The 55,688-nt window shown below is 69.7% G+C and carries 50 protein-coding genes (1 of these 50 only partly in view); 24 read left to right on the forward strand and 26 right to left on the reverse strand.

What is annotated here, in order from left to right:
- Positions 1-157: 157 nt before the first annotated feature.
- Positions 158-1,054 (reverse strand): D-alanyl-D-alanine carboxypeptidase family protein, encoded by an 897-nt coding sequence (locus ACFWP7_RS07300; RefSeq protein ID WP_384377389.1) that lies wholly within the window; start codon positions 1,052-1,054, stop codon positions 158-160.
- A 205-nt stretch (positions 1,055-1,259) separates the two neighbouring features.
- Here ACFWP7_RS07300 and ACFWP7_RS07305 point away from each other — a divergent pair, with 205 nt between their 5' ends.
- Entirely contained in the window at positions 1,260-1,952 is a 693-nt protein-coding gene (locus ACFWP7_RS07305; protein WP_384377392.1) for a GntR family transcriptional regulator, read from the forward strand.
- Positions 1,949-3,247, forward strand: a complete 1,299-nt coding sequence (locus ACFWP7_RS07310) for a nitrate/nitrite transporter (RefSeq protein WP_384377395.1) — start codon at positions 1,949-1,951, stop codon at positions 3,245-3,247. The genes ACFWP7_RS07305 and ACFWP7_RS07310 overlap by 4 nt, the downstream gene beginning before the upstream one ends.
- Before the next feature lie 99 nt (positions 3,248-3,346).
- On the opposite strand, the gene ACFWP7_RS07315 is transcribed toward ACFWP7_RS07310, so the two are convergent.
- Positions 3,347-4,171, reverse strand: coding sequence for a maleylpyruvate isomerase family mycothiol-dependent enzyme (locus ACFWP7_RS07315; protein ID WP_384377398.1), 825 nt, complete (start codon positions 4,169-4,171; stop codon positions 3,347-3,349).
- Positions 4,172-4,325: 154 nt separating this feature from the next.
- On the opposite strand from ACFWP7_RS07315, the gene ACFWP7_RS07320 reads away from it, so the two are divergent.
- Complete coding sequence (locus ACFWP7_RS07320) at positions 4,326-5,120, forward strand: carbon-nitrogen family hydrolase (RefSeq protein WP_384377400.1); 795 nt, start codon at positions 4,326-4,328, stop codon at positions 5,118-5,120.
- 5 nt (positions 5,121-5,125) lie between these two features.
- On the opposite strand, the gene ACFWP7_RS07325 is transcribed toward ACFWP7_RS07320, so the two are convergent.
- Together ACFWP7_RS07325 and ACFWP7_RS07330 are read right to left on the reverse strand one after the other, a co-directional pair.
- Complete coding sequence (locus tag ACFWP7_RS07325; RefSeq protein ID WP_384377403.1) at positions 5,126-5,620, reverse strand: LURP-one-related/scramblase family protein; 495 nt, start codon at positions 5,618-5,620, stop codon at positions 5,126-5,128.
- Positions 5,617-6,630, reverse strand: coding sequence for a helix-turn-helix domain-containing protein (locus ACFWP7_RS07330; RefSeq protein ID WP_384377406.1), 1,014 nt, complete (start codon positions 6,628-6,630; stop codon positions 5,617-5,619). The genes ACFWP7_RS07325 and ACFWP7_RS07330 overlap by 4 nt, the downstream gene beginning before the upstream one ends.
- 51 nt (positions 6,631-6,681) lie before the next feature.
- Between ACFWP7_RS07330 and ACFWP7_RS07335 the strand changes: the two genes are divergently transcribed.
- Positions 6,682-7,068, forward strand: coding sequence for a cupin domain-containing protein (locus tag ACFWP7_RS07335; protein WP_384377409.1), 387 nt, complete (start codon positions 6,682-6,684; stop codon positions 7,066-7,068).
- A 251-nt stretch (positions 7,069-7,319) separates the two neighbouring features.
- Entirely contained in the window at positions 7,320-9,137 is a 1,818-nt protein-coding gene (locus tag ACFWP7_RS07340) for an NHL domain-containing thioredoxin family protein (protein WP_384377412.1), read from the forward strand.
- Positions 9,138-9,216: 79 nt separating this feature from the next.
- Here ACFWP7_RS07340 and ACFWP7_RS07345 read toward each other — a convergent pair whose 3' ends face one another.
- From ACFWP7_RS07345 to ACFWP7_RS07355, 3 genes are all read right to left on the reverse strand, one after another.
- Positions 9,217-9,462: a hypothetical protein gene (locus tag ACFWP7_RS07345; RefSeq protein WP_384377415.1), complete on the reverse strand. Its 246-nt coding sequence runs from the start codon at positions 9,460-9,462 to the stop codon at positions 9,217-9,219.
- A 111-nt stretch (positions 9,463-9,573) separates the two neighbouring features.
- A complete protein-coding gene (locus ACFWP7_RS07350) occupies positions 9,574-10,881 on the reverse strand; it encodes a M18 family aminopeptidase (protein ID WP_384377418.1) in 1,308 nt (435 codons plus the stop codon).
- A 256-nt stretch (positions 10,882-11,137) separates the two neighbouring features.
- Positions 11,138-12,964 carry an acyl-CoA dehydrogenase gene (locus ACFWP7_RS07355; protein ID WP_384377421.1) on the reverse strand — a complete coding sequence of 609 codons (1,827 nt, stop codon included), beginning with the start codon at positions 12,962-12,964 and terminating at the stop codon, positions 11,138-11,140.
- Between the two features lie 226 nt (positions 12,965-13,190).
- Here ACFWP7_RS07355 and ACFWP7_RS07360 point away from each other — a divergent pair, with 226 nt between their 5' ends.
- The gene (locus ACFWP7_RS07360; protein ID WP_365441298.1) at positions 13,191-13,682 is read left to right on the forward strand and encodes an SseB family protein; all 492 of its coding nucleotides are present in this window, start codon (positions 13,191-13,193) and stop codon (positions 13,680-13,682) included.
- 131 nt (positions 13,683-13,813) lie between these two features.
- Positions 13,814-14,785: a pirin family protein gene (locus ACFWP7_RS07365; RefSeq protein WP_384377424.1), complete on the forward strand. Its 972-nt coding sequence runs from the start codon at positions 13,814-13,816 to the stop codon at positions 14,783-14,785.
- A 61-nt stretch (positions 14,786-14,846) separates the two neighbouring features.
- Here ACFWP7_RS07365 and ACFWP7_RS07370 read toward each other — a convergent pair whose 3' ends face one another.
- Positions 14,847-16,700 carry a recombinase family protein gene (locus tag ACFWP7_RS07370; protein WP_384377427.1) on the reverse strand — a complete coding sequence of 618 codons (1,854 nt, stop codon included), beginning with the start codon at positions 16,698-16,700 and terminating at the stop codon, positions 14,847-14,849.
- Positions 16,701-17,139: 439 nt separating this feature from the next.
- On the opposite strand from ACFWP7_RS07370, the gene ACFWP7_RS07375 reads away from it, so the two are divergent.
- Positions 17,140-17,268: a hypothetical protein gene (locus ACFWP7_RS07375; protein ID WP_384377430.1), complete on the forward strand. Its 129-nt coding sequence runs from the start codon at positions 17,140-17,142 to the stop codon at positions 17,266-17,268.
- A 336-nt stretch (positions 17,269-17,604) separates the two neighbouring features.
- On the opposite strand, the gene ACFWP7_RS07380 is transcribed toward ACFWP7_RS07375, so the two are convergent.
- Entirely contained in the window at positions 17,605-19,254 is a 1,650-nt protein-coding gene (locus ACFWP7_RS07380; protein WP_384377433.1) for a multicopper oxidase family protein, read from the reverse strand.
- A 501-nt stretch (positions 19,255-19,755) separates the two neighbouring features.
- On the opposite strand from ACFWP7_RS07380, the gene ACFWP7_RS07385 reads away from it, so the two are divergent.
- Positions 19,756-20,835 carry an AI-2E family transporter gene (locus ACFWP7_RS07385; protein ID WP_384377436.1) on the forward strand — a complete coding sequence of 360 codons (1,080 nt, stop codon included), beginning with the start codon at positions 19,756-19,758 and terminating at the stop codon, positions 20,833-20,835.
- Here ACFWP7_RS07385 and ACFWP7_RS07390 read toward each other — a convergent pair.
- Complete coding sequence (locus tag ACFWP7_RS07390) at positions 20,772-22,964, reverse strand: SpoIIE family protein phosphatase (RefSeq protein ID WP_384377439.1); 2,193 nt, start codon at positions 22,962-22,964, stop codon at positions 20,772-20,774. The two genes, ACFWP7_RS07385 and ACFWP7_RS07390, sit on opposite strands and share 64 nt — an antisense overlap.
- Positions 22,965-23,190: 226 nt before the next feature.
- Here ACFWP7_RS07390 and aspS point away from each other — a divergent pair, with 226 nt between their 5' ends.
- Entirely contained in the window at positions 23,191-24,954 is a 1,764-nt protein-coding gene (gene aspS, locus ACFWP7_RS07395) for an aspartate--tRNA ligase (RefSeq protein ID WP_384377442.1), read from the forward strand.
- Positions 24,955-25,086: 132 nt separating this feature from the next.
- Positions 25,087-26,016 carry an intradiol ring-cleavage dioxygenase gene (locus ACFWP7_RS07400; RefSeq protein WP_384377445.1) on the forward strand — a complete coding sequence of 310 codons (930 nt, stop codon included), beginning with the start codon at positions 25,087-25,089 and terminating at the stop codon, positions 26,014-26,016.
- A gap of 247 nt (positions 26,017-26,263) precedes the next feature.
- On the opposite strand, the gene ACFWP7_RS07405 is transcribed toward ACFWP7_RS07400, so the two are convergent.
- From ACFWP7_RS07405 to ACFWP7_RS07435, 7 genes are all read right to left on the reverse strand, one after another.
- Positions 26,264-26,740: a hypothetical protein gene (locus ACFWP7_RS07405; RefSeq protein WP_384377448.1), complete on the reverse strand. Its 477-nt coding sequence runs from the start codon at positions 26,738-26,740 to the stop codon at positions 26,264-26,266.
- Between the two features lie 117 nt (positions 26,741-26,857).
- A complete protein-coding gene (gene metG / locus ACFWP7_RS07410) occupies positions 26,858-28,594 on the reverse strand; it encodes a methionine--tRNA ligase (RefSeq protein WP_384377451.1) in 1,737 nt (578 codons plus the stop codon).
- A gap of 162 nt (positions 28,595-28,756) precedes the next feature.
- Positions 28,757-30,286: a VWA domain-containing protein gene (locus ACFWP7_RS07415; RefSeq protein ID WP_384377454.1), complete on the reverse strand. Its 1,530-nt coding sequence runs from the start codon at positions 30,284-30,286 to the stop codon at positions 28,757-28,759.
- Between the two features lie 422 nt (positions 30,287-30,708).
- Positions 30,709-32,646 (reverse strand): FUSC family protein, encoded by a 1,938-nt coding sequence (locus ACFWP7_RS07420; RefSeq protein ID WP_384377457.1) that lies wholly within the window; start codon positions 32,644-32,646, stop codon positions 30,709-30,711.
- 244 nt (positions 32,647-32,890) lie between these two features.
- Positions 32,891-33,880, reverse strand: a complete 990-nt coding sequence (locus ACFWP7_RS07425; RefSeq protein ID WP_384377460.1) for an endonuclease/exonuclease/phosphatase family protein — start codon at positions 33,878-33,880, stop codon at positions 32,891-32,893.
- Between the two features lie 114 nt (positions 33,881-33,994).
- Positions 33,995-34,444: a hypothetical protein gene (locus ACFWP7_RS07430; RefSeq protein ID WP_384377463.1), complete on the reverse strand. Its 450-nt coding sequence runs from the start codon at positions 34,442-34,444 to the stop codon at positions 33,995-33,997.
- A 108-nt stretch (positions 34,445-34,552) separates the two neighbouring features.
- Positions 34,553-35,461 (reverse strand): hypothetical protein, encoded by a 909-nt coding sequence (locus ACFWP7_RS07435; protein WP_384377466.1) that lies wholly within the window; start codon positions 35,459-35,461, stop codon positions 34,553-34,555.
- Positions 35,462-35,696: 235 nt separating this feature from the next.
- On the opposite strand from ACFWP7_RS07435, the gene ACFWP7_RS07440 reads away from it, so the two are divergent.
- Complete coding sequence (locus ACFWP7_RS07440; RefSeq protein ID WP_384377469.1) at positions 35,697-36,281, forward strand: SH3 domain-containing protein; 585 nt, start codon at positions 35,697-35,699, stop codon at positions 36,279-36,281.
- 78 nt (positions 36,282-36,359) lie between these two features.
- On the opposite strand, the gene ACFWP7_RS07445 is transcribed toward ACFWP7_RS07440, so the two are convergent.
- Positions 36,360-36,824 carry a hypothetical protein gene (locus ACFWP7_RS07445; protein WP_384377472.1) on the reverse strand — a complete coding sequence of 155 codons (465 nt, stop codon included), beginning with the start codon at positions 36,822-36,824 and terminating at the stop codon, positions 36,360-36,362.
- A gap of 103 nt (positions 36,825-36,927) precedes the next feature.
- Between ACFWP7_RS07445 and ACFWP7_RS07450 the strand changes: the two genes are divergently transcribed.
- The 3 genes from ACFWP7_RS07450 to ACFWP7_RS07460 all read left to right on the forward strand — a co-directional run bounded on the left by ACFWP7_RS07450 (position 36,928) and on the right by ACFWP7_RS07460 (position 40,148).
- Positions 36,928-37,566: an NAD(P)-dependent oxidoreductase gene (locus ACFWP7_RS07450; protein WP_384377474.1), complete on the forward strand. Its 639-nt coding sequence runs from the start codon at positions 36,928-36,930 to the stop codon at positions 37,564-37,566.
- Positions 37,567-37,593: 27 nt separating this feature from the next.
- Entirely contained in the window at positions 37,594-38,865 is a 1,272-nt protein-coding gene (locus ACFWP7_RS07455) for a PP2C family protein-serine/threonine phosphatase (protein ID WP_384377477.1), read from the forward strand.
- Positions 38,866-38,948: 83 nt separating this feature from the next.
- A complete protein-coding gene (locus tag ACFWP7_RS07460; RefSeq protein ID WP_384377480.1) occupies positions 38,949-40,148 on the forward strand; it encodes a hypothetical protein in 1,200 nt (399 codons plus the stop codon).
- A gap of 4 nt (positions 40,149-40,152) precedes the next feature.
- Here ACFWP7_RS07460 and ACFWP7_RS07465 read toward each other — a convergent pair whose 3' ends face one another.
- Together ACFWP7_RS07465 and ACFWP7_RS07470 are read right to left on the reverse strand one after the other, a co-directional pair.
- Entirely contained in the window at positions 40,153-41,397 is a 1,245-nt protein-coding gene (locus ACFWP7_RS07465; protein ID WP_384377483.1) for an amidohydrolase, read from the reverse strand.
- 67 nt (positions 41,398-41,464) lie between these two features.
- Positions 41,465-41,893 (reverse strand): ATP-binding protein, encoded by a 429-nt coding sequence (locus ACFWP7_RS07470; protein ID WP_384377486.1) that lies wholly within the window; start codon positions 41,891-41,893, stop codon positions 41,465-41,467.
- An 86-nt stretch (positions 41,894-41,979) separates the two neighbouring features.
- On the opposite strand from ACFWP7_RS07470, the gene ACFWP7_RS07475 reads away from it, so the two are divergent.
- Together ACFWP7_RS07475 and ACFWP7_RS07480 are read left to right on the forward strand one after the other, a co-directional pair.
- Positions 41,980-42,828: a helix-turn-helix domain-containing protein gene (locus ACFWP7_RS07475; RefSeq protein ID WP_384377489.1), complete on the forward strand. Its 849-nt coding sequence runs from the start codon at positions 41,980-41,982 to the stop codon at positions 42,826-42,828.
- Positions 42,788-43,057, forward strand: a complete 270-nt coding sequence (locus tag ACFWP7_RS07480) for a DUF397 domain-containing protein (RefSeq protein ID WP_384377492.1) — start codon at positions 42,788-42,790, stop codon at positions 43,055-43,057. Before ACFWP7_RS07475 ends, ACFWP7_RS07480 begins: the two co-directional genes overlap by 41 nt.
- Positions 43,058-43,096: 39 nt before the next feature.
- On the opposite strand, the gene ACFWP7_RS07485 is transcribed toward ACFWP7_RS07480, so the two are convergent.
- Positions 43,097-43,234, reverse strand: coding sequence for a hypothetical protein (locus tag ACFWP7_RS07485; protein WP_384377495.1), 138 nt, complete (start codon positions 43,232-43,234; stop codon positions 43,097-43,099).
- Positions 43,235-43,387: 153 nt separating this feature from the next.
- On the opposite strand from ACFWP7_RS07485, the gene ACFWP7_RS07490 reads away from it, so the two are divergent.
- Positions 43,388-44,731 carry a helix-turn-helix domain-containing protein gene (locus ACFWP7_RS07490; protein WP_384377498.1) on the forward strand — a complete coding sequence of 448 codons (1,344 nt, stop codon included), beginning with the start codon at positions 43,388-43,390 and terminating at the stop codon, positions 44,729-44,731.
- Positions 44,732-44,749: 18 nt separating this feature from the next.
- Here ACFWP7_RS07490 and ACFWP7_RS07495 read toward each other — a convergent pair whose 3' ends face one another.
- Positions 44,750-45,271 (reverse strand): MarR family winged helix-turn-helix transcriptional regulator, encoded by a 522-nt coding sequence (locus ACFWP7_RS07495; protein WP_384377501.1) that lies wholly within the window; start codon positions 45,269-45,271, stop codon positions 44,750-44,752.
- A 102-nt stretch (positions 45,272-45,373) separates the two neighbouring features.
- On the opposite strand from ACFWP7_RS07495, the gene ACFWP7_RS07500 reads away from it, so the two are divergent.
- The 5 genes from ACFWP7_RS07500 to ACFWP7_RS07520 all read left to right on the forward strand — a co-directional run bounded on the left by ACFWP7_RS07500 (position 45,374) and on the right by ACFWP7_RS07520 (position 50,218).
- Positions 45,374-46,000, forward strand: a complete 627-nt coding sequence (locus ACFWP7_RS07500) for a non-oxidative hydroxyarylic acid decarboxylases subunit B (RefSeq protein ID WP_384377504.1) — start codon at positions 45,374-45,376, stop codon at positions 45,998-46,000.
- 86 nt (positions 46,001-46,086) lie between these two features.
- A complete protein-coding gene (locus ACFWP7_RS07505; protein ID WP_384377507.1) occupies positions 46,087-47,550 on the forward strand; it encodes a UbiD family decarboxylase in 1,464 nt (487 codons plus the stop codon).
- 94 nt (positions 47,551-47,644) lie between these two features.
- Positions 47,645-48,292 (forward strand): flavin reductase family protein, encoded by a 648-nt coding sequence (locus ACFWP7_RS07510; protein ID WP_384377510.1) that lies wholly within the window; start codon positions 47,645-47,647, stop codon positions 48,290-48,292.
- A gap of 124 nt (positions 48,293-48,416) precedes the next feature.
- On the forward strand, positions 48,417-49,442 hold the full coding sequence (locus tag ACFWP7_RS07515; RefSeq protein ID WP_384377513.1) for a permease: 1,026 nt from the start codon (positions 48,417-48,419) through the stop codon (positions 49,440-49,442).
- Complete coding sequence (locus ACFWP7_RS07520; protein WP_384377708.1) at positions 49,439-50,218, forward strand: TIGR03943 family putative permease subunit; 780 nt, start codon at positions 49,439-49,441, stop codon at positions 50,216-50,218. Before ACFWP7_RS07515 ends, ACFWP7_RS07520 begins: the two co-directional genes overlap by 4 nt.
- On the opposite strand, the gene ACFWP7_RS07525 is transcribed toward ACFWP7_RS07520, so the two are convergent.
- On the reverse strand, positions 50,215-50,442 hold the full coding sequence (locus tag ACFWP7_RS07525) for an alkyl sulfatase C-terminal domain-containing protein (RefSeq protein WP_384377516.1): 228 nt from the start codon (positions 50,440-50,442) through the stop codon (positions 50,215-50,217). The two genes, ACFWP7_RS07520 and ACFWP7_RS07525, sit on opposite strands and share 4 nt — an antisense overlap.
- Before the next feature lie 256 nt (positions 50,443-50,698).
- Between ACFWP7_RS07525 and ACFWP7_RS07530 the strand changes: the two genes are divergently transcribed.
- The gene (locus ACFWP7_RS07530) at positions 50,699-52,744 is read left to right on the forward strand and encodes a TerD family protein (protein WP_384377520.1); all 2,046 of its coding nucleotides are present in this window, start codon (positions 50,699-50,701) and stop codon (positions 52,742-52,744) included.
- A 51-nt stretch (positions 52,745-52,795) separates the two neighbouring features.
- Here ACFWP7_RS07530 and ACFWP7_RS07535 read toward each other — a convergent pair whose 3' ends face one another.
- From ACFWP7_RS07535 to ACFWP7_RS07545, 3 genes are all read right to left on the reverse strand, one after another.
- On the reverse strand, positions 52,796-53,017 hold the full coding sequence (locus ACFWP7_RS07535; RefSeq protein ID WP_081218430.1) for a hypothetical protein: 222 nt from the start codon (positions 53,015-53,017) through the stop codon (positions 52,796-52,798).
- 319 nt (positions 53,018-53,336) lie between these two features.
- Positions 53,337-55,058 carry a transglycosylase domain-containing protein gene (locus tag ACFWP7_RS07540; RefSeq protein ID WP_384377523.1) on the reverse strand — a complete coding sequence of 574 codons (1,722 nt, stop codon included), beginning with the start codon at positions 55,056-55,058 and terminating at the stop codon, positions 53,337-53,339.
- Positions 55,055-55,688, reverse strand: partial view of a hypothetical protein gene (locus ACFWP7_RS07545; protein WP_384377526.1) — the 3' portion only. 125 nt of this gene lie beyond the right edge of the window; the window shows 634 of its 759 coding nt (coding positions 126-759); its start codon lies beyond the right edge, outside the window — the gene reads right to left on this strand; the stop codon is at positions 55,055-55,057. Before ACFWP7_RS07545 ends, ACFWP7_RS07540 begins: the two co-directional genes overlap by 4 nt.

Here is a 55,688-nt window from a genome sequence, read left to right on the forward strand (position 1 = left end):
AACTGTATTGGTTTTTTTCATCTGTCTGTGCTCATTTGTTTTTTATCGTTGCGCTGGTGCCCCTGATTGGGGTGGGGGTTTGGTGGGGGCGTGCGGCTGGTAGGGGTCTGGCCCCCTCTCGTATGCCTGAAACGCCTGAAATCCCTGAAGCTACCGACTACTTGGCGAAGGCGTAGTTCATGAGCTTCTTCGCGTCCGACTCGCGGGCGGTGATGGACGTGGAGGCGAGGACCGTGCCGATGACGGTCTTGCCGTTGCGGGTGGCCGCGAAGACGAGGCAGTACTTGGCCTCGGCGCCGGAGCCGGTCTTCACGCCGATCGTGCCGGTGTAGCTGCTGAGCAGACCGTTCGTGTTGGTCCACTTGCCCATGGTGCGGGTGGAGCCGGTCTTCGTGATGGTCTTGGCCGTGAACGACTTCGCCTTCACGACCGTCTTGAACGTGGAGTTCTTCATCGCGCTGCTGGCGATCTTCGTCAGGTCGCGCGGCGTCGAGTAGTTGGAGCCGTTGCCGATGCCGTCGAACGAGTCGAAGTGCGTGTTCGTCAGGCCGAGGTTCTTCGCGGAGGTGTTCATCTTGCCGATGAACGACTTCACGCGGGCCGCGCGCGTCGTGCCCGTGCCGAACTTGTCGGCGAGCGCGTACGCGGCGTCACAGCCGGACGGCAGCATCAGCCCGTAGAGGAGCTGACGGACGGTGACCTTGTCGCCGACGATCAGATGGGCGGACGAGGCGGTGTTCGTCACGATGTAGTCGCTGTACGCCTTCTGGATCGTGACCTTGGCGTCCAGGTTGAGGTTCGACTGCGCGAGCACGACCTTGGCGGTCATGATCTTGGTGGTGGAGCCGGTGGAGAGGCGGGTGTCCGCCTTCTTGGTGTACAGGGAGGTGCCTGTGCTGTTGTTCATCACGTAGCCGCCCTTGGCGGCGATCGTGGGTGTGGTGAGGGCCTGTGCGGGAGCCGCGCTGAGGGCTCCGGTCGCGATCATGGCGCCGGTCGTGACGACTACGGCGGCAGCTCTGCGGACGCGCGTGCCCTTAATGCCGGTTATCAAGTTTCCTACCCCGATTACGTTAAATGCCCAAGGAGCGCGGCTACATGGAAGTGCCGCCTCTCGTGTGACACGTAAGTAGCCCGAATGGTTGTGCGCTTTCTTGGGGAACTTCGCTCGTGCGTGCGAGGGCCCGCGTCCGGCGTAGGGGCGTCCGCATTCTGGAAGGGGCGGGACGATGCGTACGTGTTGTATCTATGCTGTGCGCATGTCCTCCGTCCCGTCCCCCGCAGCCACCCCGACCGTGCCGGTGCCCGTTCCCGCGAAACAACCCCCCGCCGCCGAGCGCGTCTACGCGCACGTCAAGCAAGGTGTTCTGGAACGCCGTTACGAGGGCAGCACCCTGCTCACCGAGGGTGAGCTCGCCGAGGCCGTGGGCGTCTCGCGCACGCCGGTGCGCGAGGCGCTGCTCCGGCTGGAGGTGGAGGGGCTGATCAGGCTCTACCCGAAGAAGGGTGCGCTCGTCCTGCCCGTCTCCGCGCAGGAGATCGCGGACGTGGTGGAGACCCGGCAGCTCGTCGAGGGACACGCGGCGCGCAAGGCCGTACCGGCATCGCCGCAGCTCATCGCCCGCCTGGAGGAGCTGCTCGCCGAGCAGAAGGAGCAGGCTGCCGCCGGGGATCTGGCCGCCGCGGCCGTCACCGACCGCTGTTTCCACGCCGAGATCGTCCGCAGCGGCGGCAACGAGATCCTCTCCCGGCTCTACGACCAGCTCCGCGACCGGCAGTTGAGGATGGGCGTCGCCGTGATGCACGCCCACCCCGACCGGATCACCAAGACGCTCAGCGAGCACGAGCAGATTCTCTCGGCACTGCGCTCCGGTGACGCGGAGGAGGTCGTCGGCCTCATCCACCGGCACGTCAGCTGGTTCTCCAACCTGGCGCGGGGCGAGGTCCGATGAGTTCCCCGGCCACGCTGCCCGGGGATCCGCCCGGCGGTCGGCGCGCCATCGCCGTCTGGAGCGTCGGCGTCTCCGTCTACTGCGTCGCCGTGATCTTCCGTACGTCGCTGGGGGTGGCCGGCCTGGACGCGGCGGACCGCTTCCACATCAACGCCTCCGCCCTCGCCACCTTCTCGATCCTCCAGCTCCTCGTCTACGCGGGTATGCAGATACCTGTGGGCCTGCTGGTCGACCGTCTCGGCACCAAGAAGGTGCTGACCATCGGCGCGGTGCTGTTCACGGCAGGGCAGTTGGGCTTCGCGTTCTCCCCCTCGTACGGGATGGCGCTCGCCTCGCGCGCGCTGTTGGGCTGCGGCGACGCGATGACCTTCATCAGCATTCTGCGGCTCGGTACCCGGTGGTTCCCCGCCCGGCGCGGGCCGCTCGTCGCACAGCTCGCCGGTCTGGTGGGGATGGGGGGCAACCTCGTCTCGACGCTGGTGATCGCCCGGCTGCTGCACGGGGTCGGATGGACGGCGGCGTTCGCGGGCAGCGCGGGCGCCGGTGTCGTGGTCCTCGTCCTCATGCTGCTGTTCCTGAAGGACCACCCCGAGGGGCACGAGCCGGAGCCGTTCCCGCACCAGGGCGCCCCGTACGTCCGGCGCCAGATCGCGGCGTCCTGGCGGGAGCCCGGCACCCGGCTCGGGATGTGGGTGCACTTCACCACCCAGTTCCCGGCGATGGTGTTCCTGCTCCTGTGGGGGCTGCCGTTCCTCGTCGAGGCGGAGGGACTGTCCCCGGCCTCCGCCGGTGACCTGCTGACGCTCGTCGTGCTGTCCAACATGGTCGTCGGACTGGTGTACGGGCAGATCGTCGCCCGGCATCACGCGGCCCGGCTTCCGCTGGCGCTCGGCACGGTGGCCGCGACGGCGGTCGTCTGGGCGGGGGTGCTGGTGTGCCCCGGGGAGTACGCGCCCACCTGGGTGCTGGTCGTGCTGTGCACGGTGCTCGGGGCCTGCGGGCCCGCTTCCATGCTGGGGTTCGACTTCGCCCGGCCGGCGAATCCGCCCGAGCGGCAGGGGACCGCGTCCGGGATCACCAACATGGGCGGCTTCGTCGCCTCCATGATCACGCTGCTGGCGATCGGTGTGCTGCTGGACGCGACCGGTGGCAGTTACCGGCTCGCCTTCTCCGTCGTGTTCGTACTTCAGGCGGTGGGCCTGAGCCAGATCTTCCGGTTGCGGAAGCAGGCGGCTCGCAGGGAGCGGGAGCGGTTGGTTGCCAGTCGGGTGGAGACGGTGCACGTTCCGGCGTAGGGGGGCGATGGGTTTCGCCCCCTCCGCCCCTACCCGTCCCCTGTTCCCGGGGCTCCGCCCCAGGCCCCGCTCCTCAAACGCCGCCGGGGCTGAAACCAACTACCGGGTAACCGTGAAGTTCCTGAGGATCGCCGTCGTCAGTTCCGGGTCGCCCTCCGTCTTGATGCGGTCGGCGACCGCGTCGGGTGTCACGCGTCCGCAGGCCAGGCGGTGATAGGTCTCCCAGTCGAGGGTGAGGGTGGCGGCCGGGCCCAGCGAGGGCGCGCCGTCTATCGTGCCGTGGCCGTCGGCGTCGACGCGGACCGTGCGGAGGAACTCCACCGGCCCGTGGACATCGATGACGACCGCCGAATTCGCGGGCGCGCCCGCGTCCTTGGCGACCACTTTCGGGAGAGCGGCGAGAAGCTCGTCGCGGGCGATGTAGGCGCCCGGGGAGTCGAGGTCGCCGGGCCGGCCGAGGGCGGCGCGGAGGTCCTGCTCGTGCACCCACACGTCGAACGCATGGTTGCGCATGGCGTGTTCGAGGGTGACCTCGGTGCTGAGGGGACCGCGCATCTTGGTGTCGGGCTGCCTGTTCTCGTTCCGCAGCTGGCGATTGCGGCGGATGATCATGTACTCCAGCTCGGAGGTCATCTCGGGCGCCGTGTGGTGACGGCGTACGTCGACCTGCATCTCCGTATACCGCTGGTGTTCGTTCGTCACGTGGTACAGGTCGCGCGGGAGCGTGTGGATCGGCCGGGGGTCGCCGAGCATCTCGGAGTCGAGGCCGATGACGTGCGAGACGAGGTCGCGCACCGACCAGCCCGGGCAGGGCGTCCGCCTGTTCCACTCGCCTTCCACGAGCGGCGACACCAGTTCGGATATCGCTTCGATCGACTGGCTCCAGGCGTCGGCGTAGGACTGAAGGCTGGGATGCAGACTCACGGAACGGGACCCCTCGGGCGATTGGACGCGGGCAGTGCACAGGCAGCGGGTGTCTTGGGACGCTAAGTTACGCTGCTGTGAGGCACCCCGGCAGTGCTTTGGTGTGACGATCGTAGGCCCGTATCAACGGCTCGAATGCCAGGACGGTGGTAGTGTGCGCGCCTCTATCCTCCAAGTCGACGTAAAAGACACCGAATCCGTTGATTCACGGCGCACGAGGGTGGCGGGTCTGGTACGGGAGCAGGCCGGCGCCGACCTTGTCGTCCTGCCCGAGCTGTGGACCACCGGGGCATTCGCGTACGAGGAGTTCGGCGCGGAGGCCGAGCCGCTGGTGGGGCCCACGTACGAGCTGATGGCGAAGGCTGCGAGCGACGCGGGCGTGTGGCTGCACGCAGGCTCGATCCCCGAGCGTGACCCCGACGGGCCCCTCTACAACACCTCCCTCATCTTCTCGCCCACCGGTGAACTGGCCGCCGCCTACCGCAAGATCCACCGCTTCGGATTCGACAAGGGCGAGGCCGTGCTGATGGGGGCCGGGTCCGAACTGGTGACCGTCCGCCTGCCGGAGACCACCCTCGGCATCGCCACCTGTTACGACCTCCGCTTCCCCGAACTCTTCCGCGCCCTCGTCGACGCGGGGGCCGAGACCCTCGTCCTGGCGGCCGGCTGGCCCGAGCGCCGCCGCTCCCACTGGACGCTGCTCGCCCAGGCCCGTGCCGTCGAGAACCAGGCGTACGTGCTCGCCTGCGGAACGGCCGGTACGCACGCCGGAGTTCCCCAGGCCGGGCACTCCATCGTGGTCGACCCATGGGGCGAGGTGCTCGCCGAGGCGGGCTCCGGCGAGGAGGTCCTCACGGTGGAGTTCGACCCGGCGAGGGTCGGCGTGACCCGGGAACAGTTCCCGGCGCTGAAGGACCGGTTGCTGGGGCTGGAAGTCCCCCGCCGCTGATTCGGTCAGTCCTCTTCGCGTTCCTTCTCCGCCAGGTGGATCACGCACACCGCCACCGCGATCAGCAGCGCCGGATCCGCGTCCTCCCGTACGACGTCCACGCCGTACGTCTCGCGGACGTGCAGCCAGCGGCGGGAGATCTGGGCGAGGAGTTCGTTGTCGTAGTCGACGGCGAACTCGCGGTCGAGGATCTTGCCGCTGACGTCGAGTTCGGTGCCGTCCATCAGGGACACCCGGTAGTGGTTGCGCAGCAGCGACAGCCGTTTGCGTTTGATCGTCGCGAGCGGGTCCCCGTCACGTTCGATGATCATCGTGTCGCGCAGGGCGAGCATTTTCCGGTGGATGTCGATGAGGACGCGCCCCTGCGTGTCCTTCAGCTCGAAGGTGTCCCGCAGCCGCATGGCCTTGCCGTCGACGAGGAAGACCTTGTTGCCGTGGTCGTCCTCGATCCAGTAGTCGTCACCGAAGCCGAGGAGCCGGTCGCGTACGAGGTATCTCATGCCATCACCGGTTCCCCGGAGGGCGGCCCGAAACGCCGCCGGTAGGCCGACGGACTGAGTCCGGTCGCGCGCCGCACCCGCTCCCGCAGGTTCGCCGCGGTCCCCAGACCGCTGCGCTCCGCGACGATGTCCAGCCGCTCCTCCCCGCGCTCGATGAGCCGGCAGGCCAGCGCGACGCGCTCCCCGGTGAGCCACGCCAAAGGGGTCGTGCCGAGCTGGGCCCGGAAGCGCCGGTGCAGCGTGGCCGGGCTGACCGCCGCCCGCGCCGCGAGGTCCGCGACCGTGAGCGGTGCGCCGATTCGCCGCTGCGCCCACGCCAGCAGCGGGGCGAGCGACTCGTCCGGTACGTCGGGCACGGGCCGCTCGACGAACTGCCGCTGCCCGCCGTCGCGGTGAGCGGCGAACACGAGCCGCCGGGACACCGCGTTGGCGATCTCGGCGCCGTGGTCGCGCCGCACGAGGTGCAGCCCGAGATCCAGTGCGGCCGCACTGCCGGCCGCCGTCAGCACATCGCCCTCGTCCACGAAGAGCACGTCGGGCTCCAGCAGGACCTTCGGATGGAGCTCGCGGAAGGAGTCCGCCCAGCGCCAGTGGGTGGTCGCCCGGCGCCCGTCGAGCAGCCCGGCCTCGGCGAGCGCGAAAGTGCCGGTGCAGAAGCTCACGATCCGGGTGCCGCGCGCATGGGCGCGCCGGATGGCGTCGCGCACGGCGGCGGGGCGCGGTACGACGTTGTCGGGACGGCCGGGCACGATCAGTGTGTCCGCGGAGTCCACAGCGTCGAGCCCCGGCAGGCCGGTCAGGGTGAGGAACCCGTGGTTCATCCGCACGCCGGGCGTGGGGCCGCACAGGGTCAGCTCGTAGAGCGGCACCGGCCGGCCGAGTTCGGGCCGCGGCAGCCCGAACAACTCGGTGGCGACGCCGACCTCGAAGGGGTTCGTGCCCTCGTCGATGATCACGGCGACCCGGTGCGGCCGGGTCGGGGGTGCGTGCTGAGAGGATCCTTGCGGCATGTGCGATTTCTAGCACTCGCACGGAGACCCGGCACCCCGGACGATGAGGCCATGGACCCGATCTCCCTGGACAAGGCCCTGTCCTCCTTCACCGACCTGTGGAGCCCCCGCATCGTCACCTCCGTCAACGACTACGACGTACGCGTGGCCAAGGTCGAGGGCGAACACGTCTGGCACGCGCACGACCACACCGACGAGTTCTTCCTGGTGGTCGAGGGCGAGCTGCACATCGCGCTCCGGGAGGCGGCCGGCGAGCGGACCGTCGTCCTCCCCAAGGGCTCCGTCTTCACCGTCCCGCGTGGCACCGAACACAGGCCGGCCGCCCCCACCGGCGCCTCGATCCTGATGTTCGAACCCACCGGCACCCTCACCGTCGGCGACCGCCACGACGAGGTCCCCGAGCACGTGGACACGACGACCGGCCACGCCCTTCACTAGGCCCTGTCGTCACATTCCCGTCTGCCTCGCGACGCCATGCACGCCCTCTCGCCGCACCGGGCGCAGACCCCAGTACGTCCAGTACGAGGGTCCACGCCCGGCACACCGAGAGCACGCACCTACTGCGACACAGGCTGCTGCCGCAGCGGGCGCGAGGCCGCCCTCCGGGCGACGACGGGAACGTGACGACAGGACCTAGGCCAGACCTAGGCCCTGTCCGGCCGGACAGGGCCTAGTGGCACCCTTGACCCATGGCAGACTCCGCAACCCGTCGCGTCCGTGTCCGCGCCCCCGAGCTGATCGGCAAGGGCGGCTGGCTGAACACGGGAGGTGAGCAGTACACACTTGCTGACCTGCGGGGACGCATCGTCGTTCTCGACTTCTGGACCTTTTGCTGCGTGAACTGTCTGCACGTCCTGGACGAGCTGCGGGAGCTGGAGGAGAAGCACCGGGACACGGTGGTGATCATCGGGGTGCACTCGCCGAAGTTCGCGCACGAGGCCGAGCACCGGGCCGTGGTCGACGCCGTCGAGCGGTACGGCGTCGAGCACCCGGTCCTCGACGATCCCGAGCTCGCGACCTGGAAGCAGTACGCCGTACGCGCCTGGCCGACGCTCGTCGTGATCGACCCCGAGGGGTACGTCGTCGCGCAGCACGCCGGAGAGGGGCACGCGCACGCGATCGCACGGCTCGTCGAGGAACTGGAGTCCGAGCACGCCGCGAAGGGGACCCTGCGACGCGGCGACGGGCCGTACGTGGCGCCCGAGCCCGAGCCGACCGTGCTCCGCTTCCCCGGCAAGGCGCTGGCCCTCCCGGGCGGAAACTTCCTGGTCAGCGACACGACCCGGCACCAGCTGGTGGAACTGGCGGCGGACGCCGAGACCGTCGTACGGCGGCTCGGATCCGGTGTACGAGGGTTCACGGACGGCGGGGCCGCGCGGGCCGCGTTCAGTGAGCCGCAGGGGCTGGCGCTGCTCGACGACGGGTCGGTGGTCGTCGCCGACACCGTGAACCACGCCCTGCGCCGACTCGACCTCGCGACCGGCGAGGTCACCACCCTCGCGGGCACGGGGCGCCAGTGGTGGCAGGGGTCGGCGGTCTCCGGGCCCGCGCGCGAGGTCGACCTCTCCTCACCGTGGGACGTCGCCGTGTTCGGCGGGCGGGTGTGGATCGCGATGGCCGGCGTGCACCAGCTGTGGGTGTACGACCCCCCGGAGGGGACCGTCGCCGTCGCGGCCGGTACGACCAACGAGGGCCTTGTCGACGGCCCCGGCCCCGAGGCCTGGTTCGCCCAGCCGTCCGGGCTCGCCGCCACCGCCGACCGGCTCTGGCTGGCCGACGCCGAGACCTCCGCACTGCGCTGGGTCGACCTCGACGGAGCCGTGCACACCGCCGTCGGCACCGGGCTCTTCGACTTCGGGCACCGGGACGGTCCCGCCGAACAGGCGCTGTTCCAGCACCCGTTGGGGGTCACCGCCCTTCCCGACGGCTCGGTCGCCGTCAGCGACACCTACAACCACGCGCTGCGCCGCTACGACCCCGCCACCGGCGAAGTGACCACCCTGGCAACCGACTTGCGGGAACCGAGCGACGCCGTGCTCGTCGGGGACGACATCGTGGTCGTCGAGTCGGCCCGGCACCGGCTGACCCGGCTGCGGCTTCCCGAGGAGGCCGTACGGGTCGAGTCGGTCGCCCACCGCACGCAGCGCGCGGCGACCGAAGTCGCCCCGGGGGCACTGAAGTTGGACATCATCTTCCAGGCCCCGGCGGGCCAGAAGCTGGACACCCGGTACGGCCCGTCCACCCGGCTGCTCGTCTCCTCGACCCCGCCCGAGCTACTGATGGTGGGCGAGGGCGCGGGAACCGCTCTCTCCCGCGCCCTGGAGCTGAACCCCGCCGTCACGGAGGGCGTCCTGCACGTCTCCGCGATGGCCGCGTCCTGCGACGACGATCCGGCCAACGAGTACCCGGCCTGCCATGTCCATCAGCAGGACTGGGGCGTCCCGGTCCGCCTCATCGAGGGCGGGACGGACCGGCTGCCGCTGGTCCTCGCGGGGATGGACGGTTGACGTATCGGTCGGGACGGACCTCTGGCGTATTGGCCGGGACAGGCGCCTGACCTGCGCGCCCTGTCCCAAGTGGCCTGACTCAGCCGCCGTACCCGTCGCGGTAGCTGCCCCGGTGGGGACGTTCCTCGTCGATCACCGGGGCGCTGGGCTGCATGACCACGCGCCTGCGCCTGGCCATGCTGCTGAACGTGGCCACCCCGATCAGTCCGACGATCATGAAGATGAGACCGACCAGATCGAGGTTGACCCCCTGCATGTCCCAGTCGGTCGCGAACGTGAGGATCGCTCCTGCGGCGATCAGAATGATGCATCCGCCCAGGCCCATGGGTGTCGCCTCCCTGCATTCAACTCGGCGTCGTTCTGGCCAACTCCGGGTACCCGCAGTGGAGCTGGACATGCACCGCATGTGGAGGCGGCCGGTTCCGTTACACGGGACCTAGCCCTCCAGGAACGCCACCATCGCGTTCGCCAGCAGGAACGGGTCGTCCGCGCCGCACAGTTCACGCGCGCTGTGCATCGACAGGATGGCGACCCCGATGTCGACGGTCTTGATGCCGTGGCGGGCCGCGGTGATCGGGCCGATGGTGGTGCCGCAGGGCATGGAGTTGTTGGAGACGAAGGACTGGAAGGGCACGCCGGCCTTCTCACAGGCGGCGGCGAACACCGCACGGCCCGAACCGTCCGTGGCGTAGCGGTTGTTGACGTTCACCTTGAGGATGGGCCCGCCGCCCGCGCGCGGGTGGTGCGTCGGGTCGTGCCGCTCCGCGTAGTTGGGGTGCACGGCATGGCCCGTGTCGGAGGACAGGCAGACGGTACCGGCGAAGGAGCGTGCCCGGTCCTCGTACGAGCCCCCGCGTGCGAACACCGAGCGCTCAAGGACGCTGCCGAGCAGCGGCCCGTCCGCGCCGGTGTCGGACTGCGAGCCGTTCTCCTCGTGGTCGAAGGCGGCCAGGACGGGGATGTACGGCAGATACGGCTCACCGGAGTCGGCCGCCGCGACCGCCGCCAGCGCCGCCGTGCCCGCGTGCACGGAGAGCAGGTTGTCCATGCGCGGGCCCGCAAGGAGCTCCTTGTCGCGGCCCAGGTAGGAGGGCGGTTCGACGGAGTGGGTCATCAGGTCCCAGCCGGTCACCTCGCCGGCCGCGAGCCCCGACTCCTCCTCCAGGAACGCGATCAGGTCGCCGTCGCGGACCTGCTCGCCCAGACCCCAAATGGGCTGCAGATGACGCTGCTTGTCCAGCTTCAGGCCCTCCGTCGAGACGGAACGGTCCAGGTGGACGGCGAGTTGGGGCACCCGTAGCAGCGCCCGGTCGATGTTCACCAGACGCGTCGAGCCGTCCCGCAGCGACAGCCGTCCGGCCAGGCCAAGATCCCGGTCCAGCCAGGAGTTGAGCAGCGGCCCGCCGTAGATCTCCACGGCCACCTGGCGCCAGCCGTGCGCCCCGCTGTCCGGGCGCGGTTTCACCCGCAGGTTGGGGGAGTCGGTGTGCGCGCCCACGATCCGGAACGGTGTGTGCGGCTCGGCACCCGCAGGTACGTACCAGGCGATGATCGCACCCCCGCGCAGCACGTACTTCCCGCCGCTCGTCCCCTCCCACGCGTCGGTCTCGGCGACCTGACGGAATCCGGCCTTCTCCAGCCGCTCGGCGGCGTTCGCCACGGCGTGGTACGGCGTCGGGCTCGCCGCCAGGAAGGGCATGAGGTCGTCGGTGTGGCCGCGGTCGAAGCGGGGGGGAGTGCTCATGGGGTTCACCTTAACGACGCCAGAAGGCCCGCTCCCGGGGATGGGAGAGGGCCCTCGTAACGGGGTTGTGAAGGGCGGACATGGCCGGACACCTGACTGGAGGGGCAGGATCCGGTCAGGTGTCCACCCTGTCCTGGAGTGCGACGCGGCGAGGCTTTGATACGACGCCGGGGGTCTTTGGCACGGCGCCGCAGAGGCCTTGGAGCGGCGCGGTGAGGCCTTGGAGGGACGCGGTGAGGCCCTGGCGGAGCTGGGGCTAGAACGCCGCCTCGTCCAGCTCCATCAGGTCCAGGTCCACGCCCTCGGCGAGCTTGCGGGCGCCGGTGACGCCGGGGAGGACGGTGGCGGCGAAGAACTTCGCGGCCGCGATCTTGCCGCTGTAGAAGGGCTTGTCCTTGGCGGAGGCCGTCTGCAGCTTCTCGGCGGCGACCGCGGCACCGCGCAGCAGCAGGTAGCCGACGACCACGTCACCGGAGGCCATCAGCAGCCGGGTCGTGTTCAGGCCCACCTTGTAGATGTTCTTGACGTCCTGCTCGGTCGCCGCGAGGTCGGTCAGCATCAGGCCGACGATGGCCTCCAGCTCGACGGCCGCCTTGGCGAGCTGCTCGCGGGCGCCCGCCAGCTCCTCGCCGCCGGTGCCGAGCGCGAGGAACTTCTTGATGTCCTCGGCGAGGGAGTTCAGCGCCGCGCCCTGGTTGCGGACGATCTTCCGGAAGAAGAAGTCCTGGCCCTGGATCGCGGTCGTGCCCTCGTACAGGGTGTCGATCTTGGCGTCGCGGATGTACTGCTCGATCGGGTACTCCTGGAGGAACCCGGAGCCGCCGAAGGTCTGCAGGGACTGCGCGAGCTGCTCGTAGCCCTTCTCGGAGCCGTAGCCCTTCACGATCGGCAGGAGCAGGTCGTTGAGCGCGTGCAGCTGCGAGGTGTCCTCGCCCGCCGCCGTCCGGACCGCGATCTCGTCCTGGACGGACGCGGTGTGCAGCACCAGGGCGCGCATGCCCTCGGCGTACGCCTTCTGCGTGATGAGCGCGCGGCGCACGTCCGGGTGGTGCGTGATGGTGACCTTGGGCGCGGACTTGTCCATGAAGTTCGCGAGGTCGGGACCCTGGACGCGCTCCTTGGCGTACTCAAGGGCGTTCAGGTACCCGGTCGACAGGGTCGAGATCGCCTTCGTCCCGACCATCATGCGAGCGAATTCAATGATCCGGAACATCTGGCGGATGCCGTCGTGCTTGTCGCCGATCAGCCAGCCCTTGGCGGGGTGCCGGTCGCCGAAGGTCATCTCGCAGGTGTTGGAGGCCTTGAGGCCCATCTTGTGCTCGACGTTCGTGGCGTAGGCGCCGTTGCGCTCGCCCAGCTCGCCGGTCTCGAAGTCGAAGAGGTACTTCGGTACGAGGAAGAGGGAGAGCCCCTTGGTGCCGGGACCGGAGCCCTCGGGGCGGGCCAGCACGTAGTGAAGGATGTTCTCCTCCATGTCGTGCTCACCGGAGGTGATGAACCGCTTCACACCCTCGATGTGCCAGGAGCCGTCCTCCTGCTCGATCGCCTTGGTACGGCCGGCGCCCACGTCGGAGCCCGCGTCGGGCTCGGTGAGGACCATCGTCGAACCCCAGGTCCGCTCCACCGCGATCTCGGCGATCTTCTTCTGTACGTCATTGCCCTCGTCGAAGAGGATCCCCGCGAAGGCCGGGCCTGACGAGTACATCCAGACCGCCGGGTTCGAGCCCAGGATCAGCTCCGCGAACGCCCAGATCAGGGACGCGGGGGCGGTCGTACCGCCGATCTCCTCGGGCAGGCCCAGACGCCAGTACTCGGAGTCCATGAAGGCTTTGTACGATTTTTTGAACGACGCCGGTACGGGCGCGGTGTTGGTCTCCGGGTCGAAGACCGGCGGGTTGCGGTCGGCGTCCGCGAAGGACTCCGCGAGCTCGTTCTCCGAGAGCCTGGTCAGCTCGCTGAGGATGCTCTTGGCGGTGTCGACGTCCATCTCCGCGAACGGGCCGGTGCCGTACAGCTTGTCGCGCCCGAGCACCTCGAAGAGGTTGAACTCGATGTCGCGGAGATTCGACTTGTAGTGCCCCATGGCGACGGCTCCGTAAGGGATCGGGGAGGCCGAAGCTCTTCGGAGAACTCGGGGCCTCGTTACACGTACCAGCTAGTAGCTACGATGATGCTACCCGTCGGTAATAAGACGCAACCCCGGACGGCCATCTGTGACGAGGTAGACCGCCGTAGGCGGACGGCCTCCAGTCCCGTCGGTCGCCCCCGTACCCGCCCGCCCGGACGGCCGTCTCGGTACGCTTGCGCGCATGTACGGCTATGACCAGAACGCGGGCGCACAGCAGGGGTACGCCGCGCCCCAGCAGCAGATGCCCGGGCAGATGCCGGGCGGCCAGATGCCCGGCGGGTACGGGCAGCAGCAGCCGCTCTACCCCGAGCCGTCCCCGCCGTCCCTCGCGGACGCGGTCCGTGCGTTCACCACGGGGTCGATGGCCGCCGAGGACTTCCAGCAGGTCTTCGCCACGTCGAAGGTGTACTGCCCGCGTGGCGACAACCCCGGATTCCTCGCGCTGCACAACACCCAGCAGCCGGTCATCCCCATGTTCACCTCCCTCAAGGAGCTCCGCCGGTACGCCGGCAAGGAGTCCAAGTACTTCGTGATCACCGGCGCCGAGGTGATCGACCTGCTCCCCACCGGCTACGGCTTCGTCCTCGACATGGAGGGCGAGCACCGCATGGTCTTCGACGCGAAGGCCGTGGAGCAGATGGTGGACTTCGCGATGCGCCGTATGTACGGCTGACGTCGTATGCACGGCTGACATACCTGGATCAGCGCGTGAACGCCCGGAGGGAATGCCCTCCGGGCGTTCGTCGTTACGGGTGGCAGAAAGTTCAACAATCAACTAAAGTGAACGCACAAGGAGGTACCGACATGCCTGCAGTGACCGTCGAGAACCCGTTGGCCCTGCCCCGAGTGGTGGCGCCCGCCGAAGCCGTGGCCCGCCCGGTGCTCACCGTGACGACCGCGCCCGGCGGCTTCGAGGGCGAGGGCTTCCCGGTCCGCCGTGCGTTCGCCGGGATCAACTACCGCCACCTCGACCCGTTCATCATGATGGACCAGATGGGTGAGGTGGAGTACGGGGCAAATGAACCAAAAGGGACACCCTGGCACCCTCACCGCGGCTTCGAGACCGTCACATACATCATTGACGGCACGTTCGTTCACCAGGACTCCAACGGTGGTGGCGGCACCATCACGAACGGGGACACTCAATGGATGACAGCGGGCTCCGGCCTTCTGCACATCGAGACCCCGCCCGAGTCGCTGGTGAGGTCCGGTGGGCTGTTCCACGGGCTTCAGCTCTGGGTCAACCTGCCGGCCAAGGACAAGATGAAGGACCCGCGCTACCAGGACATCCGTGGTGGCCAGGTCCAGCTTCTGACCTCGCTGGACGGTGGTGCACTGCTGCGAGTGATCGCGGGCGAGCTGGACGGTCACCAGGGTCCGGGCATCACGCACACGCCGATCACGATGATCCATGCGACGCTGGCGCCGGGTGCGGAGATCACGCTCCCGTGGCGTGAGGACTTCAACGCCTTGGCCTATGTCCTGGCCGGGCGCGGCTCGGTCGGTATCGATCGGCGTCCCGTCCACCTGGGACAGACAGCGGTCTTCGGCTCCGGATCCTCGTTGACTGTCCGCGCGGACGAGAAGCAGGACTCGCGCACGCCGGATCTGGAGGTTGTACTCCTCGGCGGTCAGCCGATCCGCGAGCCCATGGCCCACTACGGCCCCTTCGTGATGAACACCCGCGAGGAACTCCAGCAGGCCTTCGAGGACTTCCAGAAGGGCCGGCTCGGCACGGTCCCGGCGGTACATGGGATGACCGAGGGCGGGCTGTAGCCACTTGGCAGATCGTCGGTCGGCTCGGAGGCCGGCCGACGATCCTGCTCCAGGCTGTTGTTCAGACAGGCTTGTGCAGTCTCTCGGTGTTCGGCAAGCCGCCGAGAGTCACCCCGCCTGCCCAGGTGATGCTGACGCGTGACTCTGTGGGTACCCCTTGTCCGGCGTGGCGGTACGCCTTGCGGACTTCCACGCCGTCCAGGAAGAGCCGGAGGAAAGCGCGTTTGTCGTCTCGGGTGGCCTGGTCCCACCAGGAACCCGGACCCACGGGGTCCGAGCCGTCACTCGGTAGCCAAGCGGAGCAAGGTAGTTCGACCTGCTTGCTGTTCCCGAGTTCTGCGATACGGGCATCAAGTGCCTTCATGTGCTCCGCGAGGACACGCTCGGTCTTGTCCCACTCGTCTTGCGCGACGGCGTCGATGAATCCGCCTTTCAGCATGATGTGTTGCTTGTCCGCATGGTGCTTCTGACGTGAGTGCCGCAGGTTCGCACGTTCGGTCAAGAGGCGATCCCGCTCCTGCGCGACTTGCGAGGAGTCCTGCTGCTCCTGTTCATGCGCGTAACGTGCCGACGCGTGTGCGAGAACGGTCATGGTCGCTTCGTCGTCGTGCGCTGTCGCGATCACAGCGAGAACCCGACGGGCGAGATACTCCTCGATGCCCTTCGCGCCGATGGTCACCTCTCCCATGTGCTGACCCGGCTTCACGGCCCGACGGCGGCACCGGTAGTGCTTCTTGGAGCCGGTGCCGCCGTGTGTCATGTATGACCCGCACTCGCAGTACAGGAGCTTCATCGTGGACAGGACCCCTGTGGGTTCGCCCTGCCAGTCCCCACCGCCGGGATGACGGTCTCTGACCCACATCTGCACGTGGTGCCAACGCTCAGGACTGACGATCGCCTCGTACGCAAGTACGGGTTTGCCGCTGTCGTCCAGGACGATCCGGTACTCGGCGATTTTGTTGCTCGGTGTGCCGTCTCGGCGGACGCCATACACGCTCTCGCAAGCGAATCCGGCGATACGCGGGTCAACCAGAATGCGCTTCACGGTAGCCCCGTCCCAGAGCGAGTCTGCGTGCTGCTGTGCGGCCCTCTTGCCGCGTGTCAGATGCCCTTCGGCTTCGAGGCGGAGGGCAAGCTTCCAGCAGGAGCCGGATGGGTCCTTCGTCGCGATCCATTCCTCGACGATCTCCACGATTCGGTGGACGATCGGTGCTTCGTGCTCCTCGTCAGGGGTGAGGAACTTGACGCTGATCGGCTTGTCGTCGGCGGACCTGCGTGTCTCGCGGACGAGGGTGAAGCCGAAGGGAGCCTTGCCCGTGTACCCGCCCAAGCTGGCCTCCAGGGCCTTGGCGGCCTTGACAGCACGGCTCTTGTTCAGGCTCTCTTCGTGGCTGGCCTGAAGCTTGAACAGGAGTTCCATGAGGGCGAGCGGATTGTCGGTGTGGAACTCGCGACGCTCGCCGACGCTGATGATGCGAACCCGGTTACTGAGAAGCGGGCGAAGTTCGTCGAAAGTCTCCATGGCGTTCTTCCGACTGAGGCGGGACATGTAATGCACCATGATCACGTTGATGCGTCCGGCTCGGACATCGCGCAGCAGCTGTTCGTAGGCGGGGCGCTCCACGTTCTTGAAGGCGCTGATCCCCAGGTCCTCGTACACCTCGACGTGGGCCGGTTGGACGTCCCATTGATCCAGGGCCGCCAGGCACTCTTCGCGCTGGGCGGCAGTGCTGGCCTCGCTGCCGGTGGTGCGACGCTCGGATTGACGTAGGTACACCCCCACGTGGATCGCCATGCCGGCCACCACTTCCGGCCTGTCTGGGAGAGGTCTTGCGAGTGCCCGGGTATTGAATCCGGGCGGGGCCACGAGGCGTGCGGGATTGGGCAGGGCAGCGTTAGAGTCGCTGTCATCCATGAGATCGGTCCGTTCGATCCTGTGGTGAGACCCCGGCGGGTGCTGGTAACACCCGACCGGGGTTGTTTGTTACCGCGAACGCTAAGTGATTGCGGCGGAGCGTCGCAGCCGATTGTGAAAAGTGATCTGTGCTGCTGTGCTCGGCAGTTGAAGCGTGGGAAGGGTGGGAGCTCGGGTTCAACATTCTACCCATTCCTTGCAAACGGGGCTCGGGTCCTGCGGCTTGGAACTCGGGGCCAGGCTCCGTTGCCGTACGCGTGTGCAATTAGGGCGGTCCAGGCGTCAGCGGAGACGCTGAAGCGGGGGCTTTGAGTGCCGAGCTTCGAGCCCACGGACGTGGTTGGTGTGAGGGCAGGGGGGGCGATTTAAGGAAAGGATCGCCCTCCACGTCGGGGTGTCGGATGCGAACGGCTCGCTTCCGACACCCAGGTCGGCCGGGGTGGACGACGACTCCGGCCGAGACCTCGCCCTGGCCGACGCGCTCGCGGAAACACGGGAGGCGGAGCCCCGGCCGTACGGCATCGGTAAGACGGTCTGGTTCGAACCCGCTTACTCGCTGCCCGGCTGAGCGGTGGCGGGGTTTGCGTGACGGGCGGATCTGGGGCGGTCGAGAGTCCCGGAAACACCTGATCCCAGTAGTGCGGATTGGTCCAGATCTGCCGATCCCCGTCCGGGTGACAGCTCGCGTCACTCGTGCCCGAAGCCCCGGACCCGCGCGCAGTTCAACCGCTGAGGCAGTCGGGTCGGGGAAACCCCGACCCAGGCAATCCACTCCGCCTGACCACAGGACCGACCGTGCTCCTTGCGGCATCGGTGACCCCGATGGGCGAACAGGGGCCCTCGGTGCCCACCGCCGCCGGGCCGCCGCGAAACGACCCGGCGGCCGGCAGGGCCAGGGTCAGGTTCAGGACACGATGCGGTACTTGGCCATCATGCAGTCGTCCTCGTGGTCGATGAGGTGGCAGTGCCAGACGTAGCCCTGCAGGTGTTCGCCGCTCTGGGACGTGAACACCGCGTCGGGGTCGAAGCCCAGCTCGTCGGCGGTCGGGAAGCGGATCAGGACGCGGGTGACCGTGTTCTGCGGGCACAGCACGGTGTCCTTCAGTCCGGCCTCCCAGGGTGCCGGGGCCTGACTCTGCCCGGTCAGGTGGGCGTCGGCCGGCGGGGCCCAGCGGTTCCCCATGGACGGGGCCGGGTTGGCCTTGAGGTAGCCGTTGATGTCGAAGGACTGGCGGCTGAGGACCCGCATGTTCACCAGGTGCAGGTGAACGGGATGGTCCTCCACGGTGGAGTTGACGATCTCCCAGACCTCGGTACTGCCCTGCTTGGGCTTCTCTATCGGATCTTGGTCGTAGCAGAGGTTGCTGAGGGCCATGCCCTCGGCAGTCAACGTCAGGCCCACCACCCGCCGGGTCGATACGGGCACGGCCGGCGGCAGGGGAGCGGGCTGGGACGCACCGCCCCGCAGCACGGTCGGCGCGGCCTTGGTGAAGCCCTGGCTGCTGGCGACGGTGAAGCGCATGACCCGGGACAGGGTGTAGGCACCGCTGGTGGCGGCGATGGCGGGGTTCACCTGCTCGTCGTTGCGCAGCTCGACCGTGTCGCCGCCGGACAGGCCGGAGAAGTCGATCAGCAGGTCCGCGCGCTCACCAGGACTGACCCGGATCGATGTGGTGCTGACACTGCTGTTGAGCAGACCACCGTCGTTCCCGATGACCCGGAAGGGCATGTTGTTGGACAGATAGAGGTGATACGCCCGCCAGTTGGACGCGTTCAGCAGCCGGAACCGATACAGCCCTCGCGCCACTTCCAGTTTCGGCATCACGACACCGTTCACCGACATCATGTCGCCGATCATGGGCCCCTGGAGCGTGCCCTCGGGGGTGCTGCGGGCGGTACGGGGATTCAGCGATCCGTCCGCGTTGAAGCGGTGGTCGGCGATGATCAGAGGAATCTCGTAGTCGCCACTCGGCAGCCCCAGCGGGTTGCTCGAGGTGCCGGTGTCGAACTCGTCCCGGATCAGGTACATCCCGGCGAGCCCCGCGGGGACGTTCAGCCGGGTGATCCCCATCGCGTGGTCGTGGTACCAAAGGGCGGTGGCCTCCTGCCCGTTGGTGAACTCGTAGGTCATCGACGCGCCGGTGCGGAAGGTGTTCTCGGTGTGCCCGTCGAACTCGGGCCGCACGACCGCGCCGTGCAGATGGACCGAGGTGCGGGGCCGGGTGCGGTCCTCCTCGGACGCTCCGTCCAAGGTGGTGTCGATCTCGTTGGCGAACAGATGGCCGTTCAGGTTGTTGGTGAACTTGAGCTTGAGCGTCTCTCCCGACCGGGCCTCGATCGTCGGGCCCAGATACGGCTGTCCTCCGAAGGACCAGGTGGGTGCGGTGTCCAGGTCCCGGTGAAAGCGGTGGCTGGACCGGGCCATGGACAGGGTGCGGTCACCGCTCAGCGACGGGGGGATCCACAGGTCGTCCACGTAGGGCGTCAGGTCCGGTGAGGGGAAGGTGAGTTGGTCCCCTGGAGAGCTCAGCTCGCCGGCGGGGGCGGTCGCCATGGCCCGGGTCACCACCCCGACCGTTCCCAGGGCACCCAACACCATCCCTGCGCTCATCAGTCGGCGACGTGAAATTCTGTGCTGCGACATGGAGTCCGTTTCCAAGTTCGTTGGTGGGGGGACGGACGAACGGAGGAAGGCGTCGCAGGGGCTGCGCCGAGCTACCTGAGCCAAAGGTCACTCCGGTCGTTCGCGGCCACAGAATTGCACACCGTTGCGCAAAAAATCTACCGTGCTCGGGTCATGTGAGTTCACGGATGACGGGCAGTCAGAAACCATCTCCAAAGGGGAAGTTGGGGGACATGTCCACCCCGGCCTTTCCGGGACGTGAGCTCGTCGTCGCCGCGCTGGAGGCGATCCCGACGGCGACACCCGCTGGACGACCGCAGACCCGGCCTCCAGCCCCGTGAGGCAGCGACGGGGTGCGCGCCCCTGACGCCGCGTCACCCGGCTGGACCGTTCCGGCAGGACGACCCGCTCCGGCCGTGGTCGGGTGGGCGTGTGCAGCTACTTCCCGAAGGTGCCCGGCGGTTGGCGGCCTGGTGTGCGGTGATCCTGCTGGCCGCCGGGGTCGGCTGGGTCGGCGTCGAGTTGTGCTCCCAGGTGCGGACGGCGGTCGTGCCGGTGCTCCTCGCGCTGCTGGGGACGGCGCTGCTGGGGCCGCTGTACCAGCGGCTGGTGAAGGCCCGGGTGAACCGGTCGGTGGCGGCCGGGCTCACCTGTGTCGCGGTCGTCGCGGTGGTCGGCGGGGCCGTCTACGTCGTCGTCGCCGCGCTCATCGACACCGGCGACGAGATCGTGTCCTCGCTCAAGCAGGCCGCCAAGTCGGTCTCCGAACACTTCGGAGCGGCGGGCACGTCACTCGACGACCTCGCGACCAACGCCAAGGACCTGCTGTCCAAGTTCGGCGGTACGGCGGCCTCCGGGGTGATCAGCGGCATCAGTGTCGTCGGCGAGGTGATCGCCATGGCGGTGCTCGCCCTGCTGCTTGTCTTCTTCTTCCTCCGGGACTCCCACCGGGCCGTGGGAGCCCTGCGTTCACTCGCGCCGCGCGGCACCGCGGACACCGTCGAAGCCATGGCCCGCCGTGCCTTCGAGGCCGTCGAGGGCTTTATGCGCGGGACGACGATCATCGCGTTCATCGACGCCGTGTGCATCACGGTCGGACTGCTGATCCTCGACGTTCCGGGCGCGGTGGGACTGGGCGCGCTGGTCTTCGTGGGCGCGTACATCCCGTATCTCGGCGCCTTCCTCTCCGGCGCGGTGGCCGTGCTGGTCGCGCTCGCGGACCGGGGCGTCGTCATCGCGCTGTGGGCGCTCGGAGTGGTGCTCGCCGTGCAGGTCCTCGAGGGCCATGTGCTGCAGCCGATGATCCAGAGCCGGACCGTGCAGATGCATCCTGCGGTGGTGATGCTGGCGATCACCGCGGGGGCGTCCGTCGCGGGGATCCTGGGCATGCTGCTCGCCGTACCGCTGACGGCGGCCGCGTTCGGGGTGCTGTCGGAGCTGCGGACGCGCTACTCAGCGGATGCGTCGGAGGCGTCGGAGGAGCCGCCGGAGCCATCGGGAGCGGGCTCGTAGAACTCGAACCAGATGCTCTTCCCCTCGCCCCGCGGGTCCACGCCCCACAGGTCCGCGAGGAGTTCCACCAGGACCAGCCCACGCCCGGAGGACGCCAGTTCGCCCGGGTGGCGTCTGTGCGGCAGGTCGTCGCTGGCGTCGGTGACCTCCACCCGCATCCGGCGCTTGTCGCCCTCGCCGGTCACCTCGGCGAGGAGGAGGGCGTCGGCGTCCGTGTGCACGAGGACGTTCGTCATCATCTCGGAGACGAGCAGGACGGCGGAGTCGAGCTGGTCCTCGGACGTCCAGTCGTGGAGGAGTTCCCGCACCTGCCGGCGGGCGACCGCGACGCCCTCGGGCTCGGCCTGCGCCACGGTCAGCACGGTACGGCGCGTGAAGGACCGTACGGCCGTGACCGTGTCGCCGCAGCCGCAGCCCGGCCCCATCCGGCACAGCAGCAGCACGGCTATGTCGTCCTCGCGCCTGTCCACCAGCGGACCGGGGGTGTGGTGCGAGGAGGGCCCGTGGACGGCCTGGACCAGGGCGTCGGCGAGGGCCTCCATGTCGCCGTCATGGGCCTCGAGGATCCGGCGAATGCGCCGCCAGCCGGTGTCGAGGTCGTGGCCGCCGGTCTCGATCAGCCCGTCGGTGCAGATCAGCATGGTCTCGCCGGGCTCCAGGACGAGCCGGGTCGTCGGATAGTCGGCGTCCGGGTCGATGCCGAGCGGCAGCCCGCCCGCCGTGGGGCGCGTCAGCACGGTCCCGTCCGCCATCCGTATCGCCGGGTCCGGGTGCCCGGCACGGGCGATGTCCAGCGTCCCGGTCTCCGGGTCGACCTCGACGTACAGGCAGGTCGCGAAGCGCATGTCACCGGCGTCGCCCTCGCTGTCGCTGTCGCCGCTGGAGCCGTACGTCACCGAGTCCGTGACCCCGTACAGGAAGCGTGAGGCGCGGGAGAGCACCGCGTCCGGGCGGTGGCCCTCGGCGGCGTACGCGCGCAGCGCGATCCGGAGCTGGCCCATCAGGCCGGCCGCGCGGACGTCATGGCCCTGGACGTCGCCGATGACGAGGGCGAACCGGCCGGCCGGGAGCGGGATCATGTCGTACCAGTCGCCGCCGACCTGGAGCCCGCCGCCGGTGGGGACGTAGCGCGCGGCGACGGTCATGCCCGGCATCTGGGGGCCCAGCGTGGGCATCATCGAGCGCTGGAGGCCGTCGGTCAGCTCCCGCTCGGTCTCGGCGGCGCCGGCGCGGGAGAGGGCCTGGGCGAGCATGCGGGCCACGGTCGTCAGGACCGCGCGTTCGTCGGGTGTGAAGGTGACGGGGTAGGCGAAGGCCGCCATCCACGCGCCCATCGTGCGGCCCGCGACCGTCAGGGGCAGGAACGCCCAGGACTGCCGACCGAAGCGCTGGGCCAGCGGCCAGGAGACGGGATAGCGCTCCTTGTAGTCCTCCGGGGAGGAGAGATAGACGGCGCGACCGGTTCTGACGACCTCCGCGGCCGGATAGGCCGTGGTCAGGGACATGTGGGCGAACGGTCCCTCGTCGCCCGGCTGCTGCCCGTGGTGTCCGATGACCGTCAGCCGGTCGCCCTCCGCGCCGAAGACGGCGAGCCCGTCCGGCGAGAACCCGGGCATCGACAGGCCCGCCGCGACCCGCAGCACCTCCGCCGTGGACCGGGCCTCGGCCAGCGCGCGCCCGGCGTCCAGCAGGAACGCCTCGCGCGAGCGCCGCCAGTCACCGGTGATGGGCGTGCGCCACGCGGCGTCCGGCGAGGGTTCGGTGACCTCCTGGAGCGTGCCGATCATGTCGTACGCCGGCTTCCGCGGGGTGAACATCGGCTTGCAGCGGCAGCGCAGCGTACGGACCACCCGGCCCTGCTCGTCCATGATCCGGACCCGGACCTCGGCGAGGGTGCTTTCGGCGACGGCCAGCTGGACGACCGCGGTGATCTCGTTCCAGTCGACGGGGTGCATCCGGGAGCGTGCCGTGGCCCGCGTCAGCGTGGAGGGCTCCGCGGGCAGGCCGAGCAGCCGTGCGGCTTCGGCATCGACCGTGACCAGCCCGGTGGCGGTGTCCCAGCGCCATACGCCGGTCCCGAGGACGGCCAGGACGTCCCCCATGGCGGGCAGGGGCTCACCAGTGCGCATTGACCCACTGTAGGGAGAGGAGATCCGTACCTGCCACCTAGACCGTGTCGCGGTCGCAGTGGGCTGCGGCGGGGATATAGGGGGGAGTGATCTTGGCGTGGCCGGTAGTCTTGGGGAAGTTTCACGTGAAACAGGGCTCGATCCACGGCTCTGTTCACGGCTCGATCGGTTCCGATCCGTTCACGTGAATACAGCCTCTGATCCGCGAAGACTGGATGAAACGACGATGCATCGGTACAGGTCCCACACCTGCGGCGAGCTCCGCGCCTCTGACGTCGACAGTGACGTCCGGCTGAGTGGCTGGCTGCACAATCGGCGCGACCTGGGCGGCATCCTCTTCATCGATCTGCGCGATCACTACGGCATCACGCAGCTCGTCGCCCGCCCCGGCACGCCCGCCTATGAGGCGCTCGACAAGATCTCCAAGGAGTCGACGGTCCGCGTCGACGGCAGGGTCGTCTCGCGCGGCGCGGAGAACGTGAACCCGGATCTGCCGACCGGCGAGGTCGAGGTCGAGGTGAGCGAGGTCGAGCTGCTCGGTGCGGCGGCCCCGCTCCCGTTCACGATCAACGCCGAGGACGGGGTCAACGAGGAGCGGCGCCTGGAGTACCGCTTCCTGGACCTGCGCCGCGAGCGCATGCACCGCAACATCCTGCTGCGTACGGCCGTGATCTCGGCGATCCGTCACAAGATGACGGCGCTGGGCTTCAACGAGATGGCGACCCCGATCCTGTCCGCGACCTCCCCCGAGGGCGCCCGTGACTTCGTGGTCCCGTCCCGGCTGAACCCGGGCAGGTTCTACGCCCTCCCGCAGGCTCCGCAGCAGTTCAAGCAGCTGCTGATGATCTCCGGCTTCGACCGCTACTTCCAGATCGCGCCCTGTTTCCGCGACGAGGACGCGCGCGCGGACCGTTCGCCGGGCGAGTTCTACCAGCTCGACGTGGAGATGTCCTTCGTCGAGCAGGAGGACGTCTTCCAGCCGATCGAGAAGCTCATGACGGAGCTCTTCGAGGAGTTCGGCGGCGGCCGCCATGTCACCTCGCCCTTCCCGCGCATCCCGTTCCGCGAGTCGATGCTGAAGTACGGCTCCGACAAGCCGGACCTGCGGGCCCAGCTGGAGCTCGTCGACATCACCGATGTCTTCGAGGGCTCGGAGTTCAAGGCGTTCGCGGGCAAGCACGTGCGCGCGCTGCCGGTGCCGGGCGTCGCCGGGCAGTCGCGGAAGTTCTTCGACGGCCTCGGTGACTACGCGGTCGAGCAGGGGGCGAAGGGCCTGGCGTGGGTGCGAGTGACCGAGGACGGTTCGCTGACCGGCCCGATCGCCAAGTTCCTGACCGAGGAGAACGTCGCGGAGCTGACGAAGCGCCTGTCGCTCGCCGCGGGCCACGCGGTGTTCTTCGGCGCGGGTGAGTTCGACGAGGTCTCGAAGATCATGGGCGCGGTGCGGGTGGAAGCCGCGAAGCGTGCCGGTCACTTCGAGGAGGGCGTCTTCCGCTTCTGCTGGATCGTCGACTTCCCGATGTACGAGAAGGACGAGGAGACCGGGAAGCTCGACTTCTCGCACAACCCGTTCTCGATGCCGCAGGGCGGCCTGGAGGCCCTGGAGACCCAGGACCCGCTGGACGTCCTGGGCTGGCAGTACGACATCGTCTGCAACGGCGTCGAGCTGTCCTCCGGCGCGATCCGGAACCACGAGCCCGACATCATGCTCAAGGCCTTCGAGCTCGCGGGCTACGACCGTGACACCGTCGAGGAGCAGTTCGCCGGCATGCTCCGCGCGTTCCGCTTCGGCGCCCCGCCGCACGGCGGCATCGCGCCCGGCGTCGACCGCATCGTCATGCTTCTCGCCGACGAGCCGAACATCCGCGAGACCATCGCGTTCCCGCTCAACGGCAACGCGCAGGACCTGATGATGGGCGCGCCGACGGAGCTGGAGGAGTCCCGCCTCCGCGAGCTGCACATTTCCGTACGGAAGCCGCAGCCGAAGTAGACCTTCGTCCGCGTCCCCCACGGGTTCGAATGGCTCGGAATCGACACCGGTTCCGAGCCATTCTCATGTAGTCCTCGGGGACCCCCGCCAATCACAGTGCTTTGACAGGTTCACTTCATAATCTCCGCGGTCATGACTGAGAACCCCCAACACACAGCAACGGAACGGGAACTGACGCGCCGTCGGGTCATCGTCGCCGGCGGTGCGACGGTCGCGGCAGCGGGTCTGGCGGCCGGCCTGGGCGCGAACGCCTTCGCGGGCGACGGTCCACTCGCGACGGAATCCGCGAGCTCGTCCGGCACCCCGGAGGCCTGCTACGTCCTGACCACGGAGACCACCGAGGGTCCGTACTACATCGACGCCGACAAGATCCGCCAGAACGTCACCGAGGACGAGGAGGGCATCCCCCTCGCCCTCCGGCTCAAGGTGATCGACGCCGAGACCTGCAGACCGGTACGGAACGCCGCCGTCGACATCTGGCACTGCTCGGCCCTGGGCATCTACTCGGGCTACGAGGACATGGGCAACGGCGGTGGCGGCGGCACCCGGCCCACCGGCGTCCCCACCGGCCCGCCCCCGACGGGCGGCCCCGGCGGCCCCGGCGGTCCGGTTCACCAGGAGCCGACCGACGACGAGCGCTATCTGCGCGGCACGTGGCGGACGGACAAGCACGGCTTCGTCACGTTCAGGACCGTCTTCCCGGGCTGGTACCAGGGCCGCTGCGTGCACATCCACGTGAAGGTCCACGTGGACGGCGAGTGGACCTCCTCCGGTTACGAGGGCGGCCACACCTGCCACACGGGCCAGCTCTTCTTCGACGAGGAGTCGGTGCTTGCCTCCGCCGAGCTGGACCCGTACTCGACGAACACCATCGCCCGGACGACCCTCGACGAGGACACGATCTACCCGGACAACGGCGCCGAGGGCGGCCTTCTCCACCTCAGGTACGACAAGAGGCACCTCGCCCGGGGTGTCCAAGCCGACCTGACGCTGGGCGTGGCCCCGGACGAGAACGAGGACAGCACGGACACGGTGCCGAGCGCGTCGGCGCCGGCTTCGTAGCGCGCAACTGGTCGGCGAAGGGCCCGGAACTCCACTGGTTTCGGGCCCATTCGGCTGTCGTGCAGAGTCGGCCCGGGACCGGGTTCGCCACGAACAGTCAGGCCTGGTCCGGGGTGCTCTCCGGGATCTCGGAATCCTCGACGATTGGCAGATCTGTGCCGGCCCCGGCGGCCGTGACCAGGCCAGGCCTTGTGGAAGACATGCGCGGGGCAGATCTGTCAGTCCCCACTGGTCCAGCCCGTGGAGGTCAGGTGTCGTACGAGCCGTCCCAGGGCTCGGCGAAGGCCAGGCGGTCCGGGTAGAGCTCGGCCCAGGTCTCTTCCTCGTCCTCCTTGATCACCAGGCCGAACAGGACGCCGTCGACGGTGACTTGGAAGGGGCGGATCGCGATGTCCAGGTACGAGCGCCGGGGGAGGCTTCGCAGGAGTTTCCCCAGGTGGGCCTCGGCCCGGGCGAGGACCGAGCCCTCGGAGTGCGGGGCGCGGTGCTGCTCGGCCCAGGTGCCCGCGCACCAGATCTCCGAGTCGCGGTACCGGCCCTCGGAGTCGAAGGTGTGAAGCACCGTGTAGAGACGCTTGTGCTCTTCCCAGCCGTCGTCGGGACGGAACCCTTCGGGGAAGGCGTACGTGACCGACGCCAGGAACTGACCATCCGCGTAACGGCCGATGGCCTCGGTGCGGTGGTGCGGTTCGTACGCGATCGGGATGACCTCGGGGACTGCCATGGCGAAACCATACGGGTGGTCGCGGACATGCCAGCGCCGGGGGCGGTTTCCAGCCTGGCGGATTCTGTGAAGAGGCCCGACACCACAGGGTGCCGGGCCCGCCTCACCACGCCGTGACTACTCCGGTGCGCCGCCGAAGCGCTCCTTGTACGACTCCAGGTCCTCGTCCGTGATCTTGGCGAAGAGCACGGGGGGAACGGTGAAGGCCGTACCGGCGGGGACCGCGGTCAGCGCCTTCGCCTCCTCCGCCGTGACCCAGGTCGCGGTGTCGTCGGGAAGGGAGAAGGCCGAGCGCATGGCTGCCGCCGACGCCGGGATGAAGGGCTCCGACACCACCGAGTAGAGGTGGATCAGGTTCATCGCCGTACGGAGGGTCAGGGCCGCGCCGTCCGGGTCCGTCTTGATCTCCAGCCAGGGGGCCTTCTCCTCCAGGTAGGAGTTGCCCGCCGACCACAGGGCGCGCAGTGCGGCGGCCGCCTTGCGGAACTGGAGTGCCTCCATCTGGGACTCGTACTCCGCGAGCAGGCCCGCGATCTCCTCGCCGAGCCGCGCCTCCGCCGCACCGGCGTCCGAGCCCGCCGGGACCTCGTCGCCGAAGCGCTTGCGCGAGAAGGACAGGACCCGGTTGACGAAGTTGCCCAGCGTGTCCGCGAGGTCCTTGTTCACCGTCGCAGTGAAGTGCTCCCAGGTGAAGGACGAGTCGTCCGACTCGGGGGCGTTGGCGATCAGGAAGTAGCGCCAGTAGTCGGCGGGGAGGATGTCCAGGGCGGCGTCGGTGAAGACACCGCGCTTCTGGGACGTGGAGAACTTTCCGCCGTAGTACGTCAGCCAGTTGAAGGACTTCAGATAGTCGACCTTCTTCCACGGCTCGCGGACGCCCAGCTCGGTCGCCGGGAACATCACCGAGTGGAAGGGCACGTTGTCCTTGGCCATGAACTCCGTGTAGCGGACCGGGTTCTCGCCGGAGTCGGCGTCGTACCACCAGGACTTCCAGTCCCGGTTCTCCGAGTCTGTGTCTCGCGCGGCGTCCGACCACTCCTTGGTCGCGCCGATGTACTCGATCGGAGCGTCGAACCAGACGTAGAAGACCTTGCCCGCGGCGGCCAGCTCCGGCCAGGTGTCGGCCGGGACCGGGACGCCCCAGTCCAGGTCACGGGTGATCGCGCGGTCGTGCAGGCCCTCGGTCAGCCACTTGCGGGCGATGGAGGAGGCGAGCTGCGGCCACTCGTCGCTGACCTCGTCGATCCACGCCTCGACCTCGTGCTGCAGCTTCGACTGGAGGAGGAAGAGGTGCGTGGTCTCCCGGACCTCCAGATCGGTGGAGCCGGAGATGGCGCTGCGCGGGTTGATCAGGTCGGTCGGGTCCAGGACGCGGGTGCAGTTCTCGCACTGGTCGCCGCGCGCCTTGTCGTAGCCGCAGTGCGGGCAGGTGCCCTCGACGTAACGGTCCGGGAGGAAACGGCCGTCCGTCGGCGAGTACACCTGACGGATCTCGCGCTCCTCGATGAAGCCGTTCTCGTTCAGGCGGCGGGCGAAGTGCTGGGTGATCTCGCGGTTCTGCGGGCTGGAGCTGCGTCCGAAGTAGTCGAAGGCCAGCGCGAAGCCGTCGTACACCGCCTTCTGCGCGTCATGCGCCTGCGCGCAGAACTCGTCGACCGGGAGGCCCTGCTCCTTCGCGGCCAGCTCGGCCGGGGTGCCGTGCTCGTCCGTCCCGCAGATGTAGAGGACGTCGTGGCCGCGCTGGCGGAGGTACCGGGAGTACACGTCCGCCGGGAGCATGGACCCCACCATGTTGCCCAGGTGCTTGATTCCGTTGATATACGGAAGGGCGCTGGTGATGAGGTGTCGAGCCATTGCGGGCTGCTCCCAGGTCGGTACGTGGGGTGACGATCGTCGTTTCAGGTCGTGTCGTCGGTCGTCTTACGAACCTTGAAATCGTATCCGACATGGGTAGGCCGCCCGCCTCCCGTTTTACCGGGTGGGAAGCGGGCGGCCGTTGTGAGGTGCGGGTGGGGGTTACGGGCGCCAGTTCGCCAGTACGCCCTCGTAGACCTCGGCGTCCGTCAGTTCGCGCGGGGTCGGGCCCGCGTGGAAGAAGGCCGTGTTGCCGGTGTTCAGTTTGCGGAGGTAGTCGAAGGCCTTGTTGTCCTGCTCTCCGAAGGCGACGAAGGAGAAGAAGACGGAGGGGTGGTTCTTCGCCGCGTCCGTGAGGGACTGGGTGGCGGGGGTCTTGGCGTCCGGGGCGCCGTCCGTCTGGAAGACGACGAGGGCGGGGGCCGTGGTGTCCGACTTCTGGTAGTGCGTGAGGACTTCTTCCACGGCCGTGTGGTAGCTCGTACGTCCCATGCGGCCGAGGCCTGCGTGGAGTTCGTCCACCTTGTTCTCGTGGTCGGTGAGGGTGAGCTCGCCGGTGCCGTCCAGCTCCGTGGAGAAGAAGACGACGTGGACCGTGGCCTCGGGGTCGAGGTGGGCGGCGAGGGCGAGGGTCTGCTCGCCCAGGGCCTGGGCGGAGCCGTCCTTGTAGTAGGCGCGCATGCTCGCGGAGCGGTCCAGGACGAGGTAGACCTTGGCGCGGGTGTCGGTGAGGTTCTGCGTCTTGAGGGTGGTGGCCGCCTCGGTGTAGGCGGTGAGGAGGCTTGCGGGTACGGCTGCCTGGGCGGCGGCCGGGGTGAGCGGCGCCGGCTCCGTCGCGGGGGTTTCCTCGACCTCCTCCGCGTCGGAGGTTTCCTGAACCTCCCCCGCCTCGGGGGTCTTGTCGGCCTCGGGCCGGTGGGTGGGCACCCGGCCTTCGGCCGGATCGGTTTTCCCACCCGCACCACCCGTGACACTTTCGTCGTCGGCTGCGGCTTCCGGTTCGTCCGCCTTCGCGGCGAGCGGAGTCGGGTCCTCGGTGGCGGTGGCGGTGGCGGTGGCGGTGGCGGTGGTGTCGTCGGCGGCCGGCTCGGCCGGTGCTGCCGCAGGCTGCTCCTCGGCCTTCGGCGCCGGGGTCTCCTCGACCTCGACCTCGGGCTCGGGGGTCGCCTCGGCCTTCGGTTCGGGGGTCTCCTCGACCTCGACCTCGGGCTCCGGAGTCGCCTCGGTGACCTCGGCCTCCGGCTCGGAGGCCTCCGGAACCTCGGCGACGGTCTCGGGTTCAACGACCGGCTCGGGCGTCTCCACCTCGGCCTCGACCTCGGCCTCGACCTCGGCCTCAGCCGCGACCTCCGCCTCCGCCGCAGGCGCTGCCGCCGGTTCCGGTTCCGGTTCCGGGTCCCGCTTCGGCGTCCTAGCCGAAGGAACCGTCACATTGTCGAACGCTGCCGAGACCAGCTCGTCCACGACGGACGGCTGGGGGGCGGGGGTCGGAGCGGGGAGCTCCGTGGCTGGTTCCGGCCGGAGTTCGGAGGACGGCGCCGGAATCTTCGGCTCGGCCTCCGGTGCGGGAGCCTGTGCGGAAACCTGTGCCGGAACCGTCGGAGTCGAAGCCTCCCGCGAGGTCTCCCCGTCGGTGTCACGGCCCTTGCGTGAGCGGCCGAACGCATTCCGCAAGACGGTGAGAATGCCCATGTGCGCAACCCTTCGCGTGAGTTGGTGCCCGTCAATCCCTGGCCAGGACGGACACGTAAGGTTAGCGGTCACAGCTGGTGATCTTGGGCAGGGGCGGAGTACGGGGGCCCGCACTCGTCAAGACCGCGTCCCCGTCGCGACCCGCGCCCCGCCGCACAAGCGCCCCACCAGCCCTCTCGACAAGCCCCTGCGACCAAGCTCCTCGTCGGCGCTACCCGCGTAATCCCCCCACGTCTTCGGATCCCAGGGGTTCGCCCCCCGTTCATTCCGGTGGCCTGTTTCCGCACATACGCACCACCTGGCGCCACGCTGAAACCAAGGGACCGCACAGGCACGCCCCCGCAAGCGCACCGCGCTGGGCCGGTTGAAGCACGAGGGTGCGACCGCACCCGGCCCCCGTCCTCCTCCCTGCCCGCCGCCTGTCAGTGCGGCGAAGTGATCGCCCGTGCCGCCGCGACCTCCTGCCGCAGCGGTTCCAGGACGCTGCCCGACGGGCCGGTGAGGTCGGTGCGGACCTCGAAGAGTACGTCGGTCTTGCGCAGGCCCTCGGACAACTCCCGCAGTTGCAGGGTGACTTGGCTGACCTCGCCGGACGAGGGGCGAGCGGCTCCGTGCCGGATCCGTACCCCGGCCGCCGTCGTCGCGTCGACGATCCGCTCCACCGCGACGACGAGCGGCAGCCAGGCGGCGGCGCGTCGGCCGTTCGGCGGCGGTTCGGTGAGGGCGCGCTGGAACTCCGTACGGATGACGGAGAGATCGCGGTAGAGGCCGCGGCGCATCCGGGCCCGGGTGGCGGAGTCGGCGTTGTCGCCGAACGCGTACTCCACGTACCCGGCGGTGTCCGCGACCGCGTGCGCGAGCCGGTCGCCGACACGGGTGTGCCAGCTCTCCGGCCACAGCAGATACCCGGCGACGATGGCGATCGCGCACGCCATGAGGGAGTCGACCAGGCGCGGCACCAGCAGGGCGGTGCCCTGGTGGTTGAGGACGTCGGAGAGCAGGAGGATCACCGGGGTGACGGCGGCGGTCTGGTAGCCGTACCCGCGCGGGGTGAACGCCGGGATGAGCGGCGCGAGGACGCACATCACGGGCACGTCCCACCAGCCGAGCGGTACGACGGTGAGGACCCCGGCCGCGACGACGAGCCCCGCGACCGTGCCCAGCGCACGCAGCAGCGCCCGGGAGAAGACGGAGCCGAAGTCGGGCTTCATCACGAAGGTGACGGTGAGGGCGACCCAGTACGAGCGCGGCACCGGGACGATGGAGACAAGGGCCTGTGCGATCCCGATGCACAGGGCCAGGCGCAGGCCGTAGCGCCAGGAGGCACCGGACAGGACGACGTTGCGCGCGGCGCGGAAGGCGCGCATGTGCAGGGCGGCGGGCCTGCCGAGCGGGTCGTCGACGCTGCGTGCGTCCGCCGCCTGGTGGGTCACCACGACGGCCGCGTGCCGCAGGGCGTGGTCGACGGCGCGCGCGGTCTCGTTCTCGGGCACGGGGAGCTTGAGCCCTATCGGGCCGCTGTAGCCGGTCTCCACGGCCTCGGCGAGGTGGCGTAGGGCGGCGGGCACTTCGGTCGGCAGCGGTTTCCCGTACTGATGGGCCGCCGGAGCCGCTTCCACAAGGGGTGTCACGGCGTTCAACTGGGCCAGCAGGCGCACCAGTTCGGGGCTGCGGCCGTGGTGGAAGGCGCGCCGGGCGAGGACGAGGTCGTAGGACTTGTTGAAGGACTGGGTGACGGCGAGGCGGAGGTCGTCGTACTTCGCGGTCCCGCTCGCGGCGAGCAGATCCGCCACCGTCCGGTAACTCGCGGCCACCGCGTCCCGCTCGGGCACCCCGGACCGCAGCGGCCAGGCGAGCAGCGTCAGGGCGAGGACCAGGAGCCCGCCGCTGGACATCAGCACGGGCGTCAGCCACCACTCGCCCGGCAGCGGAAGTCCGGCGCCGATCACGCAGTAGAGGAGCAGCAGCAGGCCGGACACGGAGGCCACGGCGCCGATCGACGAGATCATCCCGGAGAGGAGGGCGACGGCGGTGACGGCGCCGACGGTGACCCAGCCGTGCCCGAACACGAGCGTGCCGATGGTGACGCCGATCGCGCCGAAGAGCTGGGGGACGGCGATGTTGAGGATCCGCATGCGGTAGGCGTCGGCGGTGTCGCCGATGACCCCCGTCAGGGCGCCCATGGAGGCGAGGGCGCCGTACGCCGGCTGTCCGGCGGCAAGGCCGATGGTGAGCGGCAGGGACATCGAGATCGCGGCGCGGGCGACGGCGGCCCAAGGGACGGGGGCCGGCTGCGGCTTGAGGTTCCTGACCAGCCAGTCGGGAGGAGTGAGGCGGCTGATGGGGAGCTGGCGGAACATGCCCTCAGTGTGACTCCTCCCCCGGCTGAAGCCGGGGACTTCTCGCTATGCCGGGTTGGCGTCGCGACGGACCAGCCCGGACCGTAGCATCGGCGCGAAGAGCTCGGACACGGCACCGCGCGAGGTCAACAGTTGAGGCGCTCACGTACATCCGCTTGTGCACTACCCGCCGAAGACCGCCTTGTCGTCCGGTCCGACCGCCACCACGAAGATGCAGAGAACTCCGGATGCGGGCAGCCCTGTCTCAGCCGCGTTGGTGGAGGGTGAGGTCGACGACGAGTGCGTGGTGGTCGGAGCCGGCGAGGGTGAGGAAGGCGGCTTTGTGCGCCGAGAAGTCCCCGGAGACCAGGACGTGGTCGATCTGGGCGCCGAGGGTGGGGGCGGTCCTGGCGGGCCAGCTCGGGGTGCGGGCGGCTCCGGCGAGGCGGGAGCTGTCACGCAGGCCGGTGTCGAGGATGCGGCGGAACGCGGCGTGGTCCTGGGAGGCGTTGAAGTCCCCGGCCAGGATCGTGGGTTCCTTGCTCGCCGCCGCGTAGTCGCGCAGCGCGCCGAGCTCGCGCCGCCAGACGTCGACCTGGCCGGGCAGCGGGGGCATGGGGTGCGCGAGCTGGAGTCGTACGTCGTGGCCGCCCACGTCCGCCACCGCGCCGGGCATGCCCATGGTCGTCCCGGGTATGCCGTCGGCGGCCTTGAGCGGGAACCGGCTGAGGATCACGGACCCCGCGGATTCGGCGCCCTCGACGGCCTGCCGGTACGGGAACGCCCCGCCGCTTCCGCCGAGGGCGTCCTGCAAGGCGCGGGAGCAGGTGTACTCGCACTCCGCCACGAACACGACGGCGGGCTTCTCCCGCTCGACGGCGCCGATCAGCGCGTCGGTCGCCCACCCGAACTGCACGTTGGCGGTCATCACCCGGAGTTCCGCCACGGGCGTCCCCGTCGCCGCGCCGGTCTTCCCGTACGGCTCGATGTACCAGGCGAGACCGCCCAGCACGGCCACGCCCCACACCATCCCGGTCCGCCAGCGGGCGAGCAGCGCGAGCGCGAGTCCGAGCCCGGTGGGCGCGAGCAGCCAGGGCAGAAACGCCAGCAACTGCGGCACGGGGGTGATCCCGTCGCTGTCGCCGGCCCGGAACCCGAGGACCACGCTCACCCCGGCGAGCAGCAGACCCGCGAGCCAGGTACCCCCGCGCCGCCGCGGCTCCGGACCAACCCACACCGCCGCCGCAGTATCCAAGTCCGGGGCCCGGCCTTTCGCTCGTCCGCCGGGGAGTCGGAATTCTCCCCTCAGGATCCTAAGGACGAGGCGGGGCGGTGGCGGGTTGCCCTGGCGGCCGGTGCCAGGGGGCTACTACTTCGTGGTGGACGGGCGTCCGGCCGTGGCCAGGGCCCAGATCACGAAGACCGCGATGGCGATGGAGATGATCGACCAGAAGGGGGCGTAGGGCAGGAACATGAAGTACTCGACCATGGAGAGAGCGGCGAGGCCGATGCCTGCGCCGCGGGCCCAGTCCTTGCCCTGGAGGATGCCCCAGCCGGTGACGGCCACGAGGACGCCGATCACGAGGTGGATCCAGCCCCAGGTGGTGAGGTTGAACTCGTACACGTAGCTGCCCAGGCGCGTGTAGACGTCGTCGGCGGCGATTCCCGCGATGCCGTTGAGCACGCTCAGGATGCCGCTGACCATCATCAGGACACCGGCGAAGACGATGCCGCCGGTCGCCCAGGCCGAACCTCCGGCCGAAGTTGTCGGGTGCGTGGGGTGCTTGGGGTCGAAGGGCGGAGCGGCGTGCTGGGTCATGGCGTCTCCTCTGGGCGGGCCTGGAGGTCAATGGCAGGTTCGCCCCGGCGGCAAAGGCACGCATCAGGGGTGGGCCGAACGGGTGAGGTACCTGGAGGGGCGGTGCCGTCAGGCCCGGACCTGTGTCGTCGCCTCTCCCGCCTGAGCCTGCGCGGGCGCCGTCGTGGACGCCCGCCGCCGGTGCCGGGTGTACGCGCCGGTGAGCAGGGCGGTGACGGCCACGGTGACGCCGAGGACGAGGAGCAGCCAGCAGGCGAGGCGGAGTGTGGACGTGAGGGCGTCGTACACCGCGCCCGCCGCCGTGTGGGAGACGCCGGGCGGCAGGTCGGAGAGGGTGAGCCGGCGGCCGACAGCGATCGCGGCGCCGAGCAGCGCGGCGCCCAGCGCGGTGCCGAGCCCCGTCGCGAGCACCGCGCGGCGGCGGCACACCGCGACGAGGATCCCCGCGAGGGTGAGGACGACGGAGGCGGCCGGCAGCCAGAAGGCGGCGACTTCGAGCACGTGGAAACCCTTCCGGAGCTCGACCAGTTCCTCGGCCCCGAGCACCGTGACCTCGGTGTGCTCGACGGGGATACGGTTCGCCAACGGCATGTGGTCGTCGGTGAGTTGGCGCTTCACCCGCTCGGTGACGGTCGCGAGGTCGACGGTCACCGCCCCCTCGCTGTCGTCGCGCAGTGCCCGCATCACGGCGTCGTGCGTGGCCGTGTTCGCCGCCTCCCACGCCGTGACGTACGCCTCCGTCTGCGTGAACGAGCGCACCGCGTCCCGTACGAAGGAGTTCACCGGCCCCTGCATCCGCGGCCGTACGTGGACCTCCCGCATGATCCCGTCGGTAACCCCGGCCGCGATCGCGTCCCGTACGTCCGCGTCGGCGGCCAGCGGCGCCATCGTGGCCTCGTAACGAGCCGTGTCGCCGATCCCGTACAGCGCCCAGGCCGAGAGCGCGCCCAGCGGCGTGAGCAGACAGGCGAGGAGGATCAGCGCGGCCGACAGGGCGCTGCGGGCACGGTGGGACACCCCTCCAGGCAAGGCCTCCACGTCGCCCGGTGCGAGCCCTTTGGCTGCAAATGGGCGCATATGACAAGCCGTACGGGGAGCCGAGCTCCGGCGCAGAGCTCACCACGTGCTCACCACGTGCTCACCACGTGCCCCCGCACCCATCCGCAGCCCAGTAACCGCACGGCCCGCGCGCTCTCCGGTGGAGCCCTCACCCGAACGGGTGTTACCTGGTTCTGGGGAAAAGGAGGCCGATATGCGCACCAACCCGGCCCTGCGGACCCTTGCTGTGGGCCTGTTCACCGGCGGTGTCCTCACCGTCGCCGTGGCGGGCACCTCGGCGGCGGCCACGCCAACGCACACCACCTCCGGTGGCGGCGGCTCGGACAGTCCCATATGGGGCACCGTCGTCTCCCGCGGTGACATGAACGTACGACAGGAGCCCACCGCCTACTCGTCCGTCGTCGACAGGCTCTCGCCGGGCAGTCAGGACCGCGTCCTGTGCGCCGTGCAGGGACAGAGCGTCTTCGGCAACACGGACTGGTTCTGGCTCGTCGGGGCGCAGGGCTGGGCCAGCGCCGCGTTCGTGGACATCGGCAGGCAGGGGGTGCCCAGCTGCCAGGACCCGTGCCCCGGCTGGAAGGACGGGGCCTGGGACGACGACAACTGGAAGAACGGCGACAACAGCTGGAACAACGACGGCTGGAACAACGGTGGCTCCTCCTCGAGTTCGTCGAGTTCGTCCGGCTCGGGTTCCTGGAGCTTCAGCGCTTCCGGATCGTGGAGCTGGAGCATCTCCGGCTCCTCCGCGAGCTCCTGGGACTGGAGTCCCAGGGGATAGGTGAGTGAGGGAGACACACGAGGCCCCGGCTGCTGCGCCGGGGCCTCGTGTGCCGTACGCCATGCCTTACGCGGGAGGTCACTTGACCCGCTGACCCTCCGCGTCCTCGTGGGTGTAGTAGTGGTAGAAGAGCGCCGCGAACACGCTCACCGCGACCGCCAGCGACATCATCACGGACCGCAGGATGCTCGCGCCGGTCTGGCTGTAGATGAAGCCGAACGCGATGCCCGCGAACGCCATCCACATCAGCGCGTGCAGCTCGCGGCGCATCAGCGGCGCCATCATGCGGACGCCGGTCCAGGCCGCGGCGAACGCGATCGCGCAGACGAAGCCGAACAGCACGTTCCAGCCCGTGATCGCGCCGGTTTCGCGGTTGATGGCCGCCGCCCAGAAGCCGTAGACGAGACCGCCGACGACGGGCGTCGCCCACTTCAGGGCGGTCGCGGCCCGCACGCCGATGAGGTCGTCGATGATGCCGGGCTGATCGGGTCCGGTGGTGCGTGGTGTCCCTGACGCCGGTGATGCGGGTGCTGCCTGAGCCATGGGAGCACTCCTCTCTCCTCGCCCCTGCCTCCAGGGCACACCTCGCCCGAGTGGCTGGCAAGTCGGGATGCGGGGCTCAGCGCACCGTGTTTCGCTGAGCTTCATGAAGCTCATACTCTTCGGCGCCACCGGGATGGTCGGCAGCCGTATCGCCACGGAGGCTTCGGCACGAGGGCACCAGGTCACGGCCGTGAGCAGGTCCGGGCAGCCCCCGGTCCCCGGCGTGACCACGGCGGCGGCGGACGTCTCGGACCGGGCGAAGGTCGCGGAGCTGGCGGCGGGCGCGGACGCGGTGGCCTCGGCGTGCGCGCCGCCCCGGGACGGTACGAATCCCCAGGCGCCCTTCCTCGCGATGAACCAGTCGCTGGTGGAGGGGGTCCGGGCGGCAGGCGTACGGCGGCTCGTGGTCGCCGGGGGAGCGGGCAGCCTGGAGGTCGCGCCCGGTCAGGCACTGGCGGACCAGCCCGGCTTCCCCGAGGCCTACCTCCCCGAGGCCCTCGCCCAGCGCGACGTCCTCACCTACCTCCGCACCCTCGACGACGACCTCGACTGGACCTACGTGTCCCCCGCCCCCGAGATCGCCCCCGGCGAACGCACGGGCCGCTTCCGTATCGGCGGCGACCAGTTGCTCACCGACGACCTCCACGGCGGCCGGATCAGCGCCGAGGACTACGCGGTAGCCTTCGTCGACGAGCTGGAGAAGGACGCCCATCCGCGGGCCCGGATGTCGGTCGCATACTGACGGGCACGAGAAAGAGGCGGTACGGCGATGGGCAGCCGGCGGTCCGAAATCGAGCAACTGCCCCCCGCTGGAAGGCCGGACGCGGTCCAGCGGCAGAAGATCCTGCGGCTGCGCGGCCGCAGCGTCGGCTGGGTGCCGCCGCTGCTCCTCCTCATCGGCATCACGCTGGCCGACGCGAACACCTCCGGCGAGTTCCGGATCATCTCCTGGATCGTGCTCGTGCCGGGTATCGCGGCGGCGATCTGCGGGGTGTGGGGCACGGGCGCGTACGCGGTGCTCTCGCTGATCACCTACTTCACCGTCGACACGTCCTGGCCGCACCAGTACCAGACCGGCCTGCCCGACTTCATCCTCGTCGCCGTGGGCGGCATCCTCGCGACGCTGGCCTGCGCGGTCCGGGTCCGTGGTGAGCGGCGCATGCTGCACATGCAGGACGTCGCGGAGACCACCCGGCGCACCCTGCTGCGCCCGCTGGCACCGGGCTGGGGCGGTCTGGAACACGCGGCCGTGTATCTCGCCGCCGACAGCGAGGCCCGTGTCGGCGGCGACTTCTACGACATCCAGCCGGGCCTGTACGGCACCCGCGTGCTCCTCGGCGACGTCCAGGGCAAGGGACTCAAGGCGGTGGAGACGGCGGCCGCGCTCCTCGGTACCTTCCGCGAGTCCGCCTACCACGAGCCCCTCCTGCGCACCGTCGCCGACCGCCTGGAGATCCGCATGCTCCGGCACGCCGACTACTGCGCCGCGCTCGGCAACGACGAGGACGACCGCTTCGCGACGGCGATCCTGGTCGGCTTTCCCCGGGCCGCCTGGGACGGCCCGACCCGGCGGGACAGCGCGAATCCGCCCGAGGGTCCGGTCTCTCCCGACGATCCGGCGCCGCCCGCCTCCCTCGACACCGTCGAGGTCATGAACTTCGGCCATGATCCGCCGCTCGTGATCACCCCCGACGGGGTGCGGTCGCTGCCGCCCGGGGACGGACTCCCGCTCGGGCTCAGCGAGTTGACGCAGCACTCGGCGCCGCTGATCGTCGTCTCGCTCGTCTCCGGCGAGACCCTGCTCCTCGTCACGGACGGGGTGACCGAGGCCCGCGACACCGCAGGGGTCTTCTTCCCGCTCCGCGACAGGGTGGCGCACGCCGTGGCCGCGGATCCGGGCATCGCCGATCCGCAGCGCCTCGCGGAGTTCGTCCGCGACGCCACCTTGCGGCACTGCGGCGGTCGGCTGGCCGACGACACGACGATCTTCGCCGTACGACGTCGGCAGCCGCCCGCGACAGGGGTACAAGCCGCGCCATAGCCGGGCGTTCGCACCCCTGTCTCCCTCCTTTGCAGGCGCAGCGGTTACGGTGCTGGCGTACGTGATCGATGGGGAGGGAACCTGTGCCCGGAACCGTGCTGCTCCTTGCGGCCTCGCCGGTGGGCAAGGGGTGTCTCGTGGACGCGGCCTCCGTGCTTCCCGTGCTCGCGGCGGTGTCCCCCGCCGTGCTGTCCGGCGCGGACACCGCGAACGTGGTGGAACTCGCCGACCCGCTGGAGCCGCAGGCCGTCCTCACCCGGCTGCGGGCCGCGGCTGCGGCCCCCGGCCCGCTGACGGTGTTCGTGACGGGCCAGCTCCAACTCGACCGCCGCCAGCGCCTCCTCCATCTCGCCCTGGCCCGCACCACCCCGGCGACGGTCCGCTACACCGCCTTCCCCTGGCACTGGATCGCCGAGGAACTCAGGCTGCGCCCGCCGGGTACGACCAGCATCGTGGCCGACCTCCACGCCGACCCGGAAACCTGGCAGCACCTCACCGCGCACCCCCTCACCGCGGGCCGGACCGCCGCGCTCTACGGCCGCGTCGCGCCGCCGCCGCCGCGCCGTACGGTGGCGTCGCCGGCGTACATGAAGGCGGTCGCCACCCTCCTGCGCAGTGGCTACCGCCCGCCGCTTCCGCAGCTCCATCAGCACGCGCTGATGCGCATCGCGGGGGAGGGCGGGTACGGGGACATGGTGTTGCAGTGGGATCCGACGGTGCCCGGAGCTGGTGCCGGGGAAGGGTTTTTCGCCCCCTCCGCCCCTGCCCAACCCGTACCTGGGGGCTCCGCCCCCAGACCCCCTTATCGCGCTGAACGCGCTCGTCCTCAAACGCCGGACGGGCTGGAAATTGCCGACCCGCATGCCCTCATCAGCGCCGCCGTGCAGTCCGAGCGGCACGGTGACGCCGACGCGCTTGCCGCGCGGCAGGAGCAGGAGGCCGCCCGGATGCACGGCCCCGCCGCCGAGCAGGTGCTGCACTGGATGGAAGTCCGTGCGGACCTGGCGATGTTCGCGGGGGACCCGGTCCGCAGCTGCCGGACCTGGCTCGCGGTCGCGAACGCCAGGCTCGGCGCGGGCCAGCCCCCGGACGCGCCCGCCGTCGAGACGGCCGCCGACCGCGCCCACCACCAGTGGGGCAGCATCGCCGACGCGGCACAGGCCCGCGAACTCGGCGCCGCCCTGGCCCACTTGCGCCGCCGGGTTCCCGGCCGCCGCGAGGGCGCACTGGGTCACGTACAGAAACACCTGGACGAGCTCCGGGCGACGGAACTCGCCGGCTAGTCGGCTAGCCGGCGGGGGCGAGGTACGCGAGGGCCCCCGACACCAGTGTCCGTACGCCCGGTGCGACCACGGACAGGTCGGGTGCGAAGAGCGGGCTGTGGTTGCTGGGGACGGCGTCGAACTTGGTCATCAGGTCCTCGCCAGGCGCGGCGTCCCACACCGCGGCCGGGGTACTCGTCACGAACCAGTAGGAGTACGGCAGTTTGCCCTCCGCGAGCTGCGAGAAGTCCTCGCTGGCCATCGCCGGGCCGGAGTCGAAGACGGTGGCCTCGCCGAACACCTCGCGGTGGACGCCGGCGACGCGGTGGTCGGTCTCCGGGTCGTTCACCATCGCCGGGAAGCTGCTGCCCTGCGTCACCTCGGGCTCGCGCGGGCAGCCCGCGGCGAGGCACTCGCCCTCGGCGATCCGCTGGATGGCGGCGATCATCCGATCCCGGACGGCGTCCGACTGCGTACGGAGGTTGAGCGAGATACGGGCGGTCGCGGGGATGACGTTCGAGGCCGTGCCCGCCTCGATACGCCCGACGGTCAGTACGGCCGACTCGCGCGGGGCGACCTCACGGCTGACGACGGTCTGGAGCCGGGTCACGAGGTACGCGGCGGTCACCACCGGGTCGACGGTCGTCTCCGGACGCGAGCCGTGCCCGCCCCGCCCGTGCACCACGATGTCGACGTCCGTCGTCGCCGACATGATCAGCCCCGGCACATGCGGGTACAGGCCGGCGGGCCCGGGCGCCACATGCTGGCCGAGCAGGACGTCGGGGCGCGGAACGCGCTGGTAGAGCCCGTCCGTGACCATGCCGGCCGCGCCCTCGCCGGACTCCTCGGCGGGCTGGCCGACCACGACCAGCGTCCCCGACCAGGCGACACGCCCGGCGGCCAGCGTCGCCGCCGCGCCGGCCAGCCAGGTCACATGCATGTCGTGCCCGCAGGCGTGCATCACACCGGGCGTCCCGGAGGCGTACGCCAGCCCGGTCTCCTCGGTCACCGGCAGCGCGTCCATGTCGCCGCGCAGCAGCACGGTCGGGCCCTCGCCGTTGCGCAGCAGCCCGGCCACTCCGGTGCCGCCGATGCCCTCGTACGTCTCGTACCCCGCCCCGGTCAGACGCTCGGTCAGCTTCGCCGCCGTACGGTGCTCCTGGAAGGCCAGTTCGGGGTGGCGGTGCAGGTCCCGGTAGAAGTCCTCCAGGGCGGGGACCGGGAGGTCGGCGGTGATGTCCAGCGCGGCGCGTGCGGCGGCAGAGGTCATGAACGCAGCGTAGACCGGGGAAGCGCGCCCCGACGGGGCGGAGTGGGACCTTTTGTGCTGTTTTGCGTCACGCTGGGTCCCGCTTGACGTGACACTCGAACCACACCGTCTTCCCCGCCCGACCCGGCAGCGGGTTCCACCCCCACCGGTCGGTGACCCCCTCCACGATCACCAGCCCCCGCCCTCCCTCTCCGAGCTCGTCCACAGCTGTGGACAACGGTGGCCGCGGACAGGTGTCGGTCACCTCCACCCGTACGCCGTCCACCTGCCACAACATCAGCAGCGCCGCCCGCCGGTCCGGCACATGCCGTACGACGTTGGCGACCAGCTCGGTCAGCGCGAGCCCGGCGGCGTCGTTCAGCTCCGGCATCTCCCAGGCGATCAGGTACGCCCGCAGGATGCGCCGCAGATGTCGCGCCGAGTGCTCACCGACGGTGAAGTTGATGCCGTACCTCGCGGCAATTGCCGCCTGCGGGGGGTCGGTTGCGTGATTCATGTCACCAGCGTGGAGTGGAGTGATTACGCTCGGCTACAGACCGAATTGAACGCCGCCCGGCGTTCGGACCTGGGGGTGACCGTCCCATGCCCAACATCCGCGCACTCGATCCGAGCGCCTCCCCGTTGGACTACTTCGGCTCCGAGCTGCGCCGCCGGAGAGAAGCGGCGGGCATGAAACAGGGCGAGCTGGGCTCCTCCATCTTCTGTACGGGGTCCCTGATCGGGCAGATCGAGACCGCCCACAAGGTCCCCACCAGGGACTTCGCCGAGCGCGTCGACGCGGCGCTGATGACGGACGGGGCGTTTTCGCGGCTCATTGGGCTGGTGCTCAGGAGCCAACTTCCGCATTGGTTCCAGCAGTATGCGGAGATGGAGGCGAGGGCCGAGTACATCTCGACGTACCAGTGCCAGCTCGTCTACGGGCTTCTCCAGACGGAGGCGTACGCGCGAGCCGTGCTCGGAGTCGAGCAGGTGGGCAAGCTCGACGAGATGGTGGCCGCTCGGATGGAGCGCCAGCGCATCCTGAAGCGGGACCATCCTCCGGTGGTGTGGACGGTGCTGGACGAGGCCGTCCTGCACCGGGAGATCGGCGGCAAGGCTGTCATGAGGGAGCAACTCGCCCACCTGTTGGGTCTCTTCGGCCAGCCGTGGATGGAGCTCCAGGTTCTGCCATTCTCGGCAGGTGAGCACGCCGGGATGATGGGCTCGTTCACGCTCCTTCGCTTCGACGATGACCCGGCCCTGCACTACAGCGAGAGCTATGACTCCGGCCACATGACCGCCAACCCGCAAGTGATCAGGGGGCGTTCTGTCGGTTACGCTCGCTTGCAGGCCGAGGCCCTCTCCCCGAGGGAATCGGCAGCACTGATCGCTCGCGTGATGGAGGAACGCTATGGGGAGCAGCCAGGACCTGACGCGCGCTCAGTGGCGTAAGTCGTCGTACAGCGGATCCAGTGGCGGCGAATGTGTCGAATGCGCCCCCCTCGGCACCACCGTGTGGCGCAAGTCGACCTACAGCGCCAGCAGCGGCGGCGATTGCCTCGAAGTCGCCGATCTCACCCCCCACATCGCCCTCCGCGACTCCAAGAACCCCGAAGCCGGGGTCTTCACGGTGAGCCCGACCGCCTTCTCGGCCTTCGTGAGCCACGTCTCCGCGCGGTAGCCCAGCGGTGGGAAGGGGTCCTGAGGAGGAGGGCCGGGGCTAGCGCGTCACGGCCGCGACCGGTACGGGGTCGGCCGCCCGTGCGGGGCCCGCGTTCGCGGCCAGGAGCAGGGCGGCGATGGCGATGACAGCCGCGCCGAAGCCTCTTGAGTAGCGGGTGGTAATACGTCGGAGCATGGCGACCTCGCAACGACAGCGGCGTATTAAGCGGGCTTAACCTCGCGCTTAACGTAGAGGTTGAGAGTGTCAAAGAGCAAGAGAAGCAAGGGGAGTTGGAATAATAGTCAAGAGTTGACCGAATGTAAGTGTGCTTACTGGCATGCTTAAGTCATGGCGGAGCGCGACGACCCGGAGATCATCGGGCGCAGAGTCCAACAACTGCGTATGAAACGCGGGTTGACGCAGAAGCAACTGGCGGAGCCGGTGTATACGCCCGCTTATATATCCACCCTGGAGGCCGGGCGGGTGCGGGCTTCCGACCCGGCGCTCAGGCACATCGCCGACCGCCTCGGGGTGGCGTACGAGGAACTGGCCACAGGCCGTCCCGCCCATCTCGCCACCGACCTGCGGCTACGGCTCACCGACGCGCAGCGCACCCTCGCCACCGGCGAGGCCGAGGTCGCGGCGGAGCAGTACGACGGGCTCCTCGCGGAGGCGAACGCGCACGGGCTGGTCGCCGAGCAGGCCGCCGCGCTGCTCGGGCTCGGTGAATGCGCCCTGGAGACAGGGGACCTGGAAACGGCGCAGAAGCGGTTCGAGGAGTCCGAGGGGCGGTTGGGTGACGCTCCGCTGCCGAACCGCGTACCGGCCATCCGTGGCCGTGCCGTGTCCCACTACCTCGCCGGTGAACTCCGCTACTCCTGCTACCTGTTCGAGTCCACTCTCGACGAACTGAACCGCACCGGGATGCACGACCCGGACGCCCTGCTGCTTCTCTACACCGGCATCATCGCGCCCTACATGGACATGGGCGCGCACGCCCGCGCCGCTCAGGCCGCGGAGCTCGCCCTCGCGCTGGCGCCGCAGGTGGGCGACCCGGCGCTGGTGGCCCGTATGCACAGGTCGGTCGCCCGGACGATGATCGCCGAGGGCCGGATGGCGGAGGCCGACGCCTCGCTGGCCAAGGCCGCCGAGCTCTACCGCCACCTCCAGATCCGTACGGAACTCGCCAACTGTCACTGGATGCGCGGGTACCTGTACGTCCAGAACGGTGAACTGAAGCGCGCCGAGGCCGAGTTGCGAGAGGCCCGCGCCATGCTCTCCGCCAAGCGTGCCGCCCTCTACACCAGCCAGGTCGCCGTCGAACTGGCGGACGTACTGCACCGGCGCGGCAAGTCCGAGGAGGCCGCCACGCTGCTTCACGAGGTGCTCGGTGACCTCAGTCCCGAGCGGGGCGCCGTCCACTCGGCCGGTGCGCACCGGCTCCTCGGGATCATCGCGGAGGACGCCCGGGACACCGAGTCGGCGGAGGAGCACTACGTGCGGGCGCTGAGCCTCCTGGAACGCGCCGGCGCGGCGGGCGACCTCGCCGACCTCTGCCGTCTCCTCGGCGACCTCCTGCGCCGTACCGGCCGGGTCGAGGCGGCCCTCGACGCCTACCGCACGGGTCTCGGCCACCGCACGGCGCCGGGCACCACCACCCTGGGCCCGGCCCCGGCGCAGCCTCCGCTGTGAGAGGCACCCGCCCGGGGGTCAGGGCTGCTGCCGGCCGGGCTCGCTGATCCAGCGCAGTGCGTCGAGGAGGGCGGCGCGCTGGGCGAGGGGCATGGCGCCCAGCACGGCCTCGTCCACCTCATCGCTCAGCGGATGGAGGCGTTTGATCGTGCCCACGCCCTTCTCGGTGAGCGTGAGCTGCTTGCGCCGCCGGTTGGCGGGATCCACCGCGCGGTTGAGCAGGCCCCGCTGTTCGAGGCGATTGGCCAGCGGCACGAGGGTCGCGAGGTCGATGGCGGTGAGCTCGCCCAGGACGGTCTGGCTGACACCCGGGTGGTTGAAGACGGTCAGGAGCACGGCGTACTGGGCCGGGGTCACATCACCGATGGTCGCGACCCACCGGGCCGTGTAGCTCTGGAGCGCACGCCGGAGCAGATGCAACGGCGAATGCTGCAGCGACTGGGGCGACTGCGGCGGCTGGGGCAACGGGGGCGACTGCTCGGCGGCGATGGATGCCTCCTCCGTGGTGGTTGACGGGTTCTCGGGGGTCTCAGGGTTCACAGGGGTCTCGATGTTCACAGGGGTCTCGACTTGATTCTGGCAGCACGCGTTGTATTGTCGTACACGAATAGTTGCACATGACAGGTTTTCCTGGAGGTCTTCGTGCACAGGCTGATTGTGGGCATGACCGGCGCGACCGGGGCCAAGATCGGGATCCAGCTGCTACAGGAGCTGCGTGCGCAGCCCGAGGTGGAGACGCACCTGGTGATGAGCCGCTGGGCCCGGGCGACCATCGAGCTGGAGACCGACTGGACCGCCCGGGAGGTGGCCCGGCTCGCGGATGTCACGCATGGGCAGGACGACCAGGCCGCCGCGATCTCCAGCGGCTCCTTCCGCGTCGACGGCATGATCGTCGCGCCCTGCAGTGTCAAAACCCTGGCGGCGATCCGGGCCGGTTACGGCGGTGACCTGATCGCCCGCGCCGCCGACGTCACCCTCAAGGAGCGGCGGCGTCTCGTCCTGGTGGTGCGGGAGACGCCGCTGTCGACCATCCATCTGGAAAACATGCTGGCGCTCTCCCGTATGGGCGTGACGATGCTGCCTCCCATGCCGGCGTTCTACAACCGTCCCACCGGCATCGACGACGTGGTCGATCACATCGTCTCTCGTGTGCTGGACCAGTTCGGCCTCGACAGCGGACGCGCCGTCCGCTGGGCCGGACCGGCCACGGCGCGGCGTGTCACGACGCCCCGGCCGGTGACCCCCACGTATGACGAGGCCGCCGGCTGACTCCCGGCGCCCTGAAACCCCTTCCTGTCACCAGCCGCGTGAGTCGGCGCGGCATGCGACAAGCCGAAAGTGAAAGGTAGGACACCATGGCCAGGTTGAAGGATCTGCGTGCCTACATCGACGCGCTGACGGAACTCGGCGACGTACGCCGGATCGACCGAGCCGTCGACCCGCACCTCGAGGTCGGTGCGATCATCCGCCGTTCGTACGAGACCGTGGCCCCCGCGCCGCTGTTCACCCACATCAAAGGCACCGGCCCCGGTTTCCGGCTGTTCGGTGCTCCTGGTGCCCTGAGTTCCGCCGTGGGGCGCCCGCTCGCACGGATCGCGCTGTCACTGGGGCTCGAGTCCGACGCGAGCGCCCGAGAGATCGTCAACACCCTCGCCGACGTGCGGACGCGTGAGCCGATTGCGCCGGTGCTGGTCGACACCGCGCCCTGCAAGCAGAACGTCCTGCTCGGTGACGAGGCATCCCTCGACCGCTTCCCCACGCCCCTGCTGCACGAGGGCGACGGCGGCCCGTACGTGAACACCTGGGGAACCATCGTCGCCCGCACCCCAGACGGCTCCTTCACCAACTGGTCGATCGCCCGGATCATGATGATCGACGGCAAGCACATGACCGGGCAGGTGATGCACCCGCAGCACATCGCCAAGGTGTGGCAGCAGTGGGCCGACCGCGGGGAGCCGATGCCCTTCGCACTGGTCCAGGGTGGCGATCCGGCCCTGCCGTTCATCTCCGGTATGCCGCTGCCCGACGGCGTGGAGGAGTCCGGCTATCTCGGCGCGCTGCTGGGCGAGCCGCTGGAAGTCGTTCAGTGCGAGACCGTCGACCTCCAGGTGCCGGCGAGCGCCGAGGTCGTAATCGAGGGGCACCTGTCCGCGGAACGCAGCGGTGTCGAGGGGCCGATGGGAGAGTTCGCGGGTTACCGGCCCAGCGAGACGTCCAAGCAGCCGGTCTACACCATCGAGGCCGTCACCTACCGCGACGACCCCATCTGGCCGACCGTCGTCGAGGGGGAGCCCGTCGACGAGTACCACACCGCGACCGGGCTGACGCTGGCTGCCGAGGCCCTCGCCGAACTGCGGGCTGCCGGGCTGCCGGTCACGTCCGCGTGGGAACCCTTCGAGGCGGCCGCGCACGTTCTGGTGGTCAGCGTCGCCGCCGACTGGCGCGACCGGCTGCCGGGGGTGGACACCATGGGATTCACTCAGCTGATCACCGACGTCATCGATGCCCAGCGCTTCGATTTCCTGGTGCCCCGCGTCTTCGTCCTGGACGACGATGTCGACGCGTCCGACGTGGGGGAGTTGATGTGGGCACTGGCCACCCGTGTGCATCCCACCGAGCGACGCATCGTGCGCGTGGGGAGGATCCTGCCGCTGCTCTCGGTTTATGGGCCGCAGGAGCGGCACAACAAGAAAGGGCCGAAGGTCACTTACGACGCCCTTCTGCCCTCGGCCGAAGCCGGCCGTGAGCCGCGCAGCTCCTTCCGGTTCATCTTCCCGCGCGAGATCCAGGAGCGCGTTATGGAGCACTGGCCGGAGTGACGGAGCACTGGCCGGAGTGATGGAGCACTGGCCGGAGTGACGGAACGAATTGGGTTCCGGGTCGCCGAAAAGTTTCGAGAAATGGGAGAACACGATGTACTACGAGGTCGGAGTCACTGACCACGGACTCGCCCACAACCCCTTCAAGGCGATCTGCGTACCACGCCCGATCGGCTGGATCTCCACGCTCGACCGTGACGGCCGTCGCAACCTCGCGCCGTTCAGCCAGTCGCAGAACATGGCGTTCGATCCGCCGACGGTGAGTATCGCGATCAACCAGCGGGAAACCGACCATCGAAAGGACACCGTCCAGAACATCGAGGCCACGGGCGAGTTCGTCTGGAACATGGCGACCTATGAACTCCGCGAGGCGGTCAATTTCTCCGGACGGCCTTTGCCCCACGGAGATGACGAGTTCGACTACGCGGGAGTGACAGCGGCGGAATCCCGCGTCGTGAAGGCGCCCAGGGTTGCCGAGTCTCCGGTCAACATGGAATGCCGGTACGTCCAGACGGTTCGGATCCCAGGCAATGCGGACCAGACGACCGACCTGGTCATCGCCCGCGTTGTGGCCATCCATATCGCCGATGAGGCCATCTCGGACGGGATGCTGGACGTGCTCAAGATCCGGCCCCTGGCCCGGCTCGGGTACAACCAGTACACATCAGTTGAATCCGTATTCACCATGACGATTCCAGGTGGAAACTCCGATCTCGCGTCCGGACTTGAGGGACGGGGTTGACGGGGTCAGGGCCTGCCTGCCGCACAGCCTCCTCTTCGGCGTTTACGGGGTCCCGCACAGCGCCCGCGGTTAGCCTGCGGGGGCGTACGAGCGGCACACCCCAGGGCAGGCGGGAACCAGGCGCGTGGAGAACCAGCACTACCCGGCGCGCCGGCGCGGTCTGGCCGACAGCGCACGCATAGCCGCCCGCACCCTCGTCTACCTCGTCCTCGGCGGACTCGCGCTGACGGCGATAGGCACCGTCGCCTCGGTCCTCGGCCCGATGCTCGCCCTGGACCTCGCCACCCCCGCGATGTCGGCGTGGTGGACGGTCTTCACGGCCGTAGTCGTACAGGGCGTCCCCTTCCTCCTGCTCGGCACACTCGTATCGGCGGCGATCGGCGCCTTCGTCCCCGAGCGGGTGTTCAGCAAGCTGCTCCCCAGCAACCCTGCGCTGGCGGTACCCGTGGCCGGCGCGGCCGGCGTCGTACTCCCGGGCTGCGAGTGCGCCTCGGTCCCCGTCGCGGGGAGCCTGATGCGCCGCGGGGTCACCCCGGCCGCCGCCCTCGCGTTCCTGCTCTCCGCTCCCGCGATCAACCCGGTCGTGATGGTCGCCACCTCGATCGCCTTCCCGGCCAACCCGATGATGGTGCTCGCCCGGCTGGTCGCCTCCCTCGCGACGGCCGTCGTGATGGGCTGGCTGTGGGTCCGCTTCGGGCGGGAGGAGTGGATCCGGCTGCCGAAGCAGGCCCGTACGAGAACCACCGGCTCCCGCTTGGACGGCTTCCGTGCCGGGCTTCAGCACGACTTCCTGCATGCGGGCGGGTTCCTCGTCCTGGGCGCGGGGGCGGCAGCGACGTTCAACATCGTGGTCCCGAGGTCCATCCTCGACCTCTTCACCGGCTCTCCGTGGCTGTCGGTACTGCTGCTCGCGGTACTGGCCGTCGTGCTCTGCGTGTGCAGCGAGGCCGACGCCTTCGTGGCCGCTTCGCTGACGGGCTTCTCGCCCACCGCGCGGCTGGTCTTCATGGTCGTCGGCCCGATGGTGGACCTGAAACTGATCGCCCTCCAGGCGGGAACCTTCGGAAAGTCCTTCGCCGCGCGCTTCTCCTCCGTGACATGGGTGGTGGGTCTGGTGAGCAGTGTTCTGGTGGGGTGGTGGCTGCTGTGAGGCGCTACGGCCCCGCGCTGTTGCTCCTGCTCAGCGGAGCGGCGGTCCTGAGAATCACCCTCTTCAGCGACCTGTATCTGCGGTATGTGCAGGCGGGGCTGAAGGCGTACCTCATCGCAGCCGGGGTGGTCCTGCTGGCGCTGGGCGCGCTGAGCGCCGTACGCGCGACGAGAACGCACGACTACGAGGACGAAGCCGAGGACCGTGCCGGGGACGAAGCCGAGGACCGTGCCGGAGACGAGGACGTCGAAGACGACCAAGGTCACCGTCACGACCACCACCGCACCCCCCGCATCGCCTGGCTACTAGCCATCCCCGCCGCCGCCCTCCTCCTCTTCCCGCCCCCGGCCCTCGGCTCGTACAGCGCGGACCGTGAGGCCGAGCAGCACGCGGCCCAGGGGATCGGGACGTTCCCCGCGCTCCCCACCGGGGATCCCGTGGACCTGACCCTGGGCGAGTACACCGCCCGGGCGATCTACGACAGCGGCAGGTCGCTGACGGGTCGCACGGTCCGGGTGACGGGCTTCGTCACCCGGGGCGACAACGGGACCTGGTATCTGGCCCGGCTCCTCATCACGTGCTGCGCGGCCGACGCGAGCACGTACAAGATCCAGATCACCGGCGCCGACGCCCCCGTGAACGACACCTGGGTCACCGTCACCGGCACCTGGCACCCCAAGGGCAAACTCGGCTCGGACGAGGCCTGGCCGCCCGTACTGGACTCGACATCGGTGCAGAAGGTGAAGGAGCCGGCGAACCCGTACGAGCGCCGTTAGGGCGTCACGATGGGGAACGCTTTGTCCGGCGGCTCCGAGGCGTACGAGAGGAGGCGGGCCAGCAGCTCCGGATCGCCGTCCGTCTCGATGCCGGCGAGGCCCTTGCCCGCGAAGACGCCGAGCAGCTGCGCCCTGGTGAGGATGAGCGTCAGACCCGCGTGTGGCTTCGGTGTGTGGTGGACGGGCATCGCGCGGTGGGTGAGGGCGCCGTTGTGGAGGTTCACACGGTGGTGACCAGATCCTCGAAAGGCGGCTCTTCCCGCGACAGAGCGTCCCTGGGGCCAGCCTGTGCGGCGGCAGGGCGAGGAGCTAGCGGGGTGGGCCGTTCGGGGCGGGGAGTACCGGCACGGACGAACCGCCGCCAACTCGCCGGGGTCGGCGTAGGGTGACCCACGATGCGCTGGGTGTGGGGTGCGTCACACATTGCTACGAAACAGGCCGCCGGGGGCTCCTGAGCGGCATGTGCATCTGGGGGGCCTCATGCACGAGATGGTCAAGGGCGGCAACGTAGGTCTGGCGTCCTTGAGTGAGGACACCGGCTCCGTGATGGTGAGCCTGAGCTGGAGCAGCCCGACGGGGGAGGGCGACGCGGACGTCTCCGTCCTGCTGCTGAGCGCCGACGGCAAAGTACGCGCTGACACGGACTTCTACTTCTACAACAACCCCGTCGCGCCCGACGGGTGTGTGCAGCTCCTGGGCAAGTCACCGACGGCGGACGGCAACGAAGACCGTATGACCTTCGACCTGACCGCGATTCCAGCGGAGGTCGAGCAGATCGTCGTGGCGGCGAGCCGCTACGAAGGCGCCAGATTCGGGGACCTGCACGACCTGCGTCTGACACTCGCGGACGGCGCCGGGGAGAACCTCTTGCGGTTCTCCATCGAGGACGCGGGAGCGGTCAGCGCGCTGCTCTTCGGTGAGTTCTACCGGCGGGGCGGTGACTGGAAGTTCCGCGCGATCGGGCAGGGGTACGAGTCGGGCCTCGCGGGTCTGGCCACCGACTTCGGCGTCGACATCGACGACGAGGCGGAACCGGAGGACGGGGAGGTGGAGGGCGCGGGGACCGAGGAGGTGGCCTCGGCCACTCGTGTGCCGGCCGTCACGAGCCTTGTCCCGGTGCAGGCGCAGGCGCAGTCCAGCGCTCAGGCGGTGAGCGAGCCCGCGGTGGCTGTGGCCGCCAAGACGGCGCCGCGCCCTCGTACCGCCAAGAAGAAGGTCACGCTGCCCAAGGTGGCCAAGAAAACCCTCGCCGAGAACGACTCCTGGCGGACGGCCCGGCTCTTCCCCGCCCCCGCACTGAAGAGCGACCGGGAGCGGGAGACCCGGGCGACGTCCGTGCTGCTCTCGGTGATGGCACAGGTGCCGGAGTTCGGCCGCCGTCTGACGGCGGCCTTCGGCGCACCGGCCGGACGGATGGAGACGTTCACGGAGGTCTCGATGCCGAACGGGGAGTCTCCGCGGCGGCCGGACGGTGTGATCCGGGTGGAGCGGGCGGGCAAGCTGTGGACCGCCCTCGTGGAGACGAAGACGAACGGGAACTCCCTCAAGCCGGAGCAGGTGCAGGCGTACGCCGACATCGCCGCTCGGCGGGGCTACGAGGCCGTGATCACCCTGTCCAACGACGTCGAGCTGGACGGCACCCCGCTCATCGACGTCAGGATGGACGGACGGCGCAAGAACAAGGTGGCGCACTGGCACCTGTCGTGGGCCGACGTGACACATCAGGCCCAGATGCTGATCCGCCACGAGGGTGTCGCCAACGCCGCCCACGCGTGGCTGCTCCAGGAACTCCTGCACTACCTCCAGCACGAGAACTCCGGCTGCCACGGCTTTCAGAACATGGGCCCGGCCTGGGTGCCCGTGCGCAAGGGGATCGATGACGAGACCCTGTGCCAGGGGGATCCGCGGGCGGTGCACGTCGTCGAGAGCTGGGAGCGGCTCGTCCGGCAGGTGTGTCTGCGGCTGGGCGGCGAACTGGGACAGAAGGTGCTCCCCGTGCAGCGGGCCAAGCGCGGCACGGATCCGCGGGCCCGTCGCGCGGCTCTGGCGGATCAGCTGTGTATGGACGGAAAGCTGGACGCCGAGCTGCGTATCGAGGGAACGGCCGGCATCCTCGCGCTCTGCGCGGACCTGCGCACGGGAAAGTTGCGTACGTCCATCGAGATCGCGGTACCCGAGCAGGGGTATCCGCTCACCTGGGCCAAGCGGCTCATCCGCAGTCTCGACGAGGCTCCGGCCGACCTGCACGTCGAAACCCTTGTCGCAGGTCAGATGGGTGGGCCACGGGGCACCTTGGAACGGCTCCGCCCCGAGCCGGCGGACGTTCTGCCCAGGAGCGGCGCCCGGATCTCCGGCTTCCGGCTCTCCCTCTTCCGAGGGATGGGCAACACCCGGGGCAACGCCGAGACCGGATTCATCCGCAGTGTCGATGAATCCGTCGACCGCTTTCACACGAACGTAGTCGTCCACCTCCACCGCCGCTCACCGCGGGTTCCGCACGCTGCGGAGGCGGCTGTCGCGGGGTGAGGTGGACGGGGGTGGAGGTGGACGGGTGACGGACCAGTCACTATGTGCGGGTCAGAGCCGGTCCATCCGGGTGTAGGGGCTGAGGACGCGGACCTGGCGGGCGCCGAAGTCGACGAGCATCGCGATGCCCTCTTCGACACCGACGATCGTGCCCAGGCCGTACTGGTCGTGGGAGACGCGGTCTCCGAGGCTGAACTCCTTGGCCACGGGGACGACCGGGGCGGCGAAGGGGCTGGTGGGCAGGTGGCGCCGGGGCGCGGATGGCTTCGTCATCGTAGAACCAGTATGGGCCCTATTTCGGCCTGCGGTAGAGCTTGAAGGTCTCGATCCCGGCTCTGGGCGGAGTCGATCTCGGCTCTGGATCGCTTCCTGCGCTCAACCGTTCGGGCAGGGCCTCGGTGGTCCCGCAGCTCCGCGGGACTGTTCATCGGGCTGCTCTGACAGGGGTGGGGGGCGAGGTCACGGTGTGTCTCGTCGGGGCGGTCCGGTGGTGGCGGGGCGAGGTCATGGTGTGTGCCGTCCGGGCGGTCCGGTGGTGGCGGGGGTGAGGTCATGGTGTGTGCCGTGTGCGGGGTTGGTTGTGCGCTGTGTGTCACTCCGGCTTCTGCCACGGCTGGTCCGTCGGCCCCGGGACCGGTACGGCTGCCTCCCAGGCCCCCGGTGCCAGCCGGTTCCGTACGTCCGCGTTGACGCGGAGGGCCAGGTCGGAGGTGCCGGAGGGGAGCTGGGCCGTGCGGGCCGGCTGTTTGCCAGCGGCGGGGTGCTGGGCGAAGAGGGCGACGGTGACGGCGAGCCGGTCGTCGTACGTGGTCTGCCAGAGGGTGCGGGTTCCGGCGCCGCCGGTGTGCGCGGGCACCGGGTCGATGGGGCCGGTGGTCCCGCTGTACAGGCGCTTGGCGATCATCTCGCCGGCGAAGGGCTCCATCGCGGTGTGGGTGCGGGGCTGCGCCTTGTACACGGTGTGCCCGGCCCGGGTGATCTTCGCGACCGTGTAGGGCTCGGCGTACGTGCCCTGGGCCGCTGCCGTGGCCCATGCCGAGGCCAGCTCCAAGGGGGTGGGTGCGGTCCTGCGTGGCAGGTCCGTCAGCGGAGCGCCGAGCTTCGTCCCGGCGAACGGTTCGAGCGCCGTGCCCGCCTCCACGGCGCCGTTCAGCGCGTCGTTGAAGGGCTGCCGCGCGTAGTCCGCGCCGCCGTACAGCACCCGGACCGCTCCGTCGCCGGGCACCAGCGCGACGACGGAGGTGTGGAGTTGAAGATCCTTGTCCGAGAGCTTGGCGTCGTCGACCATTTCCGCCGCCGCGTTCTGGGCCGTGAGGTCGAAGGTGGTGTGGACGGTGTAGCCGCCGCGGGCCAGCTCGTCCTGGGTGATGCCGAGGCGGTCGGCGGCCTCCGCGGCGGCCGCGTCGATCAGGTACTGGCGCTGCCCGTCCGTGTCACCGGGCGGATAGAAACGGAAGGCGGGGAAACGCGCCGCGCTCCGCTCGGCGGCCGTGACGGCGCCGCTGTCCTCCATCGCGTCCAGTACCCACTCCCACCGGGCCAGCAGCGTGTCCGTCACCTCCGGGTCGGAGCCCGCCTTCTCGTAGTACGAGGGGATGTTGACGATGCCCGCGAGCGCCGCTCCCTGACTGATCGTCAAGTTCTTGGCGTCCACGCCGAAGTAGTTCCGGGCGGCGGCCTGGATGCCGGCCGCGCCCCGCCCGAAGTAGACGGTGTTGAGGTAGCCCTGAAGGATCTCGTCCTTCGACCGGGTGCGGTCCAGCTTGACGGCGATCAGGGCCTCCCGCACCTTGCGGGACACGGTCTGCTCGGGGCTCAGCAGCGCGTTCTTCACGTACTGCTGCGTGATCGTCGAACCGCCCTGCGGGGCACCCCCGGTCACCGCGGCGAGCGCCGCCCGCGCGATCGCGGTCGGGGCGACCCCCGTGTCCGTACGGAAGGACCGGTTCTCGGCGGCGATCACCGCCTCCTGCACGTGGCGCGGGACCTGGGAGAGCGGCACCTCCTGCCGGTCCACCGGGCCGCGTCTGCCCAGGTAGTCCCCGTGCGAGTCGACGAAGACCGTGCTCTGCATCGCCGTCTCCGGGTGCGGCTCGGGGATGTCCGTCATCCGGTACGCCACCACGGCCGCGCCGACGAGGGTGACGAGAAGGACGAGGAGTACGGCGAGGGTGCGACGCAGCCGGCGGCCACGGGTGCGGCGGACGCGTATGCGACGGGCGCGGACCCGGCGTACGAGGCCGGCGCGCCGGGCGCGAACGGTAGCCGCACCACTCCGCACAGCCGCGCGGACGCTGCGCAGGGTGGCCCTCATGTGGCGAACTCCTGGCTCGCGATCACTCCGCCCGCGGAGTCGTACACCGTGACTTTCTCGGCGACACCGGCCGTCAGCGAGTCCGAGGTCGGCGTCTGGGACTGCGGCACCTTCACCTCCGCGTACCAGACGCCCCAGCCGGGCTCACCCGCCAGCGTGAGCGCGGTGCCGTCGATGTAGCCCGCGACGGTCCTCACCTCGACGCGGGCAGGTTCGCCGGGGCCGTGGAAGATGCCGGAGAGGAAGGAGACGCCGTCGTGCGTCGACTCCTGGACGCTGACGCCGGGACTGCTCAGGTCGAGGTTGCCGTCGCTCACGCTGCGGAACTGGGTCGGGTGATCCGGCTCCGACCAGTGCTTGCCGTCCTCCGTGAGCCAGATCTCGGTGCCGGGCGAGACCTCCACCCGCTCGCCGGGCGTCACGATCCGCACCTTCCCGGCGAGCTCCGTGGAAGTGGAGGGCGTCGGACCGGCGCTCGCGGCCGGCGGCGTGACCCGCTCGCTCTCGCCCTGCCCGGAGGACAGGTCAGCGCGGAGCACCACCACGGCCAGCGGCACCAGCAGCACCCCGCAGGCGGCCCCCAGCGCCGCGGCCGTACGGCGCCGTCTGCGCCGTCGGCCCGCGCGCTCG

It is taken from the genome of Streptomyces sp. NPDC058470, assembly GCF_042721055.1.
Taxonomy (GTDB): domain Bacteria; phylum Actinomycetota; class Actinomycetes; order Streptomycetales; family Streptomycetaceae; genus Streptomyces.

Excerpts from the sequence above, each read along its gene's own strand:
- ACFWP7_RS07305 (WP_384377392.1), top strand. The coding sequence starts at position 1,260 with ATGTCCTCCGTCCCGTCCCCCGCAGCCACCCCGACCGTGCCGGTGCCC.
- ACFWP7_RS07310 (WP_384377395.1), top strand. The coding sequence starts at position 1,949 with ATGAGTTCCCCGGCCACGCTGCCCGGGGATCCGCCCGGCGGTCGGCGC.
- ACFWP7_RS07325 (WP_384377403.1), bottom strand. The coding sequence starts at position 5,620 with ATGAGATACCTCGTACGCGACCGGCTCCTCGGCTTCGGTGACGACTAC.
- ACFWP7_RS07330 (WP_384377406.1), bottom strand. The coding sequence starts at position 6,630 with ATGCCGCAAGGATCCTCTCAGCACGCACCCCCGACCCGGCCGCACCGG.
- ACFWP7_RS07335 (WP_384377409.1), top strand. The coding sequence starts at position 6,682 with ATGGACCCGATCTCCCTGGACAAGGCCCTGTCCTCCTTCACCGACCTG.
- ACFWP7_RS07340 (WP_384377412.1), top strand. The coding sequence starts at position 7,320 with ATGGCAGACTCCGCAACCCGTCGCGTCCGTGTCCGCGCCCCCGAGCTG.
- ACFWP7_RS07345 (WP_384377415.1), bottom strand. The coding sequence starts at position 9,462 with ATGGGCCTGGGCGGATGCATCATTCTGATCGCCGCAGGAGCGATCCTC.
- ACFWP7_RS07350 (WP_384377418.1), bottom strand. The coding sequence starts at position 10,881 with ATGAGCACTCCCCCCCGCTTCGACCGCGGCCACACCGACGACCTCATG.
- ACFWP7_RS07355 (WP_384377421.1), bottom strand. The coding sequence starts at position 12,964 with ATGGGGCACTACAAGTCGAATCTCCGCGACATCGAGTTCAACCTCTTC.
- ACFWP7_RS07360 (WP_365441298.1), top strand. The coding sequence starts at position 13,191 with ATGTACGGCTATGACCAGAACGCGGGCGCACAGCAGGGGTACGCCGCG.
- ACFWP7_RS07365 (WP_384377424.1), top strand. The coding sequence starts at position 13,814 with ATGCCTGCAGTGACCGTCGAGAACCCGTTGGCCCTGCCCCGAGTGGTG.
- ACFWP7_RS07370 (WP_384377427.1), bottom strand. The coding sequence starts at position 16,700 with ATGGATGACAGCGACTCTAACGCTGCCCTGCCCAATCCCGCACGCCTC.
- ACFWP7_RS07380 (WP_384377433.1), bottom strand. The coding sequence starts at position 19,254 with ATGGCGACCGCCCCCGCCGGCGAGCTGAGCTCTCCAGGGGACCAACTC.
- ACFWP7_RS07390 (WP_384377439.1), bottom strand. The coding sequence starts at position 22,964 with ATGCGCACTGGTGAGCCCCTGCCCGCCATGGGGGACGTCCTGGCCGTC.
- aspS (WP_384377442.1), top strand. The coding sequence starts at position 23,191 with ATGCATCGGTACAGGTCCCACACCTGCGGCGAGCTCCGCGCCTCTGAC.
- ACFWP7_RS07400 (WP_384377445.1), top strand. The coding sequence starts at position 25,087 with ATGACTGAGAACCCCCAACACACAGCAACGGAACGGGAACTGACGCGC.
- ACFWP7_RS07405 (WP_384377448.1), bottom strand. The coding sequence starts at position 26,740 with ATGGCAGTCCCCGAGGTCATCCCGATCGCGTACGAACCGCACCACCGC.
- metG (WP_384377451.1), bottom strand. The coding sequence starts at position 28,594 with ATGGCTCGACACCTCATCACCAGCGCCCTTCCGTATATCAACGGAATC.
- ACFWP7_RS07415 (WP_384377454.1), bottom strand. The coding sequence starts at position 30,286 with ATGGGCATTCTCACCGTCTTGCGGAATGCGTTCGGCCGCTCACGCAAG.
- ACFWP7_RS07420 (WP_384377457.1), bottom strand. The coding sequence starts at position 32,646 with ATGTTCCGCCAGCTCCCCATCAGCCGCCTCACTCCTCCCGACTGGCTG.
- ACFWP7_RS07430 (WP_384377463.1), bottom strand. The coding sequence starts at position 34,444 with ATGACCCAGCACGCCGCTCCGCCCTTCGACCCCAAGCACCCCACGCAC.
- ACFWP7_RS07440 (WP_384377469.1), top strand. The coding sequence starts at position 35,697 with ATGCGCACCAACCCGGCCCTGCGGACCCTTGCTGTGGGCCTGTTCACC.
- ACFWP7_RS07445 (WP_384377472.1), bottom strand. The coding sequence starts at position 36,824 with ATGGCTCAGGCAGCACCCGCATCACCGGCGTCAGGGACACCACGCACC.
- ACFWP7_RS07450 (WP_384377474.1), top strand. The coding sequence starts at position 36,928 with ATGAAGCTCATACTCTTCGGCGCCACCGGGATGGTCGGCAGCCGTATC.
- ACFWP7_RS07455 (WP_384377477.1), top strand. The coding sequence starts at position 37,594 with ATGGGCAGCCGGCGGTCCGAAATCGAGCAACTGCCCCCCGCTGGAAGG.
- ACFWP7_RS07465 (WP_384377483.1), bottom strand. The coding sequence starts at position 41,397 with ATGACCTCTGCCGCCGCACGCGCCGCGCTGGACATCACCGCCGACCTC.
- ACFWP7_RS07470 (WP_384377486.1), bottom strand. The coding sequence starts at position 41,893 with ATGAATCACGCAACCGACCCCCCGCAGGCGGCAATTGCCGCGAGGTAC.
- ACFWP7_RS07475 (WP_384377489.1), top strand. The coding sequence starts at position 41,980 with ATGCCCAACATCCGCGCACTCGATCCGAGCGCCTCCCCGTTGGACTAC.
- ACFWP7_RS07480 (WP_384377492.1), top strand. The coding sequence starts at position 42,788 with ATGGGGAGCAGCCAGGACCTGACGCGCGCTCAGTGGCGTAAGTCGTCG.
- ACFWP7_RS07485 (WP_384377495.1), bottom strand. The coding sequence starts at position 43,234 with ATGCTCCGACGTATTACCACCCGCTACTCAAGAGGCTTCGGCGCGGCT.
- ACFWP7_RS07490 (WP_384377498.1), top strand. The coding sequence starts at position 43,388 with ATGGCGGAGCGCGACGACCCGGAGATCATCGGGCGCAGAGTCCAACAA.
- ACFWP7_RS07505 (WP_384377507.1), top strand. The coding sequence starts at position 46,087 with ATGGCCAGGTTGAAGGATCTGCGTGCCTACATCGACGCGCTGACGGAA.
- ACFWP7_RS07510 (WP_384377510.1), top strand. The coding sequence starts at position 47,645 with ATGTACTACGAGGTCGGAGTCACTGACCACGGACTCGCCCACAACCCC.
- ACFWP7_RS07530 (WP_384377520.1), top strand. The coding sequence starts at position 50,699 with ATGCACGAGATGGTCAAGGGCGGCAACGTAGGTCTGGCGTCCTTGAGT.
- ACFWP7_RS07535 (WP_081218430.1), bottom strand. The coding sequence starts at position 53,017 with ATGACGAAGCCATCCGCGCCCCGGCGCCACCTGCCCACCAGCCCCTTC.
- ACFWP7_RS07540 (WP_384377523.1), bottom strand. The coding sequence starts at position 55,058 with ATGAGGGCCACCCTGCGCAGCGTCCGCGCGGCTGTGCGGAGTGGTGCG.